This window comes from Pseudomonas sp. AC083 (genome assembly GCF_979253165.1).
This window is the reverse complement of sequence record NZ_CEEDDH010000003.1, coordinates 393,016-449,440: the sequence shown is the minus strand read 5'-3', so window position 1 is coordinate 449,440 and position 56,425 is coordinate 393,016. Positions and strand designations below refer to the sequence as shown.

52 protein-coding genes (2 of these 52 running past the window's edge) are annotated in these 56,425 nt (G+C 61.4%); 35 read left to right on the top strand and 17 right to left on the bottom strand.

The genetic code is table 11. The features are described 5' to 3' along the window. Positions 1-1,071: the 3' portion of a spinster family MFS transporter gene (locus AC0IXA_RS08260; protein ID WP_073475856.1), read on the top strand. It extends 279 nt beyond the left edge of the window; 1,071 of the gene's 1,350 nt are visible here — the last part of the coding sequence; the start codon falls outside the window, past its left edge; its stop codon occupies positions 1,069-1,071. Positions 1,072-1,262: 191 nt separating this feature from the next. Here AC0IXA_RS08260 and rapA read toward each other — a convergent pair whose 3' ends face one another. Next, on the bottom strand, positions 1,263-4,109 hold the full coding sequence (gene rapA, locus AC0IXA_RS08255; RefSeq protein ID WP_122698354.1) for an RNA polymerase-associated protein RapA: 2,847 nt from the start codon (positions 4,107-4,109) through the stop codon (positions 1,263-1,265). Between the two features lie 251 nt (positions 4,110-4,360). Here rapA and AC0IXA_RS08250 point away from each other — a divergent pair, with 251 nt between their 5' ends. The 3 genes from AC0IXA_RS08250 (at position 4,361) to ccoM (ending at position 5,226) form a co-directional block, all read left to right on the top strand. Continuing rightward, entirely contained in the window at positions 4,361-4,702 is a 342-nt protein-coding gene (locus tag AC0IXA_RS08250; protein ID WP_024011931.1) for a hypothetical protein, read from the top strand. A gap of 94 nt (positions 4,703-4,796) precedes the next feature. Further along, positions 4,797-4,958: a hypothetical protein gene (locus tag AC0IXA_RS08245; protein WP_016771347.1), complete on the top strand. Its 162-nt coding sequence runs from the start codon at positions 4,797-4,799 to the stop codon at positions 4,956-4,958. Positions 4,959-5,112: 154 nt separating this feature from the next. After that, a complete protein-coding gene (gene ccoM, locus AC0IXA_RS08240; protein ID WP_016771346.1) occupies positions 5,113-5,226 on the top strand; it encodes a cytochrome c oxidase subunit CcoM in 114 nt (37 codons plus the stop codon). Positions 5,227-5,628: 402 nt separating this feature from the next. Here the strand turns inward: ccoM and AC0IXA_RS08235 are convergent, their stop codons facing one another. The 3 genes from AC0IXA_RS08235 to AC0IXA_RS08225 all read right to left on the bottom strand — a co-directional run bounded on the left by AC0IXA_RS08235 (position 5,629) and on the right by AC0IXA_RS08225 (position 8,134). Then, positions 5,629-6,054: a hypothetical protein gene (locus tag AC0IXA_RS08235; RefSeq protein WP_471812550.1), complete on the bottom strand. Its 426-nt coding sequence runs from the start codon at positions 6,052-6,054 to the stop codon at positions 5,629-5,631. A gap of 32 nt (positions 6,055-6,086) precedes the next feature. Beyond that, positions 6,087-7,562 (bottom strand): inorganic phosphate transporter, encoded by a 1,476-nt coding sequence (locus AC0IXA_RS08230; protein ID WP_016771345.1) that lies wholly within the window; start codon positions 7,560-7,562, stop codon positions 6,087-6,089. A 371-nt stretch (positions 7,563-7,933) separates the two neighbouring features. Next, positions 7,934-8,134 carry a hypothetical protein gene (locus AC0IXA_RS08225; protein ID WP_008080067.1) on the bottom strand — a complete coding sequence of 67 codons (201 nt, stop codon included), beginning with the start codon at positions 8,132-8,134 and terminating at the stop codon, positions 7,934-7,936. A gap of 631 nt (positions 8,135-8,765) precedes the next feature. On the opposite strand from AC0IXA_RS08225, the gene pcaR reads away from it, so the two are divergent. From pcaR to pcaC, 11 genes are all read left to right on the top strand, one after another. Continuing rightward, positions 8,766-9,608 carry a pca regulon transcriptional regulator PcaR gene (pcaR, locus tag AC0IXA_RS08220; protein WP_016771343.1) on the top strand — a complete coding sequence of 281 codons (843 nt, stop codon included), beginning with the start codon at positions 8,766-8,768 and terminating at the stop codon, positions 9,606-9,608. 293 nt (positions 9,609-9,901) lie between these two features. Then, positions 9,902-11,248: a 4-hydroxybenzoate transporter PcaK gene (gene pcaK, locus AC0IXA_RS08215; protein WP_471812547.1), complete on the top strand. Its 1,347-nt coding sequence runs from the start codon at positions 9,902-9,904 to the stop codon at positions 11,246-11,248. 274 nt (positions 11,249-11,522) lie between these two features. Next, on the top strand, positions 11,523-12,380 hold the full coding sequence (locus AC0IXA_RS08210; RefSeq protein WP_129998848.1) for a CoA transferase subunit A: 858 nt from the start codon (positions 11,523-11,525) through the stop codon (positions 12,378-12,380). Beyond that, the gene (locus tag AC0IXA_RS08205) at positions 12,377-13,159 is read left to right on the top strand and encodes a CoA-transferase subunit beta (protein ID WP_471812633.1); all 783 of its coding nucleotides are present in this window, start codon (positions 12,377-12,379) and stop codon (positions 13,157-13,159) included. Before AC0IXA_RS08210 ends, AC0IXA_RS08205 begins: the two co-directional genes overlap by 4 nt. Beyond that, positions 13,156-14,361 carry a 3-oxoadipyl-CoA thiolase gene (gene pcaF, locus AC0IXA_RS08200; RefSeq protein WP_471812545.1) on the top strand — a complete coding sequence of 402 codons (1,206 nt, stop codon included), beginning with the start codon at positions 13,156-13,158 and terminating at the stop codon, positions 14,359-14,361. The genes AC0IXA_RS08205 and pcaF overlap by 4 nt, the downstream gene beginning before the upstream one ends. Before the next feature lie 36 nt (positions 14,362-14,397). Continuing rightward, positions 14,398-15,102, top strand: a complete 705-nt coding sequence (pcaH, locus tag AC0IXA_RS08195) for a protocatechuate 3,4-dioxygenase subunit beta (RefSeq protein ID WP_471812543.1) — start codon at positions 14,398-14,400, stop codon at positions 15,100-15,102. 1 nt (position 15,103) lies between these two features. Next, positions 15,104-15,670, top strand: a complete 567-nt coding sequence (gene pcaG / locus AC0IXA_RS08190) for a protocatechuate 3,4-dioxygenase subunit alpha (protein ID WP_076566302.1) — start codon at positions 15,104-15,106, stop codon at positions 15,668-15,670. Between the two features lie 261 nt (positions 15,671-15,931). Continuing rightward, on the top strand, positions 15,932-17,227 hold the full coding sequence (locus AC0IXA_RS08185; protein ID WP_041478914.1) for an MFS family transporter: 1,296 nt from the start codon (positions 15,932-15,934) through the stop codon (positions 17,225-17,227). Positions 17,228-17,272: 45 nt separating this feature from the next. After that, positions 17,273-18,637 carry a 3-carboxy-cis,cis-muconate cycloisomerase gene (locus tag AC0IXA_RS08180; protein WP_471812540.1) on the top strand — a complete coding sequence of 455 codons (1,365 nt, stop codon included), beginning with the start codon at positions 17,273-17,275 and terminating at the stop codon, positions 18,635-18,637. 11 nt (positions 18,638-18,648) lie between these two features. Then, positions 18,649-19,440: a 3-oxoadipate enol-lactonase gene (gene pcaD, locus AC0IXA_RS08175; protein ID WP_341638646.1), complete on the top strand. Its 792-nt coding sequence runs from the start codon at positions 18,649-18,651 to the stop codon at positions 19,438-19,440. A 10-nt stretch (positions 19,441-19,450) separates the two neighbouring features. Beyond that, on the top strand, positions 19,451-19,843 hold the full coding sequence (pcaC, locus tag AC0IXA_RS08170) for a 4-carboxymuconolactone decarboxylase (RefSeq protein ID WP_024011942.1): 393 nt from the start codon (positions 19,451-19,453) through the stop codon (positions 19,841-19,843). 132 nt (positions 19,844-19,975) lie between these two features. On the opposite strand, the gene AC0IXA_RS08165 is transcribed toward pcaC, so the two are convergent. The 5 genes from AC0IXA_RS08165 to emhA form a co-directional block, all read right to left on the bottom strand. Then, the gene (locus AC0IXA_RS08165) at positions 19,976-20,782 is read right to left on the bottom strand and encodes a methyltransferase domain-containing protein (RefSeq protein WP_471812538.1); all 807 of its coding nucleotides are present in this window, start codon (positions 20,780-20,782) and stop codon (positions 19,976-19,978) included. A gap of 292 nt (positions 20,783-21,074) precedes the next feature. Further along, on the bottom strand, positions 21,075-22,334 hold the full coding sequence (locus AC0IXA_RS08160; RefSeq protein ID WP_471812536.1) for an OprD family porin: 1,260 nt from the start codon (positions 22,332-22,334) through the stop codon (positions 21,075-21,077). Positions 22,335-22,712: 378 nt separating this feature from the next. Next, the gene (gene emhC, locus AC0IXA_RS08155) at positions 22,713-24,173 is read right to left on the bottom strand and encodes an efflux RND transporter outer membrane subunit EmhC (protein WP_016771333.1); all 1,461 of its coding nucleotides are present in this window, start codon (positions 24,171-24,173) and stop codon (positions 22,713-22,715) included. Next, complete coding sequence (emhB, locus tag AC0IXA_RS08150; RefSeq protein ID WP_039762672.1) at positions 24,170-27,334, bottom strand: efflux RND transporter permease subunit EmhB; 3,165 nt, start codon at positions 27,332-27,334, stop codon at positions 24,170-24,172. The genes emhC and emhB overlap by 4 nt, the downstream gene beginning before the upstream one ends. A gap of 3 nt (positions 27,335-27,337) precedes the next feature. After that, on the bottom strand, positions 27,338-28,495 hold the full coding sequence (gene emhA, locus AC0IXA_RS08145) for an efflux RND transporter periplasmic adaptor subunit EmhA (RefSeq protein ID WP_016771331.1): 1,158 nt from the start codon (positions 28,493-28,495) through the stop codon (positions 27,338-27,340). A 266-nt stretch (positions 28,496-28,761) separates the two neighbouring features. Between emhA and emhR the strand changes: the two genes are divergently transcribed. Beyond that, positions 28,762-29,394, top strand: a complete 633-nt coding sequence (gene emhR / locus AC0IXA_RS08140) for an efflux system transcriptional repressor EmhR (protein WP_130912702.1) — start codon at positions 28,762-28,764, stop codon at positions 29,392-29,394. Between the two features lie 383 nt (positions 29,395-29,777). On the opposite strand, the gene AC0IXA_RS08135 is transcribed toward emhR, so the two are convergent. Genes AC0IXA_RS08135 through AC0IXA_RS08125 form a run of 3 tightly spaced genes read right to left on the bottom strand, consistent with a single transcriptional unit; the run spans position 29,778 to position 32,365 of the window. Then, positions 29,778-30,827 carry an alkene reductase gene (locus tag AC0IXA_RS08135; RefSeq protein WP_016771329.1) on the bottom strand — a complete coding sequence of 350 codons (1,050 nt, stop codon included), beginning with the start codon at positions 30,825-30,827 and terminating at the stop codon, positions 29,778-29,780. A 34-nt stretch (positions 30,828-30,861) separates the two neighbouring features. After that, positions 30,862-32,028, bottom strand: coding sequence for an MFS transporter (locus AC0IXA_RS08130; RefSeq protein WP_016771328.1), 1,167 nt, complete (start codon positions 32,026-32,028; stop codon positions 30,862-30,864). A gap of 34 nt (positions 32,029-32,062) precedes the next feature. Further along, on the bottom strand, positions 32,063-32,365 hold the full coding sequence (locus AC0IXA_RS08125; protein WP_016771327.1) for an ArsR/SmtB family transcription factor: 303 nt from the start codon (positions 32,363-32,365) through the stop codon (positions 32,063-32,065). 168 nt (positions 32,366-32,533) lie between these two features. Here AC0IXA_RS08125 and AC0IXA_RS08120 point away from each other — a divergent pair, with 168 nt between their 5' ends. Next, the gene (locus AC0IXA_RS08120) at positions 32,534-33,112 is read left to right on the top strand and encodes an acyl carrier protein phosphodiesterase (RefSeq protein ID WP_223630010.1); all 579 of its coding nucleotides are present in this window, start codon (positions 32,534-32,536) and stop codon (positions 33,110-33,112) included. A gap of 111 nt (positions 33,113-33,223) precedes the next feature. On the opposite strand, the gene AC0IXA_RS08115 is transcribed toward AC0IXA_RS08120, so the two are convergent. Together AC0IXA_RS08115 and olsB are read right to left on the bottom strand one after the other, a co-directional pair. Beyond that, a complete protein-coding gene (locus tag AC0IXA_RS08115; RefSeq protein ID WP_150636454.1) occupies positions 33,224-34,018 on the bottom strand; it encodes a lysophospholipid acyltransferase family protein in 795 nt (264 codons plus the stop codon). Next, positions 34,018-34,773, bottom strand: a complete 756-nt coding sequence (gene olsB, locus AC0IXA_RS08110; RefSeq protein ID WP_471812532.1) for an L-ornithine N(alpha)-acyltransferase — start codon at positions 34,771-34,773, stop codon at positions 34,018-34,020. Before olsB ends, AC0IXA_RS08115 begins: the two co-directional genes overlap by 1 nt. A 153-nt stretch (positions 34,774-34,926) precedes the next feature. On the opposite strand from olsB, the gene AC0IXA_RS08105 reads away from it, so the two are divergent. The 5 genes from AC0IXA_RS08105 to AC0IXA_RS08085 all read left to right on the top strand — a co-directional run bounded on the left by AC0IXA_RS08105 (position 34,927) and on the right by AC0IXA_RS08085 (position 39,304). Then, positions 34,927-35,805 carry an acyl-CoA dehydrogenase middle domain-containing protein gene (locus AC0IXA_RS08105; RefSeq protein ID WP_471812530.1) on the top strand — a complete coding sequence of 293 codons (879 nt, stop codon included), beginning with the start codon at positions 34,927-34,929 and terminating at the stop codon, positions 35,803-35,805. A 156-nt stretch (positions 35,806-35,961) separates the two neighbouring features. Beyond that, positions 35,962-37,041, top strand: a complete 1,080-nt coding sequence (locus AC0IXA_RS08100) for a serine hydrolase domain-containing protein (protein ID WP_471812528.1) — start codon at positions 35,962-35,964, stop codon at positions 37,039-37,041. Continuing rightward, positions 37,038-37,334 carry an amidase gene (locus tag AC0IXA_RS08095; RefSeq protein WP_471812526.1) on the top strand — a complete coding sequence of 99 codons (297 nt, stop codon included), beginning with the start codon at positions 37,038-37,040 and terminating at the stop codon, positions 37,332-37,334. The genes AC0IXA_RS08100 and AC0IXA_RS08095 overlap by 4 nt, the downstream gene beginning before the upstream one ends. A 220-nt stretch (positions 37,335-37,554) precedes the next feature. Further along, positions 37,555-38,145, top strand: a complete 591-nt coding sequence (locus AC0IXA_RS08090) for a YceI family protein (RefSeq protein WP_323167830.1) — start codon at positions 37,555-37,557, stop codon at positions 38,143-38,145. A 1-nt stretch (position 38,146) separates the two neighbouring features. Then, positions 38,147-39,304, top strand: a complete 1,158-nt coding sequence (locus AC0IXA_RS08085; protein WP_471812524.1) for a phospholipase D-like domain-containing protein — start codon at positions 38,147-38,149, stop codon at positions 39,302-39,304. Positions 39,305-39,500: 196 nt separating this feature from the next. On the opposite strand, the gene bglX is transcribed toward AC0IXA_RS08085, so the two are convergent. Beyond that, positions 39,501-41,792, bottom strand: a complete 2,292-nt coding sequence (gene bglX, locus AC0IXA_RS08080) for a beta-glucosidase BglX (RefSeq protein WP_471812522.1) — start codon at positions 41,790-41,792, stop codon at positions 39,501-39,503. A gap of 258 nt (positions 41,793-42,050) precedes the next feature. On the opposite strand from bglX, the gene AC0IXA_RS08075 reads away from it, so the two are divergent. The 6 genes from AC0IXA_RS08075 (at position 42,051) to AC0IXA_RS08050 (ending at position 46,729) form a co-directional block, all read left to right on the top strand. Further along, the gene (locus AC0IXA_RS08075) at positions 42,051-42,659 is read left to right on the top strand and encodes a LemA family protein (RefSeq protein WP_024011957.1); all 609 of its coding nucleotides are present in this window, start codon (positions 42,051-42,053) and stop codon (positions 42,657-42,659) included. A gap of 13 nt (positions 42,660-42,672) precedes the next feature. Beyond that, complete coding sequence (locus tag AC0IXA_RS08070; protein ID WP_471812520.1) at positions 42,673-43,425, top strand: TPM domain-containing protein; 753 nt, start codon at positions 42,673-42,675, stop codon at positions 43,423-43,425. A 33-nt stretch (positions 43,426-43,458) separates the two neighbouring features. Then, positions 43,459-44,076, top strand: coding sequence for a TPM domain-containing protein (locus AC0IXA_RS08065; RefSeq protein WP_471812518.1), 618 nt, complete (start codon positions 43,459-43,461; stop codon positions 44,074-44,076). Between the two features lie 256 nt (positions 44,077-44,332). Beyond that, complete coding sequence (locus tag AC0IXA_RS08060) at positions 44,333-45,559, top strand: class I SAM-dependent methyltransferase (protein ID WP_471812517.1); 1,227 nt, start codon at positions 44,333-44,335, stop codon at positions 45,557-45,559. 163 nt (positions 45,560-45,722) lie between these two features. Beyond that, positions 45,723-46,304, top strand: coding sequence for a DJ-1/PfpI family protein (locus AC0IXA_RS08055; protein ID WP_206420922.1), 582 nt, complete (start codon positions 45,723-45,725; stop codon positions 46,302-46,304). Between the two features lie 80 nt (positions 46,305-46,384). Beyond that, positions 46,385-46,729 carry a YegP family protein gene (locus tag AC0IXA_RS08050; RefSeq protein ID WP_073475813.1) on the top strand — a complete coding sequence of 115 codons (345 nt, stop codon included), beginning with the start codon at positions 46,385-46,387 and terminating at the stop codon, positions 46,727-46,729. Positions 46,730-46,840: 111 nt separating this feature from the next. Here AC0IXA_RS08050 and AC0IXA_RS08045 read toward each other — a convergent pair whose 3' ends face one another. Then, positions 46,841-47,860, bottom strand: a complete 1,020-nt coding sequence (locus AC0IXA_RS08045) for a DUF4917 family protein (RefSeq protein ID WP_471812515.1) — start codon at positions 47,858-47,860, stop codon at positions 46,841-46,843. Positions 47,861-48,014: 154 nt separating this feature from the next. Here AC0IXA_RS08045 and yiaY point away from each other — a divergent pair, with 154 nt between their 5' ends. Beyond that, positions 48,015-49,163 carry an L-threonine dehydrogenase gene (yiaY, locus tag AC0IXA_RS08040; RefSeq protein WP_471812513.1) on the top strand — a complete coding sequence of 383 codons (1,149 nt, stop codon included), beginning with the start codon at positions 48,015-48,017 and terminating at the stop codon, positions 49,161-49,163. On the opposite strand, the gene AC0IXA_RS08035 is transcribed toward yiaY, so the two are convergent. Continuing rightward, positions 49,124-49,801, bottom strand: a complete 678-nt coding sequence (locus AC0IXA_RS08035; RefSeq protein WP_471812511.1) for a hypothetical protein — start codon at positions 49,799-49,801, stop codon at positions 49,124-49,126. The two genes, yiaY and AC0IXA_RS08035, sit on opposite strands and share 40 nt — an antisense overlap. A gap of 218 nt (positions 49,802-50,019) precedes the next feature. On the opposite strand from AC0IXA_RS08035, the gene AC0IXA_RS08030 reads away from it, so the two are divergent. The 6 genes from AC0IXA_RS08030 to AC0IXA_RS08005 all read left to right on the top strand — a co-directional run. Then, a complete protein-coding gene (locus tag AC0IXA_RS08030; RefSeq protein WP_471812509.1) occupies positions 50,020-51,324 on the top strand; it encodes an NHL repeat-containing protein in 1,305 nt (434 codons plus the stop codon). 62 nt (positions 51,325-51,386) lie between these two features. Continuing rightward, positions 51,387-52,292: a LysR family transcriptional regulator gene (locus AC0IXA_RS08025; RefSeq protein ID WP_471812507.1), complete on the top strand. Its 906-nt coding sequence runs from the start codon at positions 51,387-51,389 to the stop codon at positions 52,290-52,292. A gap of 253 nt (positions 52,293-52,545) precedes the next feature. Continuing rightward, on the top strand, positions 52,546-53,739 hold the full coding sequence (locus AC0IXA_RS08020; protein ID WP_471812505.1) for a CaiB/BaiF CoA transferase family protein: 1,194 nt from the start codon (positions 52,546-52,548) through the stop codon (positions 53,737-53,739). Further along, complete coding sequence (locus tag AC0IXA_RS08015) at positions 53,736-54,662, top strand: hydroxymethylglutaryl-CoA lyase (RefSeq protein WP_341638662.1); 927 nt, start codon at positions 53,736-53,738, stop codon at positions 54,660-54,662. Before AC0IXA_RS08020 ends, AC0IXA_RS08015 begins: the two co-directional genes overlap by 4 nt. Before the next feature lie 181 nt (positions 54,663-54,843). Next, the gene (locus tag AC0IXA_RS08010; protein ID WP_341638663.1) at positions 54,844-56,175 is read left to right on the top strand and encodes an MFS transporter; all 1,332 of its coding nucleotides are present in this window, start codon (positions 54,844-54,846) and stop codon (positions 56,173-56,175) included. A 193-nt stretch (positions 56,176-56,368) separates the two neighbouring features. Continuing rightward, positions 56,369-56,425 carry the start of a PA3715 family protein gene (locus AC0IXA_RS08005; protein WP_341638664.1) on the top strand. 678 nt of this gene lie beyond the right edge of the window, so only the first 57 of its 735 coding nucleotides appear in the window; its start codon is at positions 56,369-56,371; its stop codon lies beyond the right edge, outside the window.

Here is a 56,425-nt window from a genome sequence, read left to right as displayed (position 1 = left end):
AACGGTATGGTCGGCAGTTTCTGGAGTTTCCTCATCGTGCGCATGGGCATCGGCATCGGCGAAGCCAGTTACGCACCAGCGGCCAACTCGCTGATCGGCGATCTGTTTCCGGCGCACCGTCGGGCGCGGGCGATGGGTATTTTCATGCTTGGCCTGCCGCTGGGGCTGCTGCTGGCGTTCTTCACCATCGGCGCGATGGTCAAGGCGTTCGACAGCTGGCGCGCGCCGTTCTTCATTGCCGCCGTGCCGGGGCTGATCCTCGCGGTGTTCATGTTCTTCATCAAAGAGCCGAAACGCGGCGCAGCTGAAACCGTGCAGGTCTCGCAAGAGAAAGTCGACAAACCGATCCGCCGCGTCCTCGCCGTGCCGACCTTCCTGTGGCTGGTGATGGCCGGGCTGTGCTTCAACTTCGCGACCTATGCCTGCAACTCGTTCCTGGTGCCGATGCTGCAGCGCTATTTCCTCATGCCGTTGCAGGAGGCGGCGGTGGCCACCGGCGTGATCGTCGGCGTCACCGGACTGGTCGGGCTGACCCTCGGCGGCTGGATTGCCGACAAGATTCATCAGCGTTTCGCCAGTGGGCGGCTGCTGTTTGCCGCGTTCAGTCTGATCATTTCGACCCTGTGTACGGCGTGGGCGCTGCATGCCGGGCGCATCGAGATCGGTGTGTTCGTCGCGGTGTTCAGTGTCGGCTGGCTGTTCGCCTACAACTTCTACACCTGCGTGTACACGGCGATTCAGGATGTCGTCGAACCACGCCTGCGGGCCACGGCGATGGCGTTGTTTTTCGCCGGTCTGTATCTGCTCGGTGGCGGGTTGGGGCCAGTGGTGGTGGGTGGGCTGTCGGATCACTTCGCGCACACGGCGATGCTGGCGGCGGGGGCTGAGCAGATGACCGAAGCGTTCAAGGCTGTTGGCCTGCACGACGCGATGTACCTGATCCCGGTGGCGCTGTTCCTGACGATGGTCTTTCTGTTTCTGGCATCGCGGTGTTTTGTCCGGGATGCGCAGCGGATGAAGGAGGGATTGGTGGCGGTGGTTGAGCCTGAAATTTCTGCGGCGACTGCTTGACCGTTTTCGCGAGCAGGCTCGCTCCCACATGATCGTTCCCACGCTCTGCGTGGGAATGCCTCAAGGGACGCTCTGCGTTCCAGCTTCGGTAGGGACGCGGAGCGTCCCGGGCTGCATTCCCACGCAGAGCGTGGGAACGATCGGCCCGCATCACTGCGGGCCTCTTGGTTTTCAGCGGTGGAGCGGGGCGGTTAGCCCGCCACCAGCACCCGAATCGCTTCCAGGCGCAACGCCGCTTTGTCGAGCATCGCCAGACCTTGCTCACGCTGAGTGCGCAACGCCTCCAGTTCGCTGTCGCGCACGGTCGGGTTGACCGCTTGCAAGGCGGTCAGGCGCGCCAGTTCTTCGTCGGTGTCGGCAGCCAGACGACGGCGCGCTTCAGCCACACGCTCGGCGTGACGCGGGGCGATCTTTTCTTCGCCGGCGTTGATCCGTGGTGTCAACTGATCGCGCTGGGCCTGGATGAACTTGTTGGCGCTGGCGCGGGGCACGCTTTCCAGTTGGTCGTTGAGGGTTTCGAACGACACCCGTGGCGACAGGTCGTTGCCGTTGGCGTCCAGCAGGCAACGCAGCGCCGCCGGTGGCAGGTAGCGACCCAGTTGCAGCGAGCGCGGTGCGACCACTTCGCTGACGTAGAGCAATTCGAGCAACACGGTGCCCGGCTTCAACGCCTTGTTCTTGATCAGCGCGACGGCGGTGTTGCCCATCGAGCCGGACAGCACCAGGTCCATGCCGCCCTGCACCATCGGGTGTTCCCAGGTGATGAACTGCATGTCTTCGCGCGACAGCGCCTGATTGCGGTCGTAAGTGATGGTCACGCCTTCGTCGTCGCCCAGCGGGAAGCTGGCGTCGAGCATCTTCTCGCTCGGCTTGAGGATCAGGGCGTTTTCCGAGTGGTCTTCGCTGTCGATGCCGAAGGCGTCGAACAGGGTTTCCATGTAGATCGGCAGGGCGAACTGGTCGTCCTGCTCGAGGATCGCTTCTACCAGCGCTTCACCTTCGCCAGCGCCGCCGGAGTTGAGTTCCAGCAGACGGTCGCGGCCGGTGTGCAGCTCGGCTTCGAGACGTTCACGCTCAGCGCGCGCTTCGTCGATCAGCGCTTGCCATTCGCCGTCATCGGCTTCTTCAAGCAGCGGCAGCAGGCGTGGGCCGAACTGATGCTGCAAGGCGTTGCCGGTCGGGCAGGTGTTGAGGAAGGCGTTGAGCGCCTCGTGGTACCACTGGAACAGGCGCTGTTGCGGGCTGGTTTCCAGGTACGGCACGTGCAGTTCGATGATGTGCTTCTGGCCGATCCGGTCGAGACGGCCGATGCGCTGCTCGAGCAAGTCAGGGTGCGACGGCAGATCGAACAGCACCAGATGGTGAGCGAACTGGAAGTTGCGACCCTCACTGCCGATTTCCGAGCAGATCAGCACCTGCGCGCCGAATTCTTCGTCGGCGAAGTAGGCGGCGGCGCGGTCACGTTCGAGGATGTTCATGCCTTCGTGGAACACCGTGGCCGGGATGCCGGAGCGCACGCGCAGCGCGTCTTCCAGGTCCATCGCGGTTTCAGCGTGGGCGCAGATCACCAGTACCTTGGTGCGCTTGAGCATTTTCAGCTGATCGATCAGCCACTCCACGCGCGGGTCGAATTTCCACCAGCGCTGTTCTTCGTCGGCGTCCGGTTGCGCCTGGAAGCTGACTTCCGGGTATAGCTCGGCGTGTTCGCCCAGTGGCAGTTCGAGGTATTCATCCGGGCACGGCAGCGGGTACGGGTGCAGTTTGCGCTCCGGGAAACCCTGCACAGCGGCGCGGGTGTTGCGGAACAGCACGCGGCCGGTGCCGTGGCGATCGAGCAGTTCACGCACGAGGCGGGCGCTGGCTTCAGTATCGCCATCGTTGACGGCGGTGAGCAGGGCTTCGCCTTCGTTGCCGAGGAAACCGTGAATGGTCTTGTGCGCTTCGGCCGAGAGGCGGCCCTTGTCGAGCAGTTCCTGCACCGCTTCGGCCACCGGGCGATAGTTGTCGCTCTCGGCGCGGAACGCGGCCAGGTCGTGGAAACGGTTCGGGTCGAGCAGGCGCAGACGGGCGAAGTGGCTGTCCTGACCGAGTTGTTCCGGGGTGGCGGTGAGCAGCAGCACGCCGGGAATCACTTCGGCCAGTTGCTCGACCAGCGAGTATTCCGCGCTGGCCTTGTCTTCGTGCCAGACGAGGTGATGCGCTTCGTCGACCACCATCAGGTCCCAGCCGGCAGCGAACAAGGCATCCTGCGCCTTCTCGTCGTCGACCAGCCACTCCAGCGCGACCAGCGCCAGTTGCGTGTCTTCGAACGGGTTGGTGGCATCGCTTTCGATAAAGCGTTCTTCGTCGAACAGCGCGACCTGCAGATTGAAGCGGCGGCGCATCTCCACCAGCCATTGATGCTGGAGGTTTTCCGGGACCAGGATCAGCACGCGGTTGGCGCGGCCCGAAAGCAGTTGGCGATGGATGACCAGACCGGCTTCGATGGTTTTACCCAGACCCACTTCGTCCGCCAGCAGTACGCGCGGGGCGATACGGTCGGCGACTTCGCGGGCGATGTGCAACTGGTGCGCGATCGGTTGCGCACGCACGCCGCCCAGACCCCACAGCGAGGACTGCAACTGACGGCTGGTGTGTTCAAGGGTGTTGTAGCGCAGGGAGAACCACGGCAGCGGGTCGATCTGCCCGGCGAACAGGCGGTCGCTGGCCAGGCGGAACTGAATGAAGTTCGACAGCTGGGTTTCCGGCAGGGTGACGACTTCGTTCTGCCCGTTGAGGCCGTGATAGACCATCAGCCCGTCGACATCGTCGACCTGCTGCACGGTCATCTTCCAGCCTTCGAAGTGGGTGATGGAGTCGCCGGGCGAAAACCGCACGCGGGTCAGGGGCGCATTCCGTAGCGCGTACTGGCGGGTTTCGCCAGTGGCCGGGTAAAGCACGGTCAACAAGCGGCCGTCCTGTGCCAGAACGGTGCCTAAACCAAGCTCTGCTTCGCTGTCACTGATCCAGCGTTGCCCCGGTTGATACTGCTGCGCCATGCTGCCTGACTCCCACCTTGAAAAAGCGGGCTATCTTAACGGAATGACGGCTTCAGGGCCAAAGATTACTGGCGTAGGAGCTGCCGAAGGCTGCGATCTTTTGATCTTTGAGAACCCTTCAGGTTTGAGCTGTCTGATAAGGATCGCAGCCTGCGGCAGCTCCTACAGGTGCGAGGTGCATCACACAATTGCGACAGGCGGCTCAAGGCGCCTGCACCCCAGCCGATAGCCTGCAGACAGGAGACCTTTATATGTTGCCACCGATGCTCCCCTTGAGCGCCGTGCCGATCACTTCCCAGCAGGATCCGATCCGCCAGCGGCCGGACATTCCGCCGGTGGTGCCGGTGCAGGAAAGCTCCAACGAAAGCACGATCGATCTGCAAAAGCGCGATCCTGAAGAGGATCGGTTGCTGGCGCGCGAAGAACAGCGCCGCCAGCAGGAACGAGACCGTCGGCGCCGCGAGGCGGATGAGGATCCGGAAGAGCATCTGGCCGTGCCGGGCACTGAGCTGAACGCCGATAACACCGTACCGGTGGTGCCGTTGATAGACGATCAGCCGCGTCAGGGTTTGTGGGTTGATATCGAGATTTGAGCGGTGACTGGTCAGCGCCTGCGCCAAGCGGCATGATTGGCGCAATCCTGCCGGTGACGGCAGCTGTGATCTCTTTTGCGATGTTCCGGACGCCATGAGCCAAGACGACAAACTGATCGACCTCAGCACTGAACGCGCCAAGCGTGTGCATGACCTCAACGAGAAGCGGCTGAACGAAGTGCGCCAAGCCTTCGAACAGGCGATGCCGTTGGGAAAAGCCAAGAAAAAGTCAAAGAACAAGCCGAAAAAGCGTTGATCTCCCGCTGCATTCGTTGATGCAGGTCAGTTATTTCCCCTCCTTTATTTCCCTTCGTTGCGGATATTGATCCTGGTCAATATGTGCGCCTGTGTGTTTGCTAGTTTGAGTCCATCGCAGCAAAGCAAAGCAAAGCAGGGCCGGGAGGTCAGTCATGTTTTTCGATAACGTGGTGTTTGCCGGGGTTCTCACGGTGGGGCTCATGGTGCTGTTTTTTGCAGGGTTTGGATTTTTTATCTGGAAGGATGCGCATAAGCGGCGCAAGTGAGTTCTTCTGGATTTGATGGGCACGCAAGGCATTTTGGGGCGACTTCGGTTGCCCCTTTTTTTTGTGCCTTGGCGGCCTTGGCGGCCTCTGGGCCGACCAGGCTCTGGTTGGTTTGGGTGAATATCCGGTTTTTGCGGTGCTGCGGCTGGCGGTTTCGCCCTTACGGCGAGGCACTTTTTCCAGACGCCGAAAAAGTACCCAAAAAGGCTTGCTCCTACGTTCGGCCCTCGCAGGCTCGGGTTCCTTCGCTCCGGGACTGATCCGGGCGCAGCGGCTCCGGTTTGCTTCGCTGCACCTCCTTCCGCTGTGTACGACTGCGTCGTACGGTCGCTGCGCTCCCACGCCCGGTTCAATCCCTCCACTCAGCCTTCCGACGTCGCCGGTGGATCAAGATCAAAAGCGTTACTCGAGCTTGCGCTCATTGTTGAGTGGGGCGGCTTCGCCGCGGGCAGCTGCGCTGCTTTGCTTTTCTGTGGGAGCGAGCCTGCTCGCGAAGGCGGCCTGCCGAGCAACCCATTTCTCCCAGATGCCCACGATCCAACTGTAGGAGCTGCCGAAGGCTGCGATCTTTTGCTCTTGCTCTTGCTCTTGCTCTTGCTGTTGCTGTTCTGTGGGAGCGAGCCTGCTCGCGAAGGCAATCTGTCGACCAACCCATTTCTTCCAGATACCCACGATCCAACTGTAGGAGCTGCCGAAGGCTCGGGCCGCGATCGGGATCGGTCGACGTCTTGAAGAGTGAAACGCTGTAAGAGCGAAACCATAGGCAGCCGTTACGGTAGCAACGGATACGCTCCCAATCCCCAATAACAAAAAAGGCGTGATCCTCACGAATCACGCCTTTTCCAATCAACAGCTAACGATCAACTACCCAAAGCCTTCGAAGCCAACCAGAACAACCCGGCCGACAGCGCCACGGTCGCTGGCAAGGTCAGTACCCACGCCAGCAGAATAGTCTTCACCGTGCCACCCTGCAGGCCGCTCTTGTTGGCAACCATGGTCCCGGCAACACCCGAAGACAACACATGAGTGGTCGACACTGGCAGGCTGAAGATGTTGGCCATGCCGATCAGGCTGGCTGTGGTGATCTGTGCCGACATGCCCTGGGAATAGGTCATGCCTTGCTTGCCGATCTTCTCGCCAATGGTCAGCACCACACGCTTCCAGCCGACCATGGTGCCCAGGCCCAGTGCCAGGGCGACCGCCAGAATCACCCAGAATGGCGCGTATTCAGTGGTGGTGGTCAGGTCTTTGCGCAGCTTGTCGAGGTCAGCCTTTTCACGGGCTTCAAGGCCAGGCAATTTGCCGACTTTCTTCGCCGTGTCGTCCAGGCAGAGCAGGTAGCGACGCACTTCGATGCGGCTGTCCGACGACAGCGAATGGTAGTCCGCTACACCTTTAAGGGTGTGCAGCAGGGCGGTGATGGTCGGTTCGGTCTGCTGCGGGTTGCAGCGGAATTTCTCCGGCAGGTCGCCTTCCACGCTCTTGCCCAGGGCCAGGAATTCACCCAGCGAATCGGCGTTGCGCTGGTAGAACTGGCTCAGGTGCAGGGTCGCGTCGCGGGTGCGTTCGATCTGGTAGGTGGTGCTGTTCAGGTCGAGTACGAACTGCGCCGGGACGATACCGATCAGTACCAGCATGATCAGGCCGATGCCTTTCTGGCCATCGTTGGAACCGTGCACGAAGCTCACGGCCATGGCCGAGATCACCAGGACCAGACGGTTCCAGAACGGTGGGTGCTTTTTGTCGTCGATCTTGCGACGCTGTTCCGGTGTCTTGTGCATCTTCGACAGCGGGCGCCACCATTTCAGGCCGATCAGCACCAGCGCGGCGATGAGGAAGCCGGCCATCGGCGAGAACACCAGCGAGGCGCCGATGTCGATCGCTTTCTGCCAGTTCACGCCATCTCTCAACGGAATGTCGTTGATCAGCGCGTTGGCCAGGCCGACACCGAGGATCGAGCCGATCAGGGTGTGCGAGCTGGAAGCCGGGATACCGAAGTACCAGGTGCCCAGGTTCCAGGCGATTGCCGCGGCGAGCAACGAGAACACCATCGCCAGGCCATGGCCGGTGTTCACATTGATCAGCAGTTCAACCGGCAGCAAGTGGACGATGGCATACGCCACGCCAACGCCGCCCAGCAGCACGCCGAGGAAATTGAACACACCGGAAAAGAACACCGCCAGGTGCGGCGGCATGGCTTTGGTGTAGATAACAGTGGCTACCGCGTTAGCGGTGTCATGAAATCCATTGATGAACTCGAAGGCGAGGACAAACGTCAGGGCGAGCAAGAGGCTCACAAGCACCCAAGCATCTAGTCCGCTGAATAAATCGATCATGAAGGTTTTCTGACCCGGTCGTAAGGGGGCGCGATTATGCCAGAAAAGACAGGAAATCGATGCCCCGTCTGCTCACTGGTCACACCCTTCTTCGATTTAATTTGTTGCAGGGCGTGAAAACCAAGCAGCACGCAGGGTTTTTCAACTCTTTGATTTTATTGAATAAAGAAGATTTTTAAGCCAATTTTTTCTGATATCTCAAAGGCTCAAACGCTTGTCTGAAATATCTCTGAAACCTGTGGGACGCTCGTTCATAAGCCGCAGAACAGCGATGCAGCCGCTGCCCGCGGTTAGCGGGCGCGCGAGGTGTCGTCTTCCACCGCGCTGTGGCTCAGGCGGACGTCGACTTTCGAATGCTCAACCGCCGTGGCTCATGGCTCTTCGGCTTTGAGTTCCTTTTCGATCTTTTCGATTTCCTGCTTGAACACCTGATCCTGGACGGTAGGGCGCTTGCGCCATGCCTTGCGTTCCGGTTCCGGCTGAGCGGCGTAGGTGGTGACTTCCCCGCCGTAAACTTCCTTGTAACGTTGTTCCTGGCGCTCTAGTTCCGCGCGCAGTTCGTCTTTTGTCACGGTGCTACCTGTATGAGTTGAATTGAATATCCGGTGAAACACACTGCAACGAGTCAATTGAGCGAGCCCGCCAGTTATCCACAGCCCGATCAGGCCGGGTGGCATTGGAGAGGCGATCAAGACTTCCGTGTTACAGGCGGCTACGGCACCAGATAAAAACTGACGCAGCATCAGTTTCCTGTTTCAGCGAGCGCTGGCGTTGCATGTGTGATGGGCGCCGGGCGCTGGCCGGAGCTGAGACGAAGGACCTCGTTTCAGCAAGTCGCGGGCTTTTGATTAAAGCGCCGCGACTAGGGTGCATTATAGCGGCCGATTCGGGAATGACTATCTTTGCCAAGTTAAAAACGGTTCTGAATGTGTGATGGTTTTGTTGCTGGCAACTTTTGCCGCTAGTTAAGTGTAAAGACAGCGTTATAGAACCGGCGTTCTGTTTTTGGCGCCATTAACTGGAACAACTAAGTTGCGGGCAGAATCGCTAAAGCTGCCTCTAGGGTGGAGAGGAGGGCGGGGGGCTGGATTGCGATTATCGGTCGGCGGTTCGATAATCGCCCAATGTTGGCGCCCCGGTGCTTGTGCATCGCGCGGCGAGCCGTTTGACTAGGCATCGATGCGTGCCGGACAAGGACAAGAAATGAACGATCAAATGCGCAACTCCTTCACCTCGGTGGCGCCGCCCATCGTCGCCTCGCCGGCCAAGCGCATTCAGGCGCTGACCGGTGATCCGGATTTCATGACTTCCCTGGCCCGCGGTCTGGCGGTGGTGCAAGCGTTTCAGGAACGCAAACGCCACCTGACCATCGCGCAGATCAGTCATCGCACGGAAATCCCTCGCGCCGCCGTGCGCCGTTGCCTGCACACGCTGATCAAGCTCGGCTACGCCACCACCGACGGGCGCACCTATTCGCTGCTGCCGAAAGTGCTGACCCTCGGCCATGCCTATCTGTCCTCGACACCGCTGGCCGTTTCCGCCCAACCGTATCTGGACCGCATGAGCGAGCAACTGCACGAAGCCTGCAACATGGCGACGCTGGAGGGCGATGACATTCTCTATATCGCGCGTTCGGCGACCACTCAGCGATTGATCTCGGTCGACCTTTCGGTCGGCGGGCGTCTCCCTGCCTATTGCACGTCGATGGGGCGCATTCTGTTGGCCGCGCTGGACGATACATCCCTGGGCGAATACCTGGACCACGCCGAACTGGTGGCCAAAACCAGCCGCACCATTCATACCCCCGACGCTTTGCTCGAATGTTTGCAGCAGGTGCGTCAACAGGGCTGGTGCATTGTCGATCAGGAACTGGAACAGGGCCTGCGCTCGATCGCCGTGCCGGTGTACGACGCCTCCGGGCAAGTGGTCGCCGCGCTGAATGTCAGCACCCATGCCGGCCGGGTCAGCCGTGCCGAGCTGGAGCAGCGCTTCCTGCCCGGCCTGCTCAGCGCCAGTCGCGACCTCAGTGCGCAGTTGTTCGCCTGAGGAAGCTGTTCGATAAACGCACAGTGTTGCGTTTATCGAATTGACGCTAAAACCCTCGGATCATTAATGTCGCGGCAGCGTCATCCGGCGCTGATGTGAATGAGCTCGCCGGACTGTCGACCCCATAATAATGACAAGAGGCAACTCACCATGCGCTCGCTCCCCGACTGTCTGTATCCCACCCGTTGTTGCCGGGTTCACCGCAACGCCTGATTACAACCTTCTATTCTTGTGACCGTGCCTTCCTTTGGCCGGCCGCCGTTCGACTGCGTTTTTTGCGTGGAATAAAAATAATGAACCAGCCTCAGTCCGCTGTGGGTAACTGCCTCGATGTGCAGACCTTCATCAACGCCCAACCGATCTCGCGCTATCAGTGGCGGGTGGTGATCCTGTGTTTCCTGATCGTATTTCTCGACGGCCTAGACACCGCCGCCATGGGCTTCATCGCCCCGGCGCTGTCGCAAGACTGGGGCGTCGACCGCGCCAGCCTCGGCCCGGTGATGAGTGCTGCGCTGATCGGCATGGTCTTCGGCGCGCTCGGCTCCGGCCCTTTGGCTGACCGCTTCGGGCGCAAAGTCGTACTCGTTGGTGCGGTGATTCTGTTCGGCGGCTTCAGCCTGGCCTCGGCCTACAGCACCAACGTCGAACAACTGCTGGTGTTGCGCTTTCTGACCGGTCTCGGTCTCGGCGCGGGCATGCCCAACGCCACGACCCTGCTTTCGGAATACACACCCGAGCGCAAGAAGTCGCTGCTGGTGACCAGCATGTTCTGCGGCTTCAACCTCGGCATGGCCGGCGGCGGTTTCATCTCCGCGAAGCTGATCCCGGCGTTCGGCTGGCATGCTCTGCTGATGATCGGCGGGATCCTGCCGCTGATCCTCGCCGTGGTATTGGTGTTCTGGCTGCCGGAATCGGCGCGCTATCTGGTGGTGCGCAACCGTGGCACCGACAAAGTACGCAAGACCCTCGCGCCGATCGACCCGGTTACCGTTGCCCAGGCTGCGAGCTTCAGCGTGCCGGAACAGAAGACCGTGAAGGCGCGTAATGTCTTTGCGGTGATCTTCTCCGGCACTTACAGCACCGGCACGCTGCTGTTGTGGCTGACCTATTTCATGGGCCTGGTGATTGTGTACCTGCTGACCAGTTGGCTGCCGACGCTGATGCGCGACAGCGGCGCGAGTATGGAGCAGGCCGCGTTCATCGGTGCGTTGTTCCAGTTTGGCGGCGTGTTGAGCGCGGTCGGGGTGGGCTGGGCGATGGATCGCTTCAATCCGCACAAGGTCATCGGCGTTTTCTACCTGCTGGCCGGGGTGTTTGCCTACGCCGTGGGACAAAGCCTGGGCAACATCACCTTGCTGGCGACGCTGGTACTGGTGGCGGGCATGTGCGTCAACGGCGCGCAATCGGCGATGCCGTCATTGGCGGCACGCTTCTACCCGACTCAGGGCCGTGCGACCGGGGTGTCGTGGATGCTCGGCATCGGCCGCTTCGGCGCGATCCTCGGCGCGTGGATGGGCGCAACCTTGCTCGGCTTGGGCTGGAATTTCGAGCAGGTGCTGACCGCACTGGTGATCCCGGCCGGTTTGGCGACGGCGGCGGTGCTGATCAAGGGCATGGTCAGTCATGCGGATGCGACCTGAGGCAGACCCACGATCATTCCCACGCTCCGCGTGGGAATGCCTCAACGGACGCTCTGCGTTCGGCTGTACAGGCAGGCGGAGCGTCCCGGGCTGCATTCCCACGCGAAGCGTGGGAACGATCATTAGGGAAGCAACAATCCGTTCGATAAACGAACACTCAGTCGATTATCGGATTGTTTGGCGAATTTCCCGAGCTTAATCTTCAGTGACTCCGGCGCTGAACCTCGCGCCTTTTTATCACTGGCGATTCCTTACAAGAACAGGAGCCCGCTCCATGGCTGAGATCCTTTCGCTGCACGACGCGGTGAAGCAATTCGTCAACGACGGCGATACCGTCGCCCTCGAAGGCTTCACTCACCTGATTCCTACGGCAGCGGGTCATGAAATCATTCGTCAAGGCAAGAAAGATCTGACGCTGGTGCGGATGACGCCTGACCTGATCTACGACCAACTGATCGGCGCCGGTTGCGCGCGCAAACTGATTTTCTCCTGGGGCGGCAACCCGGGTGTGGGCTCGCTGCACCGTTTGCGTGACGCGGTCGAAAAGCAGTGGCCGCACGCGCTGGAAATCGAAGAGCACAGCCACGCCGACCTCGCCAACGCCTACGTCGCCGGCGCGTCCGGCCTGCCGTTCGCGGTGCTGCGTGCCTACGCCGGCTCCGACCTGCCGAAGGTCAATCCGCTGATCAAAACCGTGACCTGCCCGTTCACCGGCGAAGTGCTGGCGGCAGTGCCATCGGTACGCCCGGACGTCACCGTGATTCACGCGCAGAAGGCCGACCGCAAAGGCAACGTGTTGCTCTGGGGCATTCTCGGTGTGCAGAAAGAAGCCGCGCTGGCCGCCAAGCGTTGCATCGTCACCGTGGAAGAAATCGTCGACGACCTCAACGCACCGATGAACGCTTGCGTACTGCCGACCTGGGCCTTGAGTGCGGTCTGCCACGTGCCGGGTGGCGCGCATCCGTCCTACGCCCACGGTTACACCGAGCGTGACAATCGTTTCTATCAGGCGTGGGACCCGATCGCTCGCGACCGTGAGACGTTTACCACGTGGATCAACGAATACATCCATGGCTGCGCTGACTTCAGCGAATTCCAGGCCAAATTGGCCGCTGCTTCGGAGGCCAAATAATGACTTACACCACCAATGAAATGATGACCGTCGCGGCGGCCCGGCGCCTGAAGAACGGCTCGGTATGCTTCGTCGGCATCGGCCTGCCATCGAAAGCCGCCAACCTCGCGCGCCTGACTTCATCGCCGGACGTGGTGCTGATCTACGAATCCGGCCCGATTGGCGCCAAGCCGAGCGTACTGCCTCTGTCGATCGGTGACGGTGAGCTGGCCGAGACCGCCGACACGGTGGTGCCGACCGGTGAGATTTTTCGCTACTGGTTGCAGGGCGGGCGCATCGACGTCGGTTTCCTCGGCGCCGCGCAGGTCGACCGTTTCGGCAACATCAACACCACCGTGGTCGGTGACTACCACGCGCCAAAAGTGCGCCTGCCGGGTGCCGGTGGCGCGCCGGAGATCGCCGGTTCGGCGAAAAGCGTGCTGATCATCCTTAAACAGTCGGCGCGTTCGTTTGTCGACAAGCTCGACTTCATCACCTCGGTCGGTCACGGCGAAGGTGGCGATTCGCGTAAACGTCTGGGCCTGCCGGGTGCCGGGCCGGTGGGCATCATCACCGACCTGTGCATCATGGAACCGGAGGAGGGTACCCGCGAATTCGTGGTCACCGCGCTGCATCCGGGCGTGACCCGCGAGCAAGTGGTCGCCGCCACCGGTTGGGCGATTCGTTTTGCCGACTCCGTTGAAACCACTGCTGAGCCGACCGAGGTCGAGCTGACCGCGCTGCGTGATCTTGAAGCGCGCACCGCCGCCGCCCACGGTCAGGCACCAGGAGAAGCATGATGCGTGACGTGTATATCTGCGACGCAATTCGCACCCCCATCGGCCGTTTCGGCGGCGCACTGTCCGCCGTCCGCGCCGATGACCTGGCCGCTGTGCCGATCAAAGCCTTGATGGAGCGCAATCCATCGGTGGACTGGAACGCCGTCGATGAGGTGTTCCTCGGCTGCGCCAACCAGGCTGGCGAGGACAACCGCAACGTCGCGCGCATGGCGCTGCTGCTCGCCGGCCTGCCGGACAGCGTGCCGGGCGTGACCCTCAATCGTCTCTGCGCTTCGGGCATGGACGCGATCGGCACCGCATTCCGTGCGATTGCCAGCGGTGAGATGGAGCTGGCGATTGCCGGCGGCGTCGAGTCGATGTCCCGCGCGCCATTCGTGATGGGCAAGGCCGACGCGGCGTTTTCGCGCAACATGAAACTGGAAGACACCACCATCGGCTGGCGTTTCATCAACCCGCTGATGAAGGCGCAGTACGGTGTCGATGCCATGCCGCAGACCGCTGACAACGTCGCCGACGACTACAAGGTTTCGCGCGCAGATCAGGACGCCTTTGCCCTGCGCAGTCAGCAACGTACCGCCGCCGCGCAGGCTGCCGGCTACTTCGCTGAAGAAATCGTTGAAGTGCGCATCGCCCACAAAAAGGGCGAAACCGTGGTGAGCCAGGACGAACATCCGCGCGCCGATACCACGATTGAAGCGTTGACCAAGTTGAAACCGGTCAACGGCGCGGACAAAACCGTCACCGCCGGTAATGCCTCAGGCGTAAACGATGGTGCTGCTGCGCTGATTCTGGCGTCAGCCGAAGCGGTGAAAAAACACGGCCTGACCGCCCGCGCGAAAGTGCTAGGCATGGCCAGCGCCGGTGTCGCACCGCGAGTGATGGGCATCGGCCCGGTGCCGGCGGTGCGCAAACTGACCGAGCGCCTTGGCGTGGCGGTCAGCGATTTCGACGTGATCGAACTCAACGAAGCGTTCGCCAGCCAGGGTCTGGCGGTGCTGCGCGAGTTGGGTCTGGCCGACGATGCGCCGCAGGTCAACCCGAATGGCGGCGCGATTGCTCTCGGTCACCCGTTGGGCATGAGCGGGGCACGGCTGGTGTTGACCGCGTTGCATCATTTGGAAAAGACCGCTGGCAAGAAAGGTCTGGCGACCATGTGCGTCGGTGTCGGCCAGGGTCTGGCGTTGGCCATCGAACGCGTCTGACGCGCTGCGGCACTTACAAGAACTGAGGAAAGCGAAATGTCTGACAAGCCTGGTTACCGTCGCCCACAGGCAGGCACTCAGCCTGACTACCTGCACCCGACGTATCAATCCACCAACCTGCGCTCGCCGTCCAAGCCTTTGGTGTACCTGCCCCATTCACTCTCGGAAATCACCGGGCCGACCATCGGCGCCGAGCACGTTGCCGAGAAAGACAATGACCTGACTGCACAGCACGACGGCGAGCCATTGGGCGAGCGCATCATTATTCATGGCCGCGTGCTCGACGAAGACGGACTGCCGGTGCCGGGGATTCTGGTGGAGATCTGGCAGGCCAACGCCGCCGGCCGCTACAACCACGCCCGCGACCTGCACGACGCGCCGCTGGACCCGAACTTCACCGGCACCGGCCGCACCGTCACCGATGCTGATGGCTGGTATCAGTTCCAGACCATCAAGCCCGGCGCCTACCCGTGGGGCAACCACCACAACGCGTGGCGCCCGGCGCACATTCACTTTTCCCTGTTCGGGCCGAGCATCCTCACCCGACTGGTCACACAGATGTATTTCCCCGGCGACCCTTTGCTGGCCTACGACCCGATCTACAACTGCGTGCCGGACACCTCGGCCAAGGAACGCCTGATCGCCAGTTTCGATCTGGAAAAAACCATTCCGTCCTACGCCCTCGGTTACCGCTGGGACATCGTGCTGCGTGGCCGTGATGCCACGCCGATGGAGAAATAAGATGACGCTCTATGCGACCACGTCCCACACCGTCGGGCCGTATTACCACATCGGCCTGACCTGGCTGAACCGCGAAACCCTGGCCAACGAGCTGACCCTTGGCGAGCGCGTGGCGATCACCGGCCAGGTGGTCGATGGCAATGGCGATGTCGTCAACGACGCCATGCTCGAGGTCTGGCAGGCCAACGCCGCCGGCAAGTATGACCACCCGGAAGATCAGCAGGACAAGCCACTCGACCCGAATTTCGAAGGTTTCGGCCGGGTGCCGGTGGACGCCGAAGGGCGGTTTCGTTTCACCACGATCAAACCGGGCACCGTGCCGGGGTTGAAAGGCTCGACCCAGGCGCCGCATCTGGTGGTGCTGGTGTTTGCTCGTGGTCTGGTCAAGCATTTGCTGACGCGGATTTATTTTGAAGGCGAACCGGCGAACGTTGCTGACCCGTTGCTCGAGTGCGTGCCGGCGGAGCGTCGCCAGACGTTGCTGGCCAAGGCGGATGCGTCGGGTGTGTACCAGTGGAATGTAGTTCTGCAGGGCACCGATGCCGAGACGGTGTTCTTCGATTATTGAGAGAACACCCCAAATCCCCTGCAGGACAGAGTCCCTGTGGTGAGGGGATTTATCCCCGCTGGGCTGCGAAGCAGCCCCAAAAACCAGTCGGCGCGGTATTCAGATGAACCGCGTGTATCTGATTTGCGAGTGCTTTGCACTCGAGCGGGGATAAATCTCCTCGCCACAAAGGCTGATCCAGACGTGGGTGATGATCCGATGCGGAACGGGACTGTTGCAAAGTATGTCTAGACTGTGACTGTCCCTATCGAGTGAAAAACAATGACAACCACCACCTCCCACTACACCGGCGAAGAGCGCAGCAAGCGCATCTTTGCCATCGTCGGCGCTTCGTCCGGCAACCTCGTCGAATGGTTCGACTTCTACGTCTACGCCTTCTGCGCGATCTATTTCGCCCCGGCGTTTTTCCCCTCCGATAACCCGACTGTGCAACTGGTCAACACCGCTGGCGTGTTCGCTGCCGGGTTCCTGATGCGGCCGATTGGTGGCTGGATCTTCGGCCGGGTCGCTGACAAGCACGGGCGCAAGAACTCGATGCTCATCTCGATTCTGATGATGTGCTTCGGCTCGTTGCTGATCGCCTGCCTGCCGACCTACAAGGACATCGGCGTCTGGGCGCCGGTGCTGTTGCTGTTCGCGCGTTTGCTGCAAGGTCTGTCGGTGGGCGGCGAATACGGCACCACTGCGACCTACATGAGTGAAGTTGCGCTCAAGGGCCAGCGCGGTTTCTTCGCCTCGTTCCAGTACGTGACCCTGATCGGCGGACAACTGCTGGCGGTGTCGCTGGTGGTGGTGCTGCAACAGTTCCTCACTGAAGAAGACCTGCGTGCCTACGGCTGGCGGATCCCGTTCGTGGTCGGTGCGGTGGCGGCGCTGATTTCGCTGTTCCTGCGTCGTTCGCTGAAGGAAACCACCAATAAGGAAACCCGTGCGCATAAAGACGCCGGCAGCATCACTGCACTGTTTCGCGATCACAAAGCGGCGTTCATCACCGTGCTCGGCTACACCGCCGGCGGCTCGCTGATTTTCTACACCTTCACCACCTACATGCAGAAATACCTGGTGAACACCGCCGGGATGCACGCCAAGACCGCCAGCTACATCATGACCGGCGCGCTGTTCCTGTATATGTGCATGCAGCCGTTGTTCGGCATGCTCGCCGACAAGATTGGCCGGCGTAACTCGATGCTCTGGTTCGGCGCGCTCGGTACGCTGTTCACTGTGCCGATTCTGCTCAGCCTGAAAAGCATCAGCAGCCCGTTCCTCGCCTTTGTGCTGATCACCCTGGCGCTGGCGATTGTCAGTTTCTACACCTCGATCAGCGGTCTGGTAAAAGCCGAGATGTTCCCGCCGGAAGTGCGCGCGCTTGGTGTCGGCCTGGCTTACGCGGTGGCAAATGCGATCTTCGGTGGCTCGGCAGAGTTTGTGGCCCTGAGCCTCAAGGCCGGCGGCATGGAAAACGCCTTCTACTGGTACGTCACGGCGATGATGGCGGTGGCTTTCCTGTTCAGCCTGCGTTTGCCCAAGCAGGCGAAGTATCTGCACCACGATCTGTAAACCCATGTGCGCGGGCTGCGAGGCCCGCGCCGGCAAGGACTGTTTATGACTCAGCGACCGGGCAATCAATTGTTCGATGCCTACTTCACCGCCCGCGATATGCGCGAAGTGTTCTGCGATCAGGGCCGGGTGCAGGCGATGCTCGATTTCGAAGCGGCGCTGGCCCGGGCCGAGGCGCGGGTCGGGCTGATTCCTTCATCCGCTGTGGCGCCGATTGCTGCAGCGTGCGAGGCGGGCCTGTATGACTTTGCGGCGCTGGGCGAGGCGATTGCCACGGCTGGCAATTCGGCGATTCCACTGGTCAAGGCCCTGGGCAAACAGATCGCCTCGAGCGATGCCGAAGCCGAGCGCTATGTGCATCTGGGCGCGACCAGTCAGGACGTGATGGATTCCGGGCTGGTCCTGCAATTGCGTCGGGCGCTGGCGCTGATCGAAAGCGATCTGGCGACATTGGCCGCCTCCCTTGCTGCCCAGGCGCAGCGTTATGCGGCAACACCATTGGCCGGGCGCACCTGGCTACAACACGCTACGCCGGTGACTCTCGGCATGAAAATCGCCGGTTGGTTGGGCGCCGTGACCCGCAGCCGTCAGCGTCTGCAAGAGCTGAAACCGCGCCTGCTGGTGCTGCAATTCGGTGGCGCTTCCGGAACCCTCGCGGCGTTGGGCGAGCAAGCTTTGTCGATTGCGCAAGCGTTGGCCGAAGAGCTGCAACTGACCTTGCCGGAACAGCCGTGGCACACCCAGCGTGATCGCATCGTCGAGTTCGGCGCCGTGCTTGGCCTGATCGCCGGCAGCCTCGGCAAATTCGGCCGCGACATCAGCCTGTTGATGCAGACCGAAGCGGCGGAGGTTTTTGAGCCTGCGGCACCGGGCAAGGGCGGTTCGTCGACCATGCCGCACAAACGCAACCCGGTCGGCGCGGCGGTGCTGATCGGCGCGGCCACGCGGGTGCCGGGGCTGGTGTCGACGCTGTTCAGCGCGATGCCGCAGGAGCATGAACGCAGCCTTGGTTTGTGGCACGCCGAATGGGAAACCCTGCCGGAGATCTGCTGCCTGGTATCGGGTGCGCTGCAACAGGCGCGCTTGCTGGCCGACGGTCTGGAAGTCGACGCGGCGCGCATGGCCCGCAACCTCGAATTGACCCAAGGCCTGGTGCTGGCCGAAGCAGTGAGCATCGTCCTCGCCCAACGCGTCGGCCGCGACACCGCGCATCATCTGCTCGAGCAATGCTGCAAACGCGCGGTGGCCGAGCAACGCCATCTGCGTGCGGTGCTCGCTGATGAGCCGCAAGTCACTGCCGAACTCAGTGGCGATGAACTCGATGATCTTCTGAACCCCGCGCATTACCTTGGCCAGGCGCAAGTCTGGGTCGAGCGCGCGGTGGCCGAACACAACGCTTTGACTGTCTGAAGGAGAGGGCTGTGGCTTTCGTTCAACTCGCCGATGGCGAACTGCACTATCAAATTGAGGGCCCGGACGCTGCGCCGGTGCTGGTGCTGTCCAACTCGCTGGGCACCGACCTGCACATGTGGGATGCGCAAATGCCGGCGTTCACCGAGCATTTCCGCGTGCTGCGTTTCGACACGCGCGGCCATGGGCAATCGTTGGTTACCGAAGGGCCGTACAGCATCGAACAACTCGGTCGTGACGTGCTCGGTCTGCTCGATGCGCTGCACATCGAGCGCGCGCATTTCTGCGGACTGTCGATGGGCGGGCTGATCGGTCAGTGGCTGGGCATCAACGCCGGACATCGCTTGCACAAACTGATCGTCTGCAACACGGCAGCGAAGATCGGCGATCCGTCGGTGTGGAATCCGCGCATCGAAACCGTACTGCGCGACGGCCCGGCGGCGATGGTCGCACTGCGTGATGCCTCGATTGCGCGCTGGTTTACCCCGGACTTTTCGGCGGCGCATCCCGAGGCGGCGAAGAAGATTACCGACATGCTCGCCGCGACCAATCCCCAAGGCTATGCGGCCAACTGCGCGGCCGTGCGCGATGCCGATTTCCGTGAAGAGCTGGCTTCGATCAATGTGCCATTGCTGGTGATTGCCGGCAGCGAAGATGCGGTGACGCCGCCGTCCGGCGGGCACTTCATTCGCGACCATGTGCGCGGCGCCGAGTACGCCGAGTTCTATGCGGCGCATCTGTCCAACGTGCAGGCCGGCGCTGATTTCAGTGATCGGGTGCTGGCGTTTCTGCAGGCTCAGTGAGGAAGATTTTGTGGACGAGAAACAACGTTACGACGAAGGCATGCAAGTACGCCGCGCGGTGCTGGGCGATGCCCATGTCGATCGCAGCCTGACCACGCTGACCGAGTTCAACTCGGAATTCCAGGAGATGATCACCCGCCACGCCTGGGGCGACATCTGGACCCGCCCGGGCCTGCCCCGTCATACCCGCAGCCTGATCACCATCGCCATGCTGATCGGTATGAACCGCGAGGGCGAACTGAAACTGCACCTGCGCGCGGCGGCCAACAACGGCGTCAGCCGCGGCGAGATCAAGGAAGTGATCATGCAGAGCGCGATCTACTGCGGAATTCCGGCGGCGAATGCGACGTTTCATCTGGCGGAATCGGTGTGGGATGAGCTAGGAGTCGAATCCCGGGATTGATGGCGCCCGAAATTACGCCTTCGCGAGCAAGCTCGCTCCCACATTGGAGTTGTGTCGATCACAAAACAAATGTGGGAGCGAGCTTGCTCGCGAAAGCGGCAGACGCCGTGATGTGTTAATCAGCACATGCACTCAAACCCTGGCGACAATAAATATTCGCTTGAATGCAAACAACGTATGCCCATCCGCCTCCTGCGGATAATGCGCCTGCACCCGCATCAGGTAGTGATAGATGAATCGCGCCTGCTGCGCCGAATCCAGCGCCTGCATCACTGGCCTTAGCGCCGAAACCTTGACCCAGTCATACACCGGCGATTTGCCGTCGACCACTTGCAGCTGTTCGGTCTCCCAAATGTCCAGCGACGCGGTCATTGGTGCGAGCAAACGGTAGTAATCCTCCAGCGCCAGTAGCGGCCGCGCAGCCATGCGCCGGCGCAGTTCTGGCGTGCCCAATGGTGCGCCCCCGGGGCCGGCGTCATCCAACGTTTGCAGCATTAACCGATACCACAACGCATCGCGCCAATCCGGCATGTGCGCTGCGAGGCAGCCGCCAGGATTCAAATAGCCGAGCAGGCGCGGCAGCAAGGTTTCGTGGTGATCGAGAAAATGCAGCACAGCGGCGGCGAACAACAGATCCGCCGGTTGCTCAGGCTGCCAGTCCAGCAGATCAGATTGTTTCCACAAAGCCTTGATCGGCAGGCCTCGGGCCTCGTCGAGCATCTGCGCCGAGCTGTCGATGCCCTGCAATCGCGCACGCGGCCAACGCTTGGCCAGCAACTGCGTAGCGATGCCGGTGCCGCAGCCCAGATCGTAAATACGTTGGGGATTTTGCAGTTCGATACGGTCGAGCAATTCGTTGACCGGACGTTGTCTGAGACGGGAAAACTGTTGGTACGCCTTGGCGTCCCAATCGGGTGCAGTGGTGCGGCGCGTGATCATGAGGTGATCCTCCGGTGATCAAATGGTGTCTTCCGATGACAACCTGGTGCATAGCTGGAGACCGACTACGAAACGGAAGCGTGAAGGGGTGGCGCACCTGAGTCCTTCAGGTTTGCTCACTGTAACTGTCGCCCGCAAAAGCGCTACATGGCCTGACCAATGGCATGCATCTGTGATGGGAATCAAATGTGGGAGCGAGCCTGCTCGCGAAGGCCATTTCATATTCGACAGAGATGTCGACTGAAGCAGCGCTTTCGCGAGCAGGCTCGCTCCCACAGTGGGGCATGTGTGGTTAGAGAAGGCTGATCGGGTAGCTGACAATCAAACGATTCTCATCGAACTCGTTGTTGCTGAAGTCGCGGCGCATGGTCGAGTTGCGCCATCTGACGTTCAGATCCTTCAACGTGCCGCTCTGCACCGTGTAACCGAGTTCCGATTCGCGACCCCATTCCTTGCCGTCGGTGATCGTCCCGGTGTGCACGTTGTCGCCGCTGATGTAGCGGTTCATCAGGGTCAGGCCGGGGATGCCCATGGCGGCGAAGTTGTAGTCGTGGCGCAGCTGCCAGGAGCGTTCCTGAGCGTTGTCATAACTGGCGTTGTAGCTGTCGTTGGCCAAGGTGCCGCCGCTGGTGCCGTTGACGCGCATCCAGGCGCTGTCGCCGGTCAGTTTCTGCAAGCCGAGGTAGAACGTGCTGCCGCCGTACTTGGCCGAAAACATGCCGTACCAGGTCTTGTTGTCCAGGTCGCCGGCACGCGCGCTGCCATCTTCCTTGCCATAGAAAAAGCCGAGGTTGGCGCCCAGCGTCCAGTCGCCGAGCGGCTGGCTGTGCAGCAGGTTGAGGTACTGCTGGCTGTAGATGTCCTTGAGCTGCGCGTTCCACAGGCCGATCTGCGTGCGCTTGTCGTTGAACAGGTATTCGCCGCCCTGGAAGTTGAAACGATCAGAGGTGAACGCGGCTTTGCCGGTCATCGACATGTCGCTCATGCTGCTGTCGTCGCGCGGGCTGTTGGCGCGGAACTGGCCGCCATAGAGGGTCAGGCCGGCGATTTCCTTCGAGGTGATCTGGCCGCCACGGAAGGTTTGCGGCAGCGAACGCCCGTCGTCCGAACGCAGAATCGGCAGCACCGGCATCCACTCGCCGACCTTGACCTCGGTCTGCGAAAGTCTGGCCTTGAACGCGACGTTGGTGCGGCCGAAGTTGTTCGCCGGGCGCCCGTCATGGTCCAGCGGCAACAACTGCGTACCGCCCGTGCCCTTACCGCCATCGAGCTTGACCGAATACAGCCCGAGTATGTCCATGCCGAAACCGACGGTGCCTTGGGTGAAGCCGGATTTGGCGTCGAGGATGAAACTCTGTGTCCACTCTTCAGCTTTGCCCTGAGTCTTGGTCGGGTTGGTGAAGTTGCGGTTGATATAGAAGTTGCGCAGGTTGAGGTTGACCTTGGCGCCTTCGATGAAGCCGGCTTCTTGCGCCGCGACGGGGAGGGCGGCGCCCGCCAGGGCCAGGGCGATCAGGCCGGGAATTGCGTAAGGCGCAGGGGAGGTTGTCATGGGCTCGGGTCTCTCTTGTTTTTTTAGGGCGAACGGGTGCGCTGCGGCCGGTTTTCGGGGTGCAGACTTGGAAAGTATTCAGGGGTGAAACGATGGCAATCAGCCGGACGGGGCAGGGCGCGGGAGCATGGTGTCGAACCTGTTGTTATTGGTTTTGTGGAGCGAATGGTGCGGGGGGCGGATGTTGGGATTCAATTGGGAAAAGCGGGTTTTGGGCGATTATCGAACAGCATTGAAGATCAAAAGATCGCAGCCTTCGGCAGCTCCTACAGGGCAACGCATTTCAAATGTAGGAGCTGCCGAAGGCTGCGATCTTTTGATTCTCAGGCAACAAAAAGCCCACCAATCGGTGGGCTCCTTGTATTCAGCCGATGATGATCAGAACAGCTTCATCTTCGGCGCTTCTTCTTTCAGCGCTTCGTTCTGCGCGGTCTGCGCATTCCAGCCACCGCCCAGTGCCTTGTACAGGTTGACCGCACTGGTCAGCTGCGCGAGGCGGTCGGTGATCAGCGCTTGTTGTGCGCTGAACAACTGACGCTGGGCATCGAGGAAGGTCAGGTTGCTGTCGACGCCGATGCGGTAGCGACGTTCGGCCAGGCGGTAGTAATCCTGGTTGGCCTGAACGAAGTCACGCTGCGCTTGCAGCTGCTCGGTGTAGGTCTGGCGGGCGGCGAGGCCGTCGGCGACTTCCTGGAAGGCGGTCTGGATGGACTTCTCGTAGTTCGCCACGCCAATGTCCTTCTGGATCTTGGCGTAGTCGAGGCTGGCGCGCAGGCTGCCGGCGTTGAAGATCGGCAGGTTGATCTGCGGCTGGAACAGCCACGTCCCCGAACCGCCCTTGAACAGGCCGGACAGGTCCGGGCTCAGGCTGCCCGCGTTGGCGGTCAGGCTGATGCTCGGGAAGAACGCTGCACGGGCCGCGCCGATGTTGGCGTTGGCCGCCTTCAGGTTGTACTCGGCCTGGAGGATGTCCGGACGACGTTGCAGCAGGTCCGAAGGCAGACCGGCCGGCACATCGCTGAGCAGGTCATCAGACAGCGGTTTGGCCGTTTGCAGGTTGGCCGGAATACCGGTGCCGAGCAGCAGGGTCAGGCTGTTTTCGTCCTGTGCGACCTGGCGGGTATAACGCGCCAATTGTGCCCGGGCGTTTTCCACGGAAGTGCGCGACTGCGCCAGATCCAGCGCCGAAGCCACACCGACTTCGTTGCTGCGGCTGGTCAGCTTGTAGCTTTCTTCGAAGGCACCGAGGGTGTCCTGCGTCAGCTTGAGCAATTCCTTGTCCGCCTGCCAGGTCAGGTAGGCGTTGGCGACGTTGGCGACCAGACTGATCTGCGTACTGCGGCGTGCTTCCTCGGTAGCGAAGTACTGTTGCAGCGCTTGCTCGCTCAGGCTGCGCACCCGACCGAACAGGTCGAGTTCGTAGGCGCTGACGCCGACGGTCGCGGAATACGAACTGCTGATCATCGACTCGCCGGTCTGCGAGGCACGGGCCGGCAGACGCTGGCGGCTGCCGGCGGCATTGGCCGACACTGCCGGGAACAGGTCGGCGCGCTGGATGCGGTACTGCGCCGCGTAAGCGTCGATGTTCAGCGCCGCGACACGCAGGTCGCGGTTGTTTTCCAGGGCGACCTGGATCAGCTGTTGCAGGGCAGGGTCATGGAAAAACTGCTTCCAGCCCTGTTCGGCAGCGGCTTGCGCCGGAGCCTGGGCCGGCGAATATGCCGGCCCCTGCGGGTACTGGCCTGCGACCGGAGCCTCAGGCTGCTGATAGTCAGGTATCAGCGAGCAACCGCTCAGCACGAAGGCGGCGACTGCGATGGAGAGTAGCGACTTGCTCATTGGCCAGCCTCTTTAGGAGTTTCAGTAGTCTCATCCGCGTCGGTCTTTTTGCGCTGACCGATGGACGACACAGTAACGAAGAACAGTGGAACCCAGAAGATCGCCAGGATCGTGGCCGTGAGCATACCGCCAATCACGCCGGTACCGATCGCGTGCTGACTGCCTGAACCGGCGCCGGTGGAGATCGCCAGCGGCACAACACCGAGAACGAAGGCCAGCGAGGTCATGATGATCGGGCGCAGACGCATGCGGCAGGCTTCGATTGCCGCCTCGCGCAGGGTGCGTCCCTGTTCATGCAGTTCCTTGGCGAATTCGACGATCAGAATGGCGTTTTTAGCCGCCAGACCGATGGTCGTCAACAAGCCCACCTGGAAGTACACGTCGTTGGACAGACCGCGCAGGCTGGTGGCCATCAGTGCACCGATGATCCCCAGTGGTACCACGAGCATGACCGCGATCGGAATCGACCAGCTTTCATACAGCGCCGCCAGACACAGGAACACCATCAGCAGCGACAGGGCGTACAGCGCTGGCGCTTGCGAGCCGGACAGACGTTCCTCGTAGGACAGACCGGTCCAGGAGATACCGACACCGGACGGCAGCTTCTTGGCAATCGCTTCGACTTCAGCCATCGCTTCACCGGTGGAGTAGCCCGGCGCCGGCGCCCCGAGGACCTCGACCGCTTCCACACCGTTGTAGCGCGCCAGCTTCGGCGAACCGTAGACCCACTCGCCCTTGGCGAACGCCGAGAACGGAACCATGGTGCCTTCGGCGTTACGCACGTACCACTTCTTCAGGTCTTCGGGGCTCATGCGCGAGTCCGGCTGGCCCTGCACATACACCTTCTTCACCCGACCACGGTCGATGAAGTCGTTGACGTAGCTACTGCCCAACGCGATCGACAGGGTGTTGTTGATGTCGCTGATGGTGATGCCGAGGGCACTGGCCTTCTCGTCGTCGATTTCCAGCTGGAACTGCGGCTCATCGTTCAGGCCGTTCGGACGCACCTGGGTCAGCACCTTGCTTTGCGCCGCCATGCCGAGGAACTGGTTGCGCGCTTCCATCAGTTTTTCGTGACCGATACCGGCGCGGTCTTGCAGGAACACGTCGAAACCGGTGGCGTTACCCAATTCCAGAACCGCTGGCGGGGCGAAGGCAAACACCATCGCGTCGCGGAAGCTGAAGAAGTGTTGCTGGGCACGCGCAGCGAGGTTAAACACGCTGTTGTCGGCGTTACGTTCGCCCCACGGCTTGAGCATGATGAACGCCATACCCGAGCTCTGACCACGGCCGGCGAAGTTGAAGCCGGTCACGGTAAACACCGAAGCCACCGCGTCCGCCTCACCGCCGTCCTTGTTCGGACGCAGCAGGTACTCACGCATTTCATCCACGACCACCTGCGTGCGCTGGGCACTGGAACCGGCCGGGGTCTGCACCTGGGCGAACAGTACGCCCTGGTCTTCTTCCGGGAGGAACGCGGTCGGGATGCGGGTGAACAGCCAGATCATGCCCACGACGATCAGCAGATACGCCAGCAGGTACGGCGCCTTGCGGGTCAGCATGTTGCCGACGCCGCGCTCGTAGCTGCGTACACCACGGTCGAAGTTGCGGTTGAACCAGCCGAAGAAACCTTTCTTCGGGGTACCGTGCTCGCCTTTCGGAATCGGCTTGAGCATGGTCGCGCACAGCGCCGGGGTAAAGATCAGGGCAACCAGCACCGACAGGGCCATGGCCGACACGATGGTGATCGAGAACTGCTTGTAGATCACCCCGGTGGAGCCGCTGAAGAATGCCATCGGCAGCAGTACCGCCGAGAGCACGAGGGCGATACCGACCAGTGCGCCCTGGATCTGGCCCATGGACTTCTTCGTCGCTTCCTTCGGTGACAAGCCTTCTTCGCTCATCACCCGCTCGACGTTTTCCACCACGACGATGGCGTCGTCCACCAGCAGACCGATGGCCAGCACCATGCCGAACATGGTCAGGGTGTTGATGCTGAAACCGGCGGCGGCGAGGATGCCGAACGTACCGAGCAGTACCACGGGCACGGTCATCGTGGTGATGACGGTGGCGCGGAAGTTCTGCAGGAACAGGAACATCACCAGGAACACCAGCGCGATCGCTTCGACCAGGGTGTGCACCACGCCTTTGATCGACTCGGTCACCACCGGGGTGGTGTCGTACGGGAACACCACTTCCATGCCTTGGGGGAAAAACGGCTTGAGGCTGTCGATGGTGTTGCGCAGCGCTTTGGCCGTGTCGAGGGCGTTGGCGCCGTTGGCCAGTTTCACCGCCAGACCGGAAGCCGGGCTGCCGTTGAACTGGGCACTGATCGCGTAGTTCTCACCGCCGAGGCCGACTTCAGCCACGTCTTTGAGGCGAACCTGCGAACCGTCCTTGTTGACCTTGAGCAGGATTTCCTTGAACTGCTCAGCAGTCTGCAGACGGGTCTTGCCGATGATCGTCGCGTTCAGTTGCTGGCCCTGCACGGCAGGCAAGCCACCGAGCTGACCGGATGACACCTGAACGTTCTGCGCAGCAATGGCGTTTTTCACGTCGACCGGGGTCAGGTTGAAGTTGTTCAACTTGGCCGGGTCGAGCCAGATGCGCATCGCGTACTGCGCACCGAAGACCTGGAAGTCACCGACACCGGCGGTCCGCGAGATCGGGTCCTGCATGTTCGACACGATGTAGTTGGACAGGTCGTCCTTGGTCATGCTGCCGTCACGCGACACCACGCCGATCACCAGCAGGAAGTTCTTCACTGCCTTGGTCACGCGGATACCCTGTTGCTGCACTTCCTGCGGCAGCAGCGGGGTGGCCAGGTTCAGCTTGTTCTGGACCTGAACCTGCGCGGTGTCGGAGTTGGTGCCTTGCTCGAAGGTCGCGGTGATGGTCATGCTGCCGTCGGAGTTACTTTCCGACGACACATAACGCAGGTTGTCGATACCGTTGAGCTGTTGCTCGATGACCTGCACCACGGTGTCCTGCACGGTTTGTGCGGACGCGCCTGGGTAGGTCACCTGAATCGCAATGGCCGGTGGCGCAATGCTCGGGTATTGGTTGATCGGCAATTTCAGGATCGAAAGTGCCCCGACCAGCATGATCACCAGGGCGATTACCCAGGCGAAAATCGGACGGTCGATGAAGAATTTTGACATGGGTTACTCCCCTTTGCCGCCGGCGGCTTTGTCAGCTGCCTGTGCGGGGGCCGGGTTCTTGGTGCCGACGTTAGTCGCCTCGGTCGCTTTGACCTCGACGCCCGGTTTGACGTACTGCAGCCCTTCGGTGATCAGACGATCGCCGGCTTTCAGGCCGTCTTCGATCAGCCACTGGCTGCCGACAGTGCGGCTGGCCTTGAGCTGACGCAGCTCGACCTTGTTGTCGGCGCCGACGACCAGTGCGGTCGGGGTGCCCTTAAGGTCGCGGGTCACGCCTTGTTGCGGCGCGAGGATCGCTGCGCTGTTGACGCCGGCTTGCAGCTGGGCGTGAACGAACATGCCTGGCAGCAGGGTGTGATCGGGGTTGGGGAACACTGCGCGCAGGGTTACCGAGCCGGTGGTCTGGTCAACCGAGACTTCGGAGAATTCCAGCTTGCCGTCGAGCTTGTACTGGCTGCCGTCTTCCAGGGTCAGCTTGACCGCAGCGGCGTTGTCGCCAGCCTTCTGCAGACGGCCGCTTTCCAGTTCGCGGCGCAGTTCCAGCAGTTCCACCGACGATTGGGTCACATCGACGTAGATCGGATCGAGCTGCTGAATCACTGCCATCGCATCGGCCTGACCATTGCTGACCAGTGCGCCTTCGGTGACCGAAGAGCGGCCGATACGGCCGGAAATCGGCGCGTAGACCTTGGTGTAGCGCACGTTGATCTGCGCGCTCTGCAACGATGCTTCCGATTGCAGGCGGTTGGCCAGTGCGGTGTCGTATTCCTGACGGCTCACGGCTTGTTCGTCGACCAGTTGCTTGTAGCGGTCGGAAATCGACTTGGTCGAACGCAGCTCGGCTTCGGCGCTTTTCAGCGTAGCTTCATAGACCGACGGATCGATCTGATACAGCTGCTGGCCGGCTTTGACGTCGGCACCTTCCTTGAACAGGCGCTTGAGGATGATGCCGTTGACCTGCGGGCGAACTTCCGCGATGCGGAACGCACTGGTGCGGCCCGGAAGCTCCGAGGTCAGGGTAAAGGCTTGTGGTTGCAGGGTGACGACGCCGACCTGAGGAGGCGGAGCGGCAGGGGCCGCTTCTTCCTTTTTACATCCGCTGAGCAGCGATGCCAGGGCGACGGCAGTGACCAGAGCGGTAACAGCTGGCTTGAATTGCATGAAGATCCTCGGGTCAGGCGCGCAAGAAGCGCACAAGAAGTGTGAAAGAGTAAAAATCGGGCACCGGGTGGATAAGTAGCTTGCTAAGTAATATACTTACGTTCATGGTTGTTTGTAAACACCTGCGCCGCGTACCCACCCCGATACAAAAGTCGTCGCAAGGTTTGAAATTGTAGGCCGGGGAGCCGATTCACGAGAGATCGCCCCCTCTTTATTCAGCGGATATTCAGCCATCCCTGAAACATCCTGTTTGAGGTTTTACTGCCATGGTCCGTCGTACCAAAGAGGAAGCTCAGGAAACCCGCAGCCAGATCCTGGAAGCGGCCGAGAAAGCCTTCTATGAAAGGGGGGTTGCCCGCACCACCCTGGCGGACATCGCGACCCTCGCCGGCGTGACGCGCGGCGCCATCTACTGGCATTTCAGCAACAAGGCCGATCTGGTCCAGGCCATGCTCGACAGCCTGCACGAACCGCTGGATGAACTGGCCAAGGCCAGCGAAAGCGAGGACGAACCTGACCCGCTGGGCTGCATGCGGCAGTTGCTGATTCATTTGTTTCATCAAGTTGCACTGGACCCGAAAACCCGGCGCATCAACGAAATTCTGTTTCATAAGTGCGAATTCACCGATGAAATGTGCGATCTGCGCCAGCAGCGCCGGACGGCCAGTCTCGATTGCAACGTGCGCATCGGCCTGACCCTGCGTAATGCGGTGAATCGCGGCCAGTTGCCGGAAGATCTCGACACTGTCCGCGCGGCGATCAGCATTCATGCCTACATCGACGGCCTGCTGTACGGCTGGCTGCTGGCCCCGGACAGCTTCGAACTGCACGCCGAGGCTGAACGCTGGGTCGACACCGGGCTGGACATGCTGCGCCTGAGCCCAAGCCTGCGCAAATGAAACAAAATGCGCAATTGCCCGGCAGGATGTCAATCAGCCGCCATGGCTGATCATCGCGGCGGGGAGTTTAAACGTAGCGAGTCGCAGATTTTGTAGGGAAATTGTGTAGCTCTTGTGAATCCGTGTTTTGCCGCGTTTCCCTCACCCTAGCCCTCTCCCAGAGGGAGAGGGGACCGACCGAGCTGATCTTTCGAGTGACGCTGACCTGAAATATCCCGCCGAACTCGGGTTCTGAAGGCTCTGCAAATCGGCTCCCTCTCCCTCGGGAGAGGGTTGGGGTGAGGGGCTACGTCGGGTGCCACGCAACAAGTCTGAAGCCGAACAACGAAAAGCCCCGGACTCTCACAAGTCCGGGGCTTTTTCATTTCTGCGCTACAGCCTGATTACAAGGTCGGATAGTCGATATAACCCACTGGACCTTTACCGTAGAAAGTCTCCGGATGCGGCTCGTTCAACGGCGCATCGGCCTGCAAACGTGCCGGCAGGTCTGGGTTGGCAATGAACGGCACGCCGAAAGCGACCGCGTCTGCCTTGCCGCTGGCCAGCCACTCGTTGGCACTTTCCTTGGTGAATTTTTCGTTGGCGATGTACGGGCCACCGAACGCTTCTTTCAGTTGCGGGCCGAGGCTGTCGGCGCCTTCTTTTTCGCGCGAGCAGATGAACGCGATGCCACGCTTGCCCAGTTCACGGGCGACGTAGGTGAAGGTTTCGGCGAGGTTGTCATCGCCCATGTCGTGGGAATCGGCGCGCGGTGCCAGGTGCACACCAACGCGACCAGCGCCCCAGACTTCAATCGCGGCGTCGGTCACTTCCAGCAGCAGGCGCGCACGGTTTTCCAGCGAGCCGCCGTACTGGTCGGTGCGCTGGTTGGTGCTGCTTTGCAGGAACTGGTCGAGCAGGTAACCGTTGGCGCCGTGGATTTCCACGCCGTCGAAACCGGCGGCCTTGGCGTTCTCGGCGCCGGTGCGGTAGGCGTCGACGATGTCGGCGATTTCAGCGGTTTCCAGGGCGCGCGGGGTTGGATAGTCGGCCAGTGGGCGCACCAGGCTGACGTGGCCCTTTGGCTGAATGGCGCTTGGCGCGACCGGTGCTTCACCGTTCAGGTACGAAGGGTGGGAAATGCGGCCAACGTGCCACAGTTGCAGGAAGATCTTGCCGCCGGCGCCGTGAATCGCCTTGGTCACGTTGGCCCAGCCACGCACTTGATCGTTGGACCAGATGCCCGGGGTGTCCGGGTAGCCGACGCCCATCGGTGTTACCGAAGTGGCTTCGCTGAGGATCAGGCCGGCCGAGGCGCGTTGTACGTAGTATTCGGCCATCAGCGCGTTCGGCACACGACCTTCGTCGGCGCGGCAACGGGTCAGCGGGGCCATGATGATGCGGTTGTTCAGCTCGATGTCGCCGAGTTTGATCGGGTCGAAAATAGTCGCCATGTCTAAAAGCCTCGCTTTAATTAAGGAAGTTGATTCAGTTGGAAGCAGGCGCCAGCTCGGCATTGCCGTTCTGGCGGAAGGTAATCAGGGTCACCAGCAGGGCCAGTACAGCCAGCGCGGCGGCAGCCAGTGGCACGCTGGTCAGTCCGTAGCCGTGGGCGATGACGCTGCCGCCGACCCAGGCGCCGAGGGCGTTGCCGACGTTGAAGGCGCCGATGTTCAGGGTCGAAACCAGGTTCGGCGCAGCCTTGCCGAAGGTCACCACGTTGACTTGCAGCGCCGGCACAGCGGCGAAACACGCGGTGGCCCAGAGGAACAGGGTGATTTCAGTCGGGATCAGCGCAACGCTGGTCCAGCTCAACACCGTGGACACCACTGCCATGGCGATGAACACGCCGATCAGCGTGGCGGCCATGCCTTTGTCGGCGAGTTTGCCGCCGATGATGTTGCCGACCGTCAGGCCCAGACCGATCAGCATCAGTGTCCAGGTCACGCCACGCGGCGACACACCGGTGACTTCACCGAGCAGTGGGGCGACGTAGGTGAACAGGGTGAAGACCGAGGCGGCGAACAGCGCGGTCATGCTCAGCGACAGCCAGATACCGGCACCCTTAAGGGCAGCGAGCTCGGCGCGCATGTCGAGTTTCTCTTCGTCACGCTTGGCCGGCAGGAAGCGGATCAGGCCGATCAGCGCGATCACACCGATGACGGTCACTGCCCAGAAGGTCGAACGCCAGCCGGCTTCCTGACCCAATGCGGTGCCCAGTGGCACGCCAAGTACGTTGGCCAGGGTCAGACCGGTGAACATCAATGCTACCGCCGAGGCACGTTTGTTTGGCGCGACCAGATTGGCCGCCACCACCGAGCCGATGCCGAAGAATGCACCGTGGCACAAAGCGGTGACGACCCGGGCAAACATCAGCACGTTGTAGTCGCTGGCGATGGCGCAGAGCAGGTTGCCGACAATAAAGATGCCCATCAACGCCACCAGCGCGGCCTTGCGCGGCAGTTTCGCGGTGGCCAGCGCCATGAACGGAGCACCGATGGCCACGCCCAGGGCGTAACCGGTGACCAGCCAGCCGGCGCCGGGAATCGACACACCGAGGTCCGCCGCCACGTCGGGCAGCAGGCCCATGATGACGAACTCGGTGGTGCCGATGGCGAAGGCGCTCAGGGCGAGGATGAGAAGCGAAAGGGGCATGCAGGTTTCCTTGTCGGCTGGCTGACGTTAAGGGTCAGAGCTCTTTACTGAGGGTGCTGAGAAACGCCTGGATGACGTCCTCGTTACGTTTGAAGAAATGCCACTGCCCGGCCTTCTGGCTGCTGATCAGCCCGGCCCGTTGCAACGTCGCCAGGTGTGCCGACACGGTCGATTGCGACAGGCCGCAACGCTGATCGATCTGCCCGGCACAGATGCCGTACTCGTGGTTGTGCAACTGCTCGGGGAATTCGCCTTTCGGGTCCTTCAGCCAGTTGAGGATGTCTCGCCGTACTGGGTGCGCCAGGGCTTTTATTATTTCGTCGAGGTCGAGGTTCATGGCTTGGGCTCGTGTTGGCAGTAGCGATATATCGCGATGGGACGAACTTTAAATCGTCGGATCGCGATATACCAATATGAATTCGGTCTGACGAGCGCATAAATCGCTATATCGGGTTATAACGATACGAGGGTGCTGAATGTCCGAACCCAGTGCTAAGCTGCGCCCATGAACTATCTCGCGCATTTGCATCTCGGCGGCCAGCGCCCCGGTCAGTTACTCGGCAGCCTGTATGGCGACTTCGTCAAAGGGCGGCTGCAAGGCCAGTTCGACCCGGAAGTGGAGGCGGCGATCGCCCTGCATCGGCGCATCGACGTCTTTACCGATCGCCATCCGCTGGTCGATATTGCTTTGGGCCGCTTCAGCGAAACGCGGCGGCGTTATGCCGGAATCGTCCTCGATGTGTTTTTCGATCATTGCCTGGCGCGGGACTGGACGCTGTATGCCGACCGACCGCTGGAGCAGTTCACCGCAGACGTCTATCACGTGCTGTCCCGCGAACGGCAATTGCCGGAACGGCTGGCGAAGATCGCCCCGCACATGGTCGCCAACGACTGGCTGGGCTCGTATCGCGAGTTTGAGGTGCTGGAGCAGGTCCTGCGTGGGATCTCGCGGCGGTTGACCAGGCCCGAGGAATTGGCGGGGGCAATGGCGGAGTTGCGGCGGTTGTATGAGCCGCTGAGTGAAGACTTCAGCCTGTTCTATCCGCAATTGCAGGATTTTGCACAAAACACTGATCCACTGTAGATATGAATGTGGGAGCGAGCCTGCTCGCGAATGCGGTGTCTCAGCCAATATAGATGCTGAATGGCACGACGCATTCGCGAGCAGGCTCGCTCCCACAGGGGATTTGTGTTTTCAGGCGGCGATCAAATCGCCTGCGCGACGCGGTTCGGCAGGTTTCGCCACCTCACCAAACAACACCTTCTGCACCGCCTGCTGCGCTTCGAACGCCAGCGCCGCGCGCTCGCGGCCCTGACAGGCAATCGGCTTGAGCAGATGCACCTCGACATCGCCGCAGTCGTTGCTGAACAGGCGCATCAGGTGCGAGAGCAGGTCATCGTCACCAATGAACGGTGCGAGCGTGTCGATTTCGCCGTCACGCAGATAACGGATCGCCACCGGTTGCAGCATCACCTCGGAATCGATCGCCGCCGACAGCAGGCGACCATGGAAAGTGCGCAGCGAACGGCCATCGGTGGTGGTGCCTTCGGGGAACATCAGCAGCGCATGTTCGGTTTGCAGATGGCGGGTCATTTGCTTGCGGATCAACTGGCTGTCGCCCGACCCACGGCGGATGAACAGGCTGCCGGCCTTGGCCGCGAGCCAGCCGGCCACCGGCCAGGTGCGCACTTCGGCTTTGGACAGAAACGACAGCGGCGTGAGCATGCCCAGCAGCGGAATGTCGGTCCACGACACGTGATTGCTGACCCACAGCATCGGCTGTTTTGGCAGCTCGCCATGCACACTCACGCGAAAGGGCAGGGCATTGCTCAAACGCGCCATGAAAAAACGCGACCAGCGCTGCCGCCGCTCCATCGAGTGCGCCAGACCAATGCGCTCGAACACGCCGAAGACGCTGGCCATGGTCAACCCTAGCGTCACCACCAGCAGCACTCGCGCGATTCGCGCGTACACCCGCAACCGGCTCATCACACCGCCGCCTTGAAGTGTTTGGCGTAGCGCGGGCAGAGTTCGTCGCGCTTGAGCAGGATGAACACGTCGGCGACCTGGAAATCTTCATCCCAGCACGGCTCGCCGCAGATCTTCGCCCCGAGGCGCATGTAGGCCTTGAGCAGCGGCGGCATTTCGGCGATGACGTTGGACGGGATATCCAGCGTCGGCAGCGGATTTTTCGGCTCGGCGCGCAGGTGTTCGGTGCACAGGTAACGCTCGCGCAGACGCTGCATGATCGCGTGGGCCTGAATGCCGCCGTCCTGCATCGGGATGCTCGCGCAACCCATCAGGTAGCTGTAGCCGCCCTGATTGAGCACTTCGGCCAACTCGCCCCAGAGCACGGCGATGGTGCCGCCGTTGCGGTACGCCGGATCGACGCAGGTGCGGCCGATTTCCAGGATCGGGCCTTGCAGATGCGCCAGGCCATGCAGGCTGAATTCTTCTTCGCTATAGAACTTGCCGAGGCTGCTGGCGGCGGTGTGATCGAGCAGACGCGTGGTGGCGACCAAGCGCCCGGTGTTCAGATCACGCACGCCGATGTGGCTGCAGTGACCATCATAATCATCCATGTCCAGACCCAGTTCGGCGCCTTTGAGTTTGGCGTTGAACTCGCCGCTGAAGACGGCGAAGCGCAGGGCCTGGGCTTGCTGCAAGGCTTCGGCGCCGATCAGGCGTTCGGCTTGCAGGCGGCGTTCATTGCCGGTGTCGCTGATGCGGGCGATTTGCGTCATGTGAATCTCCGTACGGGCCTTTAACCCGTCGTGGGTTGCAGCCGATCGACTTTCTTTATGCAGCCGTGTTGTGCAAAGTCAGGCTATGTAGCCCCGGTGTCATCGCCATGAACGTTCGGTGATGCTTATATGACAGCCCACGAGGAGGCGCCCATGCCCTGGACAGATCTGCTGCACCGCCGTGAACGCTTGCCCGCCGTTGCCGATTTGGCCGAGGGCTTTGCGACGCTGTTGCAGACGCTAGGCAACGTCACGCCGTTCGAATTGGCGGTGGCCGGCGGGCGGCGGATGGCCACGCCGGGGCTGGCGTTTCTGGTCGGTTATCAGGCAGCGCTGCGCATGTTGTGGCCGAGCGCGCCGCCGAGCCTTGGCGCCTTGTGCGCGACCGAACAACGCAGCCTGCGTCCGGCCGACATGCAAACGCGGCTGAAAGATTTGCGCTTGAGCGGGCGCAAGGATTTCGTCACCGCCGGCGACGCCGCCGACTGGTTATTGGTGGCTGCGCGCAGTGAGGAGCCTGGCGAAACACCGCGCCTGAGTCTGGCGGTGGTTTATCCCGGCGAGCCCGGCGTGAAGGTGGAAAAACTGCCGGCGTTGCCGTTGATGCCGGACATCAGCCACGGCCGCCTGTACCTCGACGGCGCCCTGTGCGAACTGCTCGCCGGCGACGGCTGGGACGCCTACGTCAAACCGTTTCGCAGTCTTGAAGATGTCTACGTGCTCAGCGCCATCGCCGCGTGGTTGTACGGCGTCGGCCAGGACAGCGACTGGCCGCAGGCCCTGCAATTGCGTTTGCTGGCGCTGCTGGCCGGGTGCGCCGAGGCCAGCCGGCAAGCGCCGAACAATCCGGCGGGGCATGTAGTGCTGGGCGGGTTGTTTGCGCAGTTTGAAGCGCTGGCGGGGGAGGTTGATGAAGCGCTGGGCAATGGCCCAGCGGAGTGGGCGCAGATGTGGCAGCGGGACAAGGGCGTGATGCAGTTGGCGGCGGGGGCGAGGGCCAAGCGGTTGGCCAAGGCTTTGGCGGTGACCTGAGCGGCCCCTTCGCGAGCAGGCTCGCTCCCACAGAAAGATCGTGTGTTGTCAGTCGAAACGTGGGAGCGAGCCTGCTCGCGAAAGCGGCCTCAAGAACACCACACATCTGTCATCAACCGCACCTAATCTCAACAGACCGATCCCAGAGCCTCAACCATGTTCAAAGGCCTGTCCCTGTTCCTGCTGCTGATCAGCCTCACCGTCCGAGCCGAACAATGGCCGAATGAGCAATGGCCAATCGGCTCGCCAGTCAGCGGCCCGGCCGTCGAGGCGCTGGAAAACTACGCCTTCCCGCCCCGCAACGACGCCACCCGCGACGGCATCCGCACCGACGCCTTGCTGATCATCCAGGACGGCCAGATCATCTACGAACGCTACGCCGCCCCGACCACCGAACAGACCCCGCACCTGACCTGGTCGATCAGCAAAAGCCTGCTGGCCGCCGTCCTCGGCGTGGCCTACGGCGAAGGCCGGTTCAAACTCGACGATCCAGCGCTGAAGTTCTACCCGGCGCTGGAAAAACACCCGGCGATCACCCTCGGCCATCTGCTGAACTGGGCCTCCGGTCTCAATTGGCAGGAGGACTACGAATACGCGCCGCTGAAATCTTCGGTGGTGGCGATGCTCTACACCCGCGGCCATCGCGACATGGCCGCGTTCACTGCGGACCACGACGCCTACGCCGCGCCGGGTCAGGCTTTCCGTTATTCCAGCGGTGACAGCAATCTGCTCGCCGCTGCCCTGAAAACCATGGTCGGCCCAGAGCGTTACGCCGACTATCCGTGGACAGCATTGTTCGAGCCGTTGGGCATTCGTCACGCCGTTTGGGAAAGCGATGCCAGCGGCACCTTTGTCGCCTCGTCCTATGCCTATCTCACCGCGCGGGATCTGGCGCGGGTCGGTCTGTTGATGGCGCGCGGCGGGCGCTGGAACGATCGGCAGTTGCTGCCCGAGGATTGGCTCGCGTTCAACCTCACACCGTTTGCCGGCTACAAGGCGCATCAGGACGAAGCCGTACCCGGCGGCCACTGGTGGCTCAATCGTCGTGTCGACGGCGCCACATCACCATGGCCCGACGCCCCACCCGACACCTTCGCCGCCCTCGGCCACTGGGGCCAGGCGCTGTATGTGATGCCCAGCGAGAAACTGGTGATCGTGCGTTACGCCGATGATCGTGATGGCAGCTACCAGCACAACGAATTGCTCAAACGCGTGTTGCAGGCGGTGCGGCCATGAAGCGCTTTCTATTGTTGCTGCTGATCGTGCTGCTCGGCTGGGGATGGTATGAACGCGAGAATCTCTGGGCGTTCCCGGACATCATCAGCGCCTACACCGCCAAGGAATATTGCTCGTGCCGTTATGTGACGAACAACGACGCGGGGTATTGCCGTGGCTATGTGAAGCAATGGCTGCCAACCAGCGGTTTTACCGATGACCCGTCGAGCAAAACCGTCACCGTCAGAGGCATGGGCCGCAGCAACAGCGCGCAATGGCTGAGCGAACGCCAGGGCTGTCGCCTGAATCCCTGACTACACTCGATTCCGTTGTGAATGGAGATCATGTGGGAGCTGGCTTGCCAGCGATTGCAGTGGGTCAGCCAGCGAAAATCTTGCCTGTGACGACGCTATCGCTGGCAAGCCAGCTCCCACATGGGTCTCATCAGTGCATGCATCTGTGGTGATCTTCAGTTTGCAATAACTTGGCGGGCGGTTAAGGTTCGTGCAGGTTTATCGCCCCCACGAGTGTTCAATGTTCAACCGCTCCCTCTATACAACCTTCGCCAGTCTGCTGTTGACCGCCGCTGCGATGCCGGCCCAGGCCAATTGGTACCTGGACGGCGAGTCGTCGCGGCTGTCGTTCGTCAGCACCAAAAATGCCAGCGTGTCGGAAGTGCAGCGCTTTCTGGTGCTGCACGGCAAGGTCGACCCCAACGGTCGCGCCGAGGTCGAAGTCGAACTCGAATCGATCAACAGCGGCATTCCGCTGCGCGATGAGCGCATGCGCAAGGAGCTGTTCCAGATCGAGCAATTTCCCGCAGCCACTATCACCACGCAGATCGACCTGCGCCCGATCAACGATCTGGCCCCCGGCGCGCAGCTGGAGTTGCGCCTGCCGCTGACCGTCAGCCTGCACGGCAAGCAGCACGAATACCCGGCCGAGTTGCTCGCCACGCGTCTGGATGATCGGCGCTTTCAGGTGGTGACCCTAGAGCCGCTGGTGATCAACGCCGAGGATTTCGATCTGGCGCCGGGCCTGGAAAACCTGCGCAAACTCGCCGATCTGTCGGCCATCAGTCTGTCGGTGCCGGTGGGTGCGGTGCTGATTTTCACGGCGCGCTGACATGCGCGGTGCGGTGTTTCCCTGGCGTGACGGCAACCGTTTCGAACTGTTGATCGACGGCCCGCAGTTCTTTCCGCGCATGCTCGAGCACATCGCTGGAGCTACAGAACAGGTCGAACTGGAGCTGTACCTGGTCGAGGCAGGCGCCTGCGCCGAAGCCATCGTCCAGGCGCTGGTCGCGGCGGCCGAGCGCGGCGTGCGCGTGCGTTGCCTGTTCGATGATTACGGCAGCCTCGCGTTCACGCTGCACCTGCGCCAGCGCCTGACTCAGGCCGGGGTCGAGCTGCGTTTCTACAATCGCCTGAGCTGGCGGCGCTGGGTCGGCAACTTCTATCGTGACCACCGCAAATTGCTGCTGGTCGACCAATGCCTGGCCGTGGTCGGCGGCACCGGCGTGACCGATGAATTCTGGACGCCGGGCCATGATGTCAGCGAGTGGCACGAAGTGATGGTCGAGATCAGCGGTCCATTGGTGATCGATTGGCAATTGTTGTTTGATCGCCAGTGGATCGCCAACCGTTACCGCCGCGCCTGGCGCCCGGCCGCGCATTTCGGCTTGCCGCGCCTGCCGCGCGTGCCGGACAAGGGCGAAGGCATGGGCCGCGTAGCCTACGCCGACGCCCGCCAGCACCGCGACATTTTGCAGTCGTTGTTCCGTGCGTTGAACAGCGGGCAAAAACGCATCTGGATGGCCACGCCGTACTTCCTGCCGACCTGGAAAATCCGCCGCTCCCTGCGCAAGGCTGCCGCGCGCGGCGTCGATGTGCGCTTGCTGCTGACCGGGCCGCGCACCGATCACCCGTCAGTGCGCTACGCCGGGCACCGCTATTACCCGCGCCTGCTCAAGGCCGGGGTGCAGATCTTCGAATACCAGCCGTGCTTCCTGCACCTGAAAATGGTTCTGGTCGACGAATGGGTAAGCATCGGTTCGTGCAACTTCGATCACTGGAATCTGCGTTTCAATCTGGAGGCGAACCTGGAGGCGCTGGACCCGGCGTTGACGGCAGCGGTGGAGGCGAGCTTTGTGAAGGACTTCGGCTTGAGTCAGCTGGTGAGTCTGGAGGAGTGGCAGCGCCGACCGTTGTGGCGGCGGGTCAAGCAGCGGGTGTGGGGCTGGGTGGATCGGTTGGTGGTGAATATTCTCGACCGTCGCGGATAACCACGATTTTGAATACACCCTGAATCCAATCTGGTAGCGAGCCTGCTCGCGAAAGCGGTGTGTCATTTGATCGTTCCCACGCTCTGCGTGGGAATGCCTCTAGGGACGCTCCGCGTCCAGTGACGCGGAGCGTCACGGGCTGCATTCCCACGCAGAGCGTGGGAACGATCAGTGCAGGGGGGCGGTGTGCTTGCTGTTACAGCAATTCAAAGCTCTGCTGCGTCACCGCCTGCGAATCCAGGCCGATCTGCACGTTGAACTTGCCAGGCTCGGCTGCGTATTTGAGCTGGGCGTTGTAGAACTTCAGGTCTTCCTCGGTGATGGTGAAGTGCACGACTTTCTGTTCGCCGGCCTTGAGCATGATCTTCTGGAAGTTCTTCAGTTCTTTCACCGGGCGGATCATTGAACCGGTGACGTCCTGGATGTACAACTGCACCACGGTTTCGCCGTCACGCTTGCCGGTGTTCTTGACCATGACGCTGGCGTCGAGCTTGCCGCTGGCGTTCAGGGTGGTCGATGACAGCGCCATATCGCTCAGGGCGAAGGTGGTGTAGCTCAGGCCATAACCGAATGGAAACAGCGGGCCGGTGGTGTCATCGAAATACTGCGAGGTGTAGTTGCCCGGTTTGCCCGGCGTGAACGGCCGGCCGATGCTCAGGTGGTTGTAGTAGGTCGGGATCTGGCCCACGGAACGCGGGAAGGTCACCGGCAGTTTGCCCGACGGGTTGTAGTCGCCGAACAGCACGTCGGCGATGGCGTTGCCGCCCTCGGTGCCGCTGAACCAGGTTTCCAGAATCGCATCGGCCGACTGGTTTTCTTCGAGAATCGTCAGCGGACGGCCGTTCATCAACACCAGCACCAACGGCTTGCCGGTGGCTTTCAGCGCACGGATCAATTCGCGCTGGGTTTGCGGGATGTTCAGGTCAGTGCGACTCGAGGATTCATGGGACATGCCACGGGACTCGCCGACAGCGGCGACGATCACGTCAGCATCCTTCGCCGCTTTCACCGCTTCGTCGATCAGCACGCTGGCCGGGCGCGGGTCATCGACCACTTCCGGGGCATCGAAGTTGAGGAAGTTCAGGTAGTCGAGGACCTTCTTGTCGCCCGTGATGTTGGCGCCACGGGCGTAGATCAGGTTGGCTTTGTCGCCGATCACCGCACTCATGCCATCGAACAGCGTGACCGATTGCGCCGGGCGCCCGGCGGCGGCCCAGCTGCCCATCATGTCGATCGGCGCTTTTGCCAATGGACCGACCAGCGCGATTTTCGCGTCTTTCTTCAGCGGCAGAGTTTCGTTGTGGTTCTTCAGCAGCACCAGACTGCGCCGCGCCACTTCGCGGGCCTCGGCGCGGTGCAGGCGGCTCTCGGCGTAGGTGTCGGCCGGATCATCCTCGGCCTTGCCGATGCGCAGGTACGGGTCCTTGAACAGGCCCATGTCGTACTTGGCCGCGAGCACTTCGCGCACAGCGTTGTCGATGTCTTTCTGTTCGATCTCGCCGGACTTGAGCAACCCCGGCAGTTCTTTGCCGTAGAGGGTGTCGTTCATGCTCATGTCGATGCCGGCCTTGATCGCCAGCTTCGCCGCTTCGCGACCGTCGCGAGCGACACCGTGCTTGATCAGTTCGAAAATCGCGCCGTGATCGCTGACTGCCAGGCCTTTGAAGCCCCAGTCCTTGCGCAGCAGATCGTTCATCAGCCAGGTGTTGGCCGTGGCTGGAATGCCGTTGATCGAGTTCAACGCCACCATCACACCACCGGCTCCGGCATCGATCGCGGCGCGGTAGGGCGGCAGGTAATCCTGGTACATCTTCACCGGGCTCATGTCGACGGTGTTGTAGTCGCGACCGCCCTCGACCGCGCCGTACAGGGCGAAGTGCTTGACACTGGCCATGATGCTGTCGGCAGCGCTCGGCGTGGCCCCCTGATAGGCGCGAACCATGACGCCGGCGATGCGCGAGGTCAGGTAGGTGTCTTCGCCGAAACCTTCGGAACTGCGGCCCCAGCGTGGATCGCGGGAGATATCCACCATCGGCGCGAAGGTGATGTCGAGGCTGTCGGCGGCGGCTTCTTTAGCCGCAACGCGACCGGACTGGCCGATGGCGTCCATGTCCCAGCTCGACGCGAGGGCCAGCGGAATCGGGAAAATCGTACGGTGACCGTGGATCACGTCGTACGCAAAAAACATCGGAATCTTCAGGCGACTGCGCATGGCAGCGTCCTGCATCGGACGGTTTTCCGCGCGGGTGATCGAGTTGAATGTGCCGCCGATGTTGCCGCCGGCGATTTCCTTGCGGATCAGCTCGCGGGGCATTTCCGGGCCGATGCTGATCAGGCGCAACTGGCCGATCTTCTCGTCGAGGGTCATTTGTTTCATCAGGTTGCTGATGAAAGCGTCCTTGTTTTCCAAAGGTACCGGGGTCGTGGCGGCCAGTACCTGATGACTGGCCAGGCTGACGAACAGACCCAGCAAACACAGCTTCTTCATGAATTTTTTCTCTAGAGCCCAAACGGTGATGCAACACCGGCCAGCCAAAATGTAGGGAGCGACTATTGTTGTTCGGGTGCCGGCGCAAAATCCTGAGCCGGAAAACCGCAGCCGACAGCGGCAACGTGAACGCGAAGGGCACTTTTTAGCCGATTAACCCGTCGCATGCCAGTGGCGGCGCCGATTATGCCCCAACCGCTGGCCGGGAATGCCCAGCGCTCGGTTTTTAAATCAAATGTGTCATGGAGCATCACTGCAATGAATATCAGCTCAACCTCCCGTTCACGGTTACAGATCGCCACGTTGCTGGTGTTCGCCACGCTGTTGACCGCGTGCGGCATCAACAATATCCCGACCCTCGACGAACAAGCCAAAGCCGCCTGGGGTCAGGTGCAGAACCAGTACCAGCGCCGTGCCGACCTGATCCCCAATCTGGTGGAAACCGTGAAGGGCTATGCCGCCCATGAGCAGGAAACCCTGACCGCAGTGATTGAAGCGCGAGCCAAGGCGACGTCGATTCAGGTCGATGCCAGCACCCTCGACAATCCCGAGAAGCTCAAGCAGTTCCAGCAGGCACAGGATCAACTGACCGGCGCATTGAGCCGTTTGATGGTGGTCTCCGAGCGCTATCCCGATCTGAAGGCCAACCAGAATTTCCTCGCTTTGCAATCGCAACTCGAAGGCACGGAAAACCGCATCGCCGTGGCGCGTCGCGATTTCATTCTGGCGGTGCAGAAGTACAACACCGAGATCCGCACCTTCCCCGGTCGCCTGTGGCACAGCGTGATGTACAGCGATCTGCCAATGCGCGAGACCTTCGAAGCCACCACGCCCGGCGCGGAAAAAGCCCCGGAAGTGAAATTCTGATTCGAGGTCGCCCATGCGTGTGTTGAAACTGGGCCTGGTGCTGATGCTGTGGCTGTTCGCCGTCAGCGCCCGGGCCGAATTGACCTTTCCGCCGCTGAGCGGGCGCGTGGTCGATCAGGCGCAGATGCTCGAGCCATCGATTCGCGCGCAACTGAGCCAGCAATTGCAGGCGCACGAGCAGGCCACCGGCGAGCAATTGGTGGTGGTCACGCTGCCGGATCTGCAGGGCACCACCATCGAGGATTTCGGCGTTCAGCTCGGTCGGCACTGGGGCATCGGCCAGAAGGACAAGAACAACGGCGCATTGCTGATCGTCGCCCGTGACGAGCGCAAACTGCGCATCGAAGTCGGCTATGGCCTGGAGGATCGCCTGACCGATGCGCAGGCGTCGGTGATCATTCATCAGGTCATCACGCCGGCGTTCAAGGCCGGTAACTTCAGCAAAGGCATCAGCGATGGCGTTGCGGCGATGCTGGTGGTGCTTGGTGGCAATCCGCTGGACGAACCGTCGACCGTGTACGAATCCAGCGGCGACCCGGCGGATGATTTCATCTCGCGGCACCCGGCGCTGTTCATGTTTCTGGTGATGTTGTTCATCGTGACGGTGTTTGTCTGCCAGATGCTCGGTATCCTGCCTGCCGGCCGGGGCGGCTCCGGAGGAGGGGGCGGCTTTGGCGGAGGCGGCGGATTCGGCGGCGGAGGCGGTGGCGGCTTCAGCGGTGGCGGGGGCAGTTTCGGCGGCGGCGGTTCGTCCGGCGGCTGGTGAGATCAAAAGAATAATGAGCAGGCACTTTTCGACATGGCATTACTGACTGAACACGAACAACGCAAAGTCGCCGAGGCCATCGCCCGGGTCGAACGCGACACCGACGCCGAACTGGTCACGGTGCTCGCTGCCCGCGCCGATGATTACGCGTACATCCCGCTGCTCTGGGCCAGTCTGCTGGCGCTGGTGTTGCCGGGCATCGTCCACTACCTCACGGGCTGGCTGACCCTGCGCAGCCTGCTGTTGGTGCAATGGGGCATGTTCATCGTCCTGTGCCTGTTGTTCCGCCTGCCGAAAATCACCACCCATCTAGTGCCGCGCCGCGTGCGCCACTGGCGCGCCTCCAACCTAGCGCGGCGACAGTTTCTCGAACAGAACCTCCACCACACCGTGGGCAGCACCGGCATGCTGATTTTTGTCTGCGAGGCTGAGCGCTATGTGGAAATTCTGGTGGACGAGGGGATTTCCAAACGGCTGGATAACAGCAACTGGGACGCGATTGTCGCAGCGTTCACCGAACAGGTCCGCCAGGGCCGCACGCTGGAAGGGTTCGTCACGTGCGTGGAGGCGTGTGGTGAGTTGTTGAAGGTGCACGTGCCAATGACGCAGGTGCGGAACGAGTTGCCGAATCGGTTGGTGGTGTTGGGCTGAAGCAGTCCCGCATATTTGGCCTCTGTGGCGAGGGGATTTATCCCCGATCGGCTGCGTAGCAGTCGCGAAACCTGCGCACATGATTTGAAAGGCCGAACACAGAGGGCCGCTTCGCGCGCCATCGGGGATAAATCCCCTCGCCACAAAGGTCGGTGTCATGGATTTTGCCGTTGGGTAAATAAGAGGGTGTCCCCAACCCTCATCCCCCCTAAAATACCCGCCATTCCCGATTCCGCCCGTCCGAGGCCGCTTGTCCATGTCCGTTTCCGCTTCTTCCGCGCCGTCCGCCAAACCGGCCGCCGATCACCACGCCCAGTTCATCGAGCTGCTGCAAACCAGCCTCGACGACAGCGGTTTCATCAAGCTGGTGCTGGCCAAGTACGTCGGTGAAGAAGCGGATCTGCAACGGGTCATCATCAAACCGGTTACGGTCAAGGCGCAGCCGTGTCTGTCTTTTGTTTATCGCTACAAGACCCGCGACATCACCAAGAACCTGCCGCTTGACGAGGGCGTGGCGCTGATTGCCGGTCTGCTGCCGACCTCGTTCAAAAATGCGCATTTACTGGCGCTGACCGACGAAGCGCAGCTGGAATACAGCAAAAAGGGCAAGAGTTCGCTGTTCAAGAGCAAACCTCAGCAATTGCGTGAAGCGCCGTCCGCCGAGCACAACCGCGAGAAAAACCGCTTTCTTGAGTTGAGCCGCCCGTTCCTCAAGGACTTGGGCGTGACCAATGCGCAACACGAGCTGATCCCGGCGATGTCGCGCAAGTGGAAGCAGATCAACAAGTTCATTGAAGTGTTCAGCCATGCCCTGACCTCGTCGCCGCTGGCGCTGGACAAACCGGTGCGGGTCGCCGATTTCGGTTCGGGCAAGGGCTACCTGACGTTCGCCATTCACGACTACCTGCGCAACACGCTGAAGGCCGAGGGCGAAGTCACCGGCGTCGAGCTGCGCGAAGAAATGGTCAACCTGTGCAACGCTGCAGCGGCCAAGCTTGAGCATCCGGGGCTGGTGTTCAAGTGCGGTGACGTGCGCACGGTGGCGCCGAGCGAACTGGACGTGATGATCGCCCTGCATGCCTGCGACATCGCCACCGACTACGCGATTCACACCGGCATCCGCTCGGGTGCGTCGATCATAATGTGCTCGCCGTGCTGTCACAAACAGATCCGCCTGCAGATCCAGAGCCCGGCGCTGCTCAAGCCGATGCTGCAATACGGCTTGCACCTCGGCCAGCAGGCGGAAATGGTCACCGACAGCTTGCGCGCGTTGTTCCTCGAAGCCTGTGGTTACGAGACCAAGGTGTTCGAGTTCATCTCGCTGGAACACACCAACAAGAACAAGATGATTCTCGCGGTGAAACGCGCCGAACCGGTCGATCCGACGCAGTTGTTGGCGAAGATCGCAGAGCTCAAGGCGTTCTACCACATCAGCGAACACTGCCTGGAAACACTGCTGCGCGCTGACGGCTATATGCCTTAACAGGCAGCTGCAAGCTTCAAGCGGCAAGCTGCAAGTTGAAGCATGACGCTGGTGTGCCTGATATGGGTGATCCTGCTTTTTCTTGAAGCTTGCAGCTTGCAGCTTGCAGCTCAATTTGGGTCTACCTTGAATACTCCCAGACCTTTCCCCGAGGAGTTTTCCCATGGCCGCGAAAAAGATTCTGATGCTGGTCGGCGATTACGTCGAAGACTACGAAGTGATGGTGCCGTTCCAGGCCCTGCAGATGGTCGGCCACACGGTGCACGCCGTGTGCCCGGACAAGTCCGCCGGCAGCACCGTGCGCACTGCGATTCATGATTTTGAAGGTGATCAGACCTACAGCGAAAAACCCGGTCACTTGTTCGCGCTCAATTTCGATTTCGCCAAGGCCAGCGAAGCCGATTACGACGCGCTGCTGATTCCCGGCGGTCGTGCTCCCGAGTACCTGCGGCTGAACGACAAAGTCCTCGAACTGGTGCGCGCGTTCGACAACGCCGGCAAGCCCATCGCAGCGGTCTGCCATGGCGCGCAACTGCTCGCGGCGGCGGGTGTGCTCGAGGGGCGTGAGTGTAGCGCGTATCCGGCCTGCGCCCCGGAAGTACGTCTGGCGGGCGGCACCTACATCGACATTCCGGTGACCGATGGTCATGTTCAGGGCAATCTGGCCAGCGCTCCGGCGTGGCCGGCGCATCCTAAATGGCTGGCCGGTTTCCTCGGTCTGCTCGGTACGAAAATCACCTTGTAGTCGAGGCAGGCGACAGACCGCGGCTGCTGGTCTTTACTCTGAAGCGCGAAATCTCTCAATCGCCCCCAGGAGAAACAGACATGTCCGGATGGTACGAAGTGAGCAAAAGCAGCAACGGCCAATTCAGGTTCGTGTTGAAAGCGGCGAACGCCGAAACGATTCTGACCAGCGAGCTCTACAGCACCCGCGCCGGCGCCGACGGCGGCATCGCCTCGGTGCAGGCCAACAGCCCGCTGGACGAGCGTTACGAGAAAAAATCGACCAAGGACGGCCACCCGTACTTCAACCTCAAGGCGGCCAATCACCAGGTCATCGGCAGCAGCGAGTCGTATTCATCAGATGGCGCGTGCGACAAGGGCATCGCCAGCGTGAAGGCCAACGGCCCGACCAAAGTCATCAAGGACAAGACCCTGCCTGTCCTCTGAGCTCAGGGCATGAGCCTTTGAAATCAAAAGATCGCAGCCTTCGGCAGCTCCTACACCTGGAATGCATTTCCATGTAGGAGCTGCCGAAGGCTGCGATCTTTTGATCTTGCTTCATACCTCAACCGGTACCGACAATTTCGGATCGCCCAGGGCATGGCTCTTGGCATCAAAGAACCGCAACTCAACCCCGGTACCGTCGAACACCTTGGCGTAGTGACGCTTTTGATGCTGGATGAACGCGGCGCTGCGCGGATAAATCGAGACCGCCACGCACTTCGGTCGGGCCAGGCGCAACGCGCGCACCAGATGCGCATCCGGCTCGCCCAGCGCGTGGCCGAAGATGCACAGGCTGTCGCCATGGGCCAGTAACTGCTCGTAGCAGAACGACAGATAATCCGAGCTGCGAATGGTCTTGAGCTTGTCAGTGCTCGGCCCTTCGGTGACGAACAGCGGCACGTCATCCAGGGTCTTGATCGTATTGTTGATGGCGAAGCTGCCGAGCAGGGTGCCCTCGGTCGAGGTCAGTTTGCGTGCGGTGCCGTCCTGATTGCGCACCAGATGCAGACCACCGTGCAGGTACAGCAGACGCGGTTTGTCGGTGGCGCTCTGGCTCAGATCGAAACTTGCGTCTGCGCCGTTGAACAGGTCGTCGATGGCCTCGCCCGGGTGTTGCAGCGCCCAGTAATTGAGCAGGTCGTAGTTGGTGGTGAACACCGTGCGATAGCGCGCCAGTTCTGCATTGAGCGCCGTCAGTGTCGAAGGCTGCACCAGCCGCCACGGGATGTGCACCGCGTGCACCGTGTTGATCAGCGCTTCCTTGATTGCGTAATAGCGATTGCGCGGCGCCGCCGAGCTGACCGCCAGCGCCTTGTTGACCCGGCTGGTGGTTTTCAGGGCGCCCAGCACTTGCTCGAAGCTGCGGGTTTGCAGCGCGTCGAACACCGCCAGTTCCGATGGGCTCAGCGGTTTCTCTTCGACCGTACGGGCGTTTTCGAACAGCGAGTCGTAGCCGAAGTCATCCCACACCGCGCGGCTGGCGCCATTGCCCACCAGCAAACCCTGGAAATCGTTCGCGGCGCGCAAGGCGTTCCAGTCTTCGAGGGTGGCGTCGACATCGAGAAAATCGGTCATTGCGTGGGCGATCTCAAAACAAAGGGCAGATGGACGGCGACTTTATCACGAGCGGACATTGAGCCAGATCAACATTGCTCGTGACCGATCGGTCGATGCTGTGTGCACCCGCCGAATCGAGGCAGTCGATCCGGCTTCAGTCAGGAGACACACGATGAGCAGCACCTTCTTCATTCCGGCGGTCAACATCATGGGCAGCGGCTGCCTCGACGAAGCCATGGTCGCGATTCGCAATTATGGCTTTCGCAAGGCGCTGATTGTCACCGATGCCGGGCTGGCCAAGGCTGGCGTCGCCGCGATGATCGCCGAGAAACTGGCGATGCAGGACATCGATTCGGTGATCTTCGATGGCGCCAGACCGAACCCGACCACGGCCAATGTCGAATCGGGTCTGGGGCTGCTGAAGGAAAGCAAATGCGATTTCGTCGTGTCGCTGGGTGGCGGCTCGCCACACGATTGCGCCAAGGGCATCGCGCTGTGCGCAACCAATGGCGGGCAGATCGGCGATTACGAAGGCGTCGACCGCTCGAGCAAGCCGCAATTGCCGCTGATCGCCATCAACACCACCGCCGGCACTGCCAGCGAAATGACCCGCTTCTGCATCATCACCGACGAATCGCGCCACGTGAAAATGGCCATCGTCGACCGCAACGTCACGCCACTGCTGTCGGTCAACGACCCGGAGTTAATGGTCGCGATGCCCAAAGGGCTGACCGCCGCCACTGGCATGGACGCGCTGACCCACGCTATCGAAGCCTACGTCTCGACCGCCGCCAATCCGATCACCGACGCCTGTGCGCTGAAGGCCATGAGCCTGATCAGCAGCAACCTGCGTCTGGCTGTGCGCGACGGCAGCGACCTGGCGGCGCGGGAGAACATGGCTTACGCGCAGTTTCTCGCCGGCATGGCGTTCAACAACGCCTCGCTCGGATTTGTCCACGCCATGGCGCATCAGCTGGGCGGCTACTACGACTTGCCCCACGGCGTCTGTAACGCCGTGCTGTTGCCGCATGTGCAGAGCTTCAATGCGCTGGTCTGCGCTGACCGACTCAGGGACGTCGCCCACGCCATGGGCGCGGATATTCGTGGTTTCAGCGCAGAGGAGGGCGCGCAGGCGGCGATCAATGCCATTCGCAACCTTGCCAAAGACGTCGAGATTCCCGGCGGACTGCGTGAGCTGGGCGCGAAACTTAGCGACATCCCGGTGCTCGCCGCCAATGCTTTGAAGGATGCGTGCGGAGTGACCAATCCACGGGCGGCAGATCAGCGCCAGATCGAGGAAATTTTCCGCAACGCGTTTTGAATGAAGGCGCGCAGGCGAGCGAAGTCGAACAGTCCTTCGCTTGCTTCTGCGACCACGGCAAATGTCCGCACACGGCCCCAATCTGAAACCTGGCCGGCGATGTTGTGAACGGCGGATATACGGTACTGCCCGACTGCCAATGAGTGTGCAGCCGGTGTTTGCCATTTCCGGTCGCTTTCGACCGCTGCACTGGCAATCTCCAGGCCAGTGTCCAGATCGAAAATACTGACGAAACCCTCGGCCCGTGTGACATCTCCCGACAACATCACAGGCGCATTTACCTCCGCTCCCTCAAGCGGTACGAAGACGCCCGGGACGTCGATTTCGGGCCGCAGTCGCACCTCATATCCGCGCTCGTCACTCCATTCAGACGTGATGCCTGCATACGTCTGGTGGGCGTGAATCTTCTGCTGGCCTGGAGCCTGGGCGCCGCTGATGCTGAACGCCCATCGTCCCTTTGCGCTGACCAGCCCTGCACCGAGCGAATGGGTGTTTTCAATGTTCCAGACCTGTACAAGCGCATCGGGCATGCCGCTGCCGAGCAACAATGTCGCAGGTCCCGTCGTGCTGGCCTCCTCGGGGTAGGTGATGGTCGGGGCCGGGGCAGGTTGTGACATTTGCTCGTCGCGAGTGCTCATCGTTCTTCTCGTCCATGGCTGATTTGAACGCTGAGGTTGGCATGACGTGCCTGAATTCGAACCTGTAAGAACTACCAGTCCTCCAGTCTTTTTTGCACGGTGATCAATTTCGTTTTCTTCTAAAAAACTGTCATTTGTGTCAGTTGTCCGGCGTGGCTTCTTCGGGTCGAATGCTTTCAGCGAGGGGATCGATGTCGATCCCGCAGGAGAATACGAACATGCCGGAATCCACCGCGCCATTGCCCCCAACCGCGCAGTCAGCCGGGGAGCTGGACGCTCTGTTTGGTCTGCGAACGCTGAAATTTCCCGGAGCGGCCAAGACCATTGCCGAAGGCGTGTCTATCACGCCTTCGGGGCAGATCATGGTCAGCGTTACCGTCGAGCAATCGGGCCATTCGTACTACGGCCTTGCGCGCCTGGATGCCGATGGCAATCCGGACCCGGATTTCGGCACCGACGGATATCTCAGCGGCCGGTTCGGCACAGGCTCGCTCACCCAAGGCGGGCCATTGATCGTTGATGCGCTCGGACGGATCTGGATGTGCGGTGTGATTGGCGTGGTCAAAGACCAGACGCTTGAATACCAGCAAGTCATCGCGCGGTTTCTGCCCGACGGTTCGCCGGATATCGAGTTCGGCGGCGACAGGAATGGCTACCGGATTGTGCCCATGCGGATTCCGGCACTCTTTGGGGCCACCCATGGGCAACTGCTGCTGGCCAAATCCGATCCGCAGCTTGCGCAGCCGGACAGGCTGCTGTTTGTGACAGCGCAAAAGGGCAGTGGCCTGTTGACGAGGTTCAATCTCGACGGCTCGGACGATTTATCGTTCGCCAGCAACGGTTGGCTGCCCCTGTCGCTGCCAGGCGTGGCCATTTCGCTGTCCGGGATCATCCAGCTCGACGGTGGGCTGATTCTCGTGCATGGCAAAACTGAAATAACCAACCAGGGACTGGTCATGGCGTTCGACCACAACGGGAAAGTTGCAGAAGGCTTCGGCGAAAAGGGCGTACTGCTACTGAACCTTCAGCGTAATGGCAAGCCGCTCGAAAGCCACGTGACCGACATCGTTGTGCAAACTGCGCAGCGCCTGCTTCTGCTCGGTTCGGCGGTCGAGTCAACGGACGGCACGAGACTGCAATACGCGTTGATCAGTGGTATTACCTACGCCGGCCAAATGGATGACGCGTTCAAAAATCCTGTCCTCAGCCCGACGGCGCATGAACTCGACCTGAGAGGTTGGCAAGCAGGGTTTGCGCTGGACGACATCGCCGGCAAACGGATCGTTGCGGTCGGACAGACCTCGGGCAGCGCACGAGGCTTGCTGACGGGAGGCTTTCTGGTCGATGGCGCAGTGGATGATTCGTTTGATGTCGAGGGCGCGAAGGACATTTCATGGCCAGCCATCGATGCCTGCCTGCAAGGCTCTTCGATCCTGGTGTTGGGTCGCAGGGACGACAGCGCGCAGCTGGTTCGCTTGCTGACCGCGCCTGTCACAAAACAGCGCGCCAGCATGGGCAACTGAGCAGTCAGCGGTAAAACCGGGCTATCCTGCCGGCTCGGATGAACCCTGCCTTCGAGCCCACCATGCTGCAAAAAAGCCTGATCCGCCGTCTCGACCTGATCACTCTGCAACTGTTCGTCGCCGTCCACGAGGAAGGTACGTTGACCCGTGCGGCTGCGCGCGAAGCCATTGCGGTTTCGGCGGCGAGCAAGCGTCTGATGGAGTTGGAGGAGGCGCTGGGCATCGCTTTGTTCGTGCGTCAGGCCAAAGGGATGATCCTTACGCCGGCCGGTGAAACCCTGCTGCACCACGCCCGGCAGATGCTCTTCAATGTGGAAAAGATGGGCCTGGAGCTAGGCGAGCACAGCCACGGTGTGCGTGGTTACGTGCGCATGCTGGCCAATCTTTCGGCGATCATTCAATTCCTGCCCGAAGACTTGCGCGACTTCTCCGCGCAGCATCCGCAGGTCAAGACCGACCTTGAAGAACGGCCCAGCGCCGGGGTGATTCAGGGCGTGCTCGACGGCGTTGCGGACCTCGGCATCTGCTCCGACGACAGCGACATCAAAGGTCTGCACAGCGCGCTGTATCGCCAGGACAAACTGGTAGTGGTGATGCTGCCGGAGCATCCGTTGGCTGCGCGTGAATCGGTGGCCTTCGATGAAACGCTCGACAGCGATTACGTCGGCTTGCACGCAGCCAGTTCGATCAACATGCGTACCCATGCGGCCGCGCGGCAGGCCGGTAAAGTCCTGCGCATTCGCATTCATGTGCCGGGGTTCGATGCGGTGTGCCGGATGGTCCAGGCGAACATGGGCATCGGCATTCTGCCGCAGCGAGCCTATGAGTTGTTTGGTCAGGCACTGGGCTTGCGCGCGGTGCCGCTGACTGATGTCTGGTCCGATCGCGCGCTGATTGTGGTGGTGCGCGATGAGGCAGGGTTGTCGCCGGTGAGCCGGATGTTGTTTGAGCATTTGCGTGGGCGGTAGATCTTTATTGCGGCTGATGGCCTCTTCGCGAGCAGGCTCGCTCCCACCTTGAACTTGTGTGAACACAGAATCTGAAACCACTACAGAACCTTGTGGGAGCGAGCCTGCTCGCGAAGGCGGCCCTGAATTCACCACGCAATCACAGCGGAGCATTCGCATTTCGCGAACGCTCATTGCCGAGAGACGGCTGGATTGTCCAGACATCGTTCCTCTAGCCTTGGCGACATATTCCAAGAACAAGAGGTACCCCGCGATGACTGCCCCTTTGAGTGCGATCAAAGTGATCGAGATCGGCACCCTGATCGCCGCGCCGTTTGCCGCGCGCATGCTTGCCGAGTTCGGCGCCGAGGTGATCAAGATCGAAGCCATGGGTCAGGGCGACCCGCTGCGCAAATGGCGCAAGCTGCACCAAGGCACGTCGCTGTGGTGGTACCTGCAATCGCGCAACAAGAAATCCCTGGCACTCAATCTCAAATCCGCTGAAGGCATCGAACTGGTCAAGCAACTGGCCGGCGACGCCGACGTGATCATCGAAAACCTGCGCCCCGGTGCGCTGGAAAAACTCGGTCTGGGTTGGGACGTGCTGCATGCGCTGAATCCGAACCTGACCCTGGTGCGTATCTCCGGCTACGGCCAGACCGGCCCTTACCGTGACCGGCCCGGTTTCGGTGCGATTGGCGAGGCCATGGGCGGCATCCGCTACACCACCGGCAATCCCGATTCGCCACCGGCGCGAGTCGGCGTCAGCCTCGGCGATTCGCTGGCCTCGTTGCACGCGGTTATTGGTGCGCTGATGTCGCTGTTGCGGGTCAAGACCGGGCAGGGCGGTGGGCAGATCGTCGATGTGTCGCTGGCCGAAAGCGTGTTCAACGTCATGGAAAGTCTGGTGCCGGAATACGACATGCTTGGCTATGTCCGCGAACGCAGCGGCGGTGCCCTGCCGGGTATCGCGCCCTCCAATACCTACCTCACCGCCGACGGCGCCTACGTGGTGATTGCCGGCAACAGCGACCCGATCTACAAGCGCCTGATGCATACCATCGGCCGCGCAGACCTGGCCGGCGCAGAAGAGTTCGCCCACAACGACGGCCGCGCGGCGCAGAGCGGTTTGCTCGATGCGGCCATCACACACTGGACCAGTAGCCTGCCGATCGACGAGGTACTGGCCGCCCTCGAAGCCGCTGAAGTGCCGGCCGGGCGCATCTACTCGGTGGCTGACATCGTCGCCGATCCGCACTATCAGGCGCGGGACATGCTGCTCGATGCCGAGTTGCCCGGTGGCGCAACGGTGAAGATGCCCGGCATTGTCCCCAAACTCTCGGAGACCCCCGGCGGGGTGAACTGGTCGGGGCCGAAACTGGGCCAGCACACCGACGCTATTCTCGCCAATCTTGGCCTGACTGAACTCGACATCGAACGTCTGAAAGGCCAGGGGGTGGTGCAATGATCACTGACTATTCGCAAACCCTGATCGTCCAGGAAGTCTCGCCCCGCGACGGTTTGCAGATCGAGCCGACATGGGTGGAAACCGCTGACAAGATCGCCCTGATCAATCAATTGTCGCAGGCCGGATTCAGCCGCATCGAAGCCGGCTCGTTCGTCTCGCCCAAAGCCATTCCGGCGCTGCGTGACGGCGAGCAGGTGTTCACGGGCATCCAGCGTCAGCCAGGGGTGATTTACGTGGCGTTGATCCCCAATCTGAAAGGTGCGCAACGGGCACTGGCGGCGAATGCCGATGAGTTGAATCTGGTGATGTCCGCCAGCCAGACCCACAACCTGGCCAATATGCGCATGCGTTGCGAAGAGTCGCTGACGGCGTTCGCTGACATCGTTGCGTTTGTCAGCGGCTCAGGTGTGCGCCTCAACGGCAGCATCGCCACTACCTTCGGTTGTCCGTTCGAAGGCCGGATCGATGAGGATCGCGTACTGCAGATCGTCGACGCTTATCAAGAGTTCGGCATTCAGGGCATCAGCCTCGCCGACACCACCGGCATGGCCAACCCGCGTCAGGTGGATCGCTTGGTGCGGCGCGTTTTGCAACGGGTTTCGCCGGCCGATCTGACCCTGCATTTCCACAACACCCGCGGCCTCGGCCTGTGCAATGTGCTGGCCGCTTACGAGGCCGGCGCGCGGCGCTTCGATGCGGCGCTGGGTGGCCTCGGTGGCTGTCCGTTTGCGCCGGGTGCGTCGGGCAATATCTGCACCGAAGACCTGGTGAACCTGTGCGATGAAGTCGGCATTCCCACCGGGATCGACTTGCCGCTGCTGCTGAAGCTTTCGCGCGGCTTGCCGGCGCTGTTGGGCCACGATGTCCCCGGCCAACTGGCCAAGGCCGGGCGCAATTGCGATCTGCATCCGACCCCGACCTGAAGATACAAAATCCTTGTGGGAGCGAGCCTGCTCGCGAACGCGGTGTGTCATTCAACATCGGTATCGACTGATCTGGCGCATTCGCGAGCAGGCTCGCTCCCACAGTTCAAAAGCATTCAGCAGCACCACCAGACAACAAAAACAATCGGACGCCCATCGGCAGTCCGCCTGGAGAAAATCTATGAGCCTCAACGTAATGGACGCGGGCGTGAATCCGTCCGTCGATCACGACGCCGAAAAAGCCCTGGTCAGCAAAGTCGCCTGGCGGTTGATGCCGCTGATCATGGTCTGCTACCTGTTCGCGTTTTTCGACCGCATCAACATCAGCTTCGCCAAATTCCAGCTGCAGACCGACCTGAGCCTGAGCGACACCGCGTACGGCTTGGGCGCCGGGCTGTTCGTGGTCGGTTACGTGCTGTTCGAAGTGCCGAGCAACATGATGCTGTACAAGGTCGGCGCACGACGTTGGATAGCGCGGATCATGATGTCGTGGGGCGTGGCGACGGCGGCGATGGTCTTCGTCAACAGCGAATGGCAGTTCTATGCGCTGCGCTTCGTCATCGGCGCGATGGAAGCCGGGTTTGCTCCGGGCGTGCTGTATTACCTGACCCTGTGGTTTCCGCAGCACTTCCGTGGCCGCATCACCTCGATGCTGTTTCTTGCCTCGGCATTCGCCGGGCTGGTCGGCGCGCCGTTTTCGGGGTTGGTGTTGCAACACCTCGACGGCGTGTTGCAGATGCGTGGCTGGCACTGGTTGTTCCTGCTCGGAGGCGTGCCGTGCATCGCCCTCGGTTTCTTGGTGCTGACCCAGCTCAAGGACCGCATCGAGGATGCGCACTGGCTGACCGCTGACGAGAAGAAATTGCTCTCCAGCCGCATCGCCCATCACGAGCCACACAAGAGCGGCGGCTCATTGCTCGCGGCGCTGAAAATTCCCGGGTTCCTGACGTTGGGTTTGATCTACTTCCTGATTCAGGTCGCGTCCTACGGGTTGAATTTCTGGGCACCGCAATTGATCCGCAGCGCCGGCACTGAAAGCCCGGTGATGATCGGCCTGCTGACCGCCATTCCGTACATCTGCGGGGCGATCAGCATGGTGGTGATCGGGCGCTTGTCAGACGCCACTGGTGAGCGGCGCAAGTTTGTCGCCGGGCTGGTGATCGTCGGCGCGATCGGTTTTTTCAGCGCAGGAATCTTCGCCAGCCACACGACCTTTCTGATCGTCGCGCTCGGCCTGCTTGGCGCCGGCATCATCGCTTCGATTCCGAGCTTCTGGACCCTGCCACCGAAACTGCTGGCGGGCGCCGGTGCTGGCGCGGCAGGCGGAATCGCGGTGATCAATACCCTGGGGCAATTTGGCGGGATCGTCAGCCCGGTCATGGTCGGACGCATCAAGGACCTCACCGGCAGCACCACCCCGGCGCTGTACGTCATCGGCGTCGCCGCGCTGATCGCCGCAGCGTTGCTGCTGTGGGGCTTGCCGCAGAAGTTGCGTACGCTGGACAAGTATTGAGATCGGCGGCGTCGGCGATGACGCCTTCGCGAGCAGGCTCGCTCCCACGTTGTAATGCGGCTTTCCTGTGGGAGCGAGCCTGCTCGCGAATTCCGACTTCAGACACATGAGAAGATTCGCTGGCCAGATCTGTTGAATCCTCCGATGCAGAAAGGGATAGTGCGCGCCTGGAAATATCTTCAAGGAGCGGGAAGTGACAATGAAGTCCATTTGGATCAGCGCAGTAGCGCTTTGCGGGTGGTTGATGGCT

What these genes read in the sequence shown, in the direction of transcription:
- bglX (WP_471812522.1), bottom strand. Translation starts at nt 41,792, where the DNA reads ATGAAGAAGCTGTGTTTGCTGGGTCTGTTCGTCAGCCTGGCCAGTCAT.
- AC0IXA_RS08015 (WP_341638662.1), top strand. Translation starts at nt 53,736, where the DNA reads ATGATCACTGACTATTCGCAAACCCTGATCGTCCAGGAAGTCTCGCCC.
- AC0IXA_RS08070 (WP_471812520.1), top strand. Translation starts at nt 42,673, where the DNA reads ATGCGTGTGTTGAAACTGGGCCTGGTGCTGATGCTGTGGCTGTTCGCC.
- emhA (WP_016771331.1), bottom strand. Translation starts at nt 28,495, where the DNA reads ATGCAATTCAAGCCAGCTGTTACCGCTCTGGTCACTGCCGTCGCCCTG.
- AC0IXA_RS08065 (WP_471812518.1), top strand. Translation starts at nt 43,459, where the DNA reads ATGGCATTACTGACTGAACACGAACAACGCAAAGTCGCCGAGGCCATC.
- AC0IXA_RS08100 (WP_471812528.1), top strand. Translation starts at nt 35,962, where the DNA reads ATGTTCAAAGGCCTGTCCCTGTTCCTGCTGCTGATCAGCCTCACCGTC.
- AC0IXA_RS08030 (WP_471812509.1), top strand. Translation starts at nt 50,020, where the DNA reads ATGCCGGAATCCACCGCGCCATTGCCCCCAACCGCGCAGTCAGCCGGG.
- AC0IXA_RS08045 (WP_471812515.1), bottom strand. Translation starts at nt 47,860, where the DNA reads ATGACCGATTTTCTCGATGTCGACGCCACCCTCGAAGACTGGAACGCC.
- AC0IXA_RS08010 (WP_341638663.1), top strand. Translation starts at nt 54,844, where the DNA reads ATGAGCCTCAACGTAATGGACGCGGGCGTGAATCCGTCCGTCGATCAC.
- AC0IXA_RS08245 (WP_016771347.1), top strand. Translation starts at nt 4,797, where the DNA reads ATGAGCCAAGACGACAAACTGATCGACCTCAGCACTGAACGCGCCAAG.
- pcaH (WP_471812543.1), top strand. Translation starts at nt 14,398, where the DNA reads ATGTCTGACAAGCCTGGTTACCGTCGCCCACAGGCAGGCACTCAGCCT.
- pcaK (WP_471812547.1), top strand. Translation starts at nt 9,902, where the DNA reads ATGAACCAGCCTCAGTCCGCTGTGGGTAACTGCCTCGATGTGCAGACC.
- rapA (WP_122698354.1), bottom strand. Translation starts at nt 4,109, where the DNA reads ATGGCGCAGCAGTATCAACCGGGGCAACGCTGGATCAGTGACAGCGAA.
- emhR (WP_130912702.1), top strand. Translation starts at nt 28,762, where the DNA reads ATGGTCCGTCGTACCAAAGAGGAAGCTCAGGAAACCCGCAGCCAGATC.
- AC0IXA_RS08035 (WP_471812511.1), bottom strand. Translation starts at nt 49,801, where the DNA reads ATGAGCACTCGCGACGAGCAAATGTCACAACCTGCCCCGGCCCCGACC.
- ccoM (WP_016771346.1), top strand. Translation starts at nt 5,113, where the DNA reads ATGTTTTTCGATAACGTGGTGTTTGCCGGGGTTCTCACGGTGGGGCTC.
- AC0IXA_RS08165 (WP_471812538.1), bottom strand. Translation starts at nt 20,782, where the DNA reads ATGATCACGCGCCGCACCACTGCACCCGATTGGGACGCCAAGGCGTAC.
- AC0IXA_RS08230 (WP_016771345.1), bottom strand. Translation starts at nt 7,562, where the DNA reads ATGATCGATTTATTCAGCGGACTAGATGCTTGGGTGCTTGTGAGCCTC.
- AC0IXA_RS08210 (WP_129998848.1), top strand. Translation starts at nt 11,523, where the DNA reads ATGGCTGAGATCCTTTCGCTGCACGACGCGGTGAAGCAATTCGTCAAC.
- emhB (WP_039762672.1), bottom strand. Translation starts at nt 27,334, where the DNA reads ATGTCAAAATTCTTCATCGACCGTCCGATTTTCGCCTGGGTAATCGCC.
- emhC (WP_016771333.1), bottom strand. Translation starts at nt 24,173, where the DNA reads ATGAGCAAGTCGCTACTCTCCATCGCAGTCGCCGCCTTCGTGCTGAGC.
- AC0IXA_RS08090 (WP_323167830.1), top strand. Translation starts at nt 37,555, where the DNA reads ATGTTCAACCGCTCCCTCTATACAACCTTCGCCAGTCTGCTGTTGACC.
- AC0IXA_RS08250 (WP_024011931.1), top strand. Translation starts at nt 4,361, where the DNA reads ATGTTGCCACCGATGCTCCCCTTGAGCGCCGTGCCGATCACTTCCCAG.
- pcaR (WP_016771343.1), top strand. Translation starts at nt 8,766, where the DNA reads ATGAACGATCAAATGCGCAACTCCTTCACCTCGGTGGCGCCGCCCATC.
- AC0IXA_RS08185 (WP_041478914.1), top strand. Translation starts at nt 15,932, where the DNA reads ATGACAACCACCACCTCCCACTACACCGGCGAAGAGCGCAGCAAGCGC.
- pcaG (WP_076566302.1), top strand. Translation starts at nt 15,104, where the DNA reads ATGACGCTCTATGCGACCACGTCCCACACCGTCGGGCCGTATTACCAC.
- AC0IXA_RS08120 (WP_223630010.1), top strand. Translation starts at nt 32,534, where the DNA reads ATGAACTATCTCGCGCATTTGCATCTCGGCGGCCAGCGCCCCGGTCAG.
- olsB (WP_471812532.1), bottom strand. Translation starts at nt 34,773, where the DNA reads ATGACGCAAATCGCCCGCATCAGCGACACCGGCAATGAACGCCGCCTG.
- AC0IXA_RS08115 (WP_150636454.1), bottom strand. Translation starts at nt 34,018, where the DNA reads ATGAGCCGGTTGCGGGTGTACGCGCGAATCGCGCGAGTGCTGCTGGTG.
- AC0IXA_RS08095 (WP_471812526.1), top strand. Translation starts at nt 37,038, where the DNA reads ATGAAGCGCTTTCTATTGTTGCTGCTGATCGTGCTGCTCGGCTGGGGA.
- AC0IXA_RS08160 (WP_471812536.1), bottom strand. Translation starts at nt 22,334, where the DNA reads ATGACAACCTCCCCTGCGCCTTACGCAATTCCCGGCCTGATCGCCCTG.
- AC0IXA_RS08055 (WP_206420922.1), top strand. Translation starts at nt 45,723, where the DNA reads ATGGCCGCGAAAAAGATTCTGATGCTGGTCGGCGATTACGTCGAAGAC.
- AC0IXA_RS08180 (WP_471812540.1), top strand. Translation starts at nt 17,273, where the DNA reads ATGACTCAGCGACCGGGCAATCAATTGTTCGATGCCTACTTCACCGCC.
- AC0IXA_RS08075 (WP_024011957.1), top strand. Translation starts at nt 42,051, where the DNA reads ATGAATATCAGCTCAACCTCCCGTTCACGGTTACAGATCGCCACGTTG.
- AC0IXA_RS08130 (WP_016771328.1), bottom strand. Translation starts at nt 32,028, where the DNA reads ATGCCCCTTTCGCTTCTCATCCTCGCCCTGAGCGCCTTCGCCATCGGC.
- AC0IXA_RS08020 (WP_471812505.1), top strand. Translation starts at nt 52,546, where the DNA reads ATGACTGCCCCTTTGAGTGCGATCAAAGTGATCGAGATCGGCACCCTG.
- AC0IXA_RS08125 (WP_016771327.1), bottom strand. Translation starts at nt 32,365, where the DNA reads ATGAACCTCGACCTCGACGAAATAATAAAAGCCCTGGCGCACCCAGTA.
- AC0IXA_RS08135 (WP_016771329.1), bottom strand. Translation starts at nt 30,827, where the DNA reads ATGGCGACTATTTTCGACCCGATCAAACTCGGCGACATCGAGCTGAAC.
- AC0IXA_RS08025 (WP_471812507.1), top strand. Translation starts at nt 51,387, where the DNA reads ATGCTGCAAAAAAGCCTGATCCGCCGTCTCGACCTGATCACTCTGCAA.
- AC0IXA_RS08060 (WP_471812517.1), top strand. Translation starts at nt 44,333, where the DNA reads ATGTCCGTTTCCGCTTCTTCCGCGCCGTCCGCCAAACCGGCCGCCGAT.
- pcaF (WP_471812545.1), top strand. Translation starts at nt 13,156, where the DNA reads ATGATGCGTGACGTGTATATCTGCGACGCAATTCGCACCCCCATCGGC.
- AC0IXA_RS08105 (WP_471812530.1), top strand. Translation starts at nt 34,927, where the DNA reads ATGCCCTGGACAGATCTGCTGCACCGCCGTGAACGCTTGCCCGCCGTT.
- yiaY (WP_471812513.1), top strand. Translation starts at nt 48,015, where the DNA reads ATGAGCAGCACCTTCTTCATTCCGGCGGTCAACATCATGGGCAGCGGC.
- AC0IXA_RS08085 (WP_471812524.1), top strand. Translation starts at nt 38,147, where the DNA reads ATGCGCGGTGCGGTGTTTCCCTGGCGTGACGGCAACCGTTTCGAACTG.
- AC0IXA_RS08050 (WP_073475813.1), top strand. Translation starts at nt 46,385, where the DNA reads ATGTCCGGATGGTACGAAGTGAGCAAAAGCAGCAACGGCCAATTCAGG.